This is a genomic window from Nostoc sp. NMS7 (assembly GCF_017115085.1).
GTDB lineage: Bacteria > Cyanobacteriota > Cyanobacteriia > Cyanobacteriales > Nostocaceae > Nostoc.
Genome location: NZ_JABXKJ010000059.1, coordinates 1 through 44119, shown reverse-complemented (window position 1 = coordinate 44119; position 44119 = coordinate 1). Strand labels below are relative to the sequence as shown.

42 protein-coding genes and 4 pseudogenes are annotated in these 44119 nt (G+C 42.1%); 20 read left to right on the top strand and 26 right to left on the bottom strand.

The annotated features are described in order from the left end of the window. Positions 1 to 57: 57 nt before the first annotated feature. Positions 58 to 1356 (bottom strand): sugar ABC transporter substrate-binding protein, encoded by a 1299-nt coding sequence (locus tag HWQ38_RS04935; RefSeq protein WP_292790553.1) that lies wholly within the window; start codon positions 1354 to 1356, stop codon positions 58 to 60. A 199-nt stretch (positions 1357 to 1555) separates the two neighbouring features. Between HWQ38_RS04935 and HWQ38_RS04930 the strand changes: the two genes are divergently transcribed. The 4 genes from HWQ38_RS04930 to HWQ38_RS04915 all read left to right on the top strand — a co-directional run bounded on the left by HWQ38_RS04930 (position 1556) and on the right by HWQ38_RS04915 (position 7054). Continuing rightward, positions 1556 to 2662, top strand: a complete 1107-nt coding sequence (locus HWQ38_RS04930) for a type IV pilus assembly protein PilM (RefSeq protein WP_292790568.1) — start codon at positions 1556 to 1558, stop codon at positions 2660 to 2662. Positions 2663 to 2666: 4 nt separating this feature from the next. Next, complete coding sequence (locus HWQ38_RS04925; protein ID WP_292790551.1) at positions 2667 to 3443, top strand: PilN domain-containing protein; 777 nt, start codon at positions 2667 to 2669, stop codon at positions 3441 to 3443. Then, a complete protein-coding gene (locus HWQ38_RS04920; RefSeq protein ID WP_292790549.1) occupies positions 3440 to 4234 on the top strand; it encodes a pilus assembly protein PilO in 795 nt (264 codons plus the stop codon). Before HWQ38_RS04925 ends, HWQ38_RS04920 begins: the two co-directional genes overlap by 4 nt. Positions 4235 to 4630: 396 nt before the next feature. Next, the gene (locus HWQ38_RS04915; RefSeq protein ID WP_292790546.1) at positions 4631 to 7054 is read left to right on the top strand and encodes an AMIN domain-containing protein; all 2424 of its coding nucleotides are present in this window, start codon (positions 4631 to 4633) and stop codon (positions 7052 to 7054) included. A gap of 536 nt (positions 7055 to 7590) precedes the next feature. On the opposite strand, the pseudogene HWQ38_RS04910 reads toward HWQ38_RS04915, so the two are convergent. Continuing rightward, positions 7591 to 7821: pseudogene (locus HWQ38_RS04910) on the bottom strand (Uma2 family endonuclease); the annotation flags it as partial. Positions 7822 to 7952: 131 nt separating this feature from the next. Between HWQ38_RS04910 and HWQ38_RS04905 the strand changes: the two are divergent. The 5 genes and pseudogenes from HWQ38_RS04905 to HWQ38_RS04885 form a co-directional block, all read left to right on the top strand. Further along, a pseudogene (locus HWQ38_RS04905) lies at positions 7953 to 8090 on the top strand (DUF433 domain-containing protein); the annotation flags it as partial. A gap of 400 nt (positions 8091 to 8490) precedes the next feature. Continuing rightward, a complete protein-coding gene (locus tag HWQ38_RS04900) occupies positions 8491 to 8775 on the top strand; it encodes an HU family DNA-binding protein (protein ID WP_292790543.1) in 285 nt (94 codons plus the stop codon). Positions 8776 to 8801: 26 nt separating this feature from the next. Then, on the top strand, positions 8802 to 9902 hold the full coding sequence (cobD, locus tag HWQ38_RS04895) for a threonine-phosphate decarboxylase CobD (protein ID WP_292790540.1): 1101 nt from the start codon (positions 8802 to 8804) through the stop codon (positions 9900 to 9902). Positions 9903 to 10046: 144 nt separating this feature from the next. Continuing rightward, the gene (locus tag HWQ38_RS04890; protein ID WP_292790536.1) at positions 10047 to 11501 is read left to right on the top strand and encodes an NAD(P)/FAD-dependent oxidoreductase; all 1455 of its coding nucleotides are present in this window, start codon (positions 10047 to 10049) and stop codon (positions 11499 to 11501) included. Positions 11502 to 11614: 113 nt separating this feature from the next. Next, complete coding sequence (locus HWQ38_RS04885; RefSeq protein ID WP_292790534.1) at positions 11615 to 11749, top strand: hypothetical protein; 135 nt, start codon at positions 11615 to 11617, stop codon at positions 11747 to 11749. Between the two features lie 98 nt (positions 11750 to 11847). Here HWQ38_RS04885 and HWQ38_RS04880 read toward each other — a convergent pair whose 3' ends face one another. Both HWQ38_RS04880 and HWQ38_RS04875 read right to left on the bottom strand, forming a co-directional pair. Further along, positions 11848 to 12555 carry a phosphatidate cytidylyltransferase gene (locus tag HWQ38_RS04880; RefSeq protein WP_292790531.1) on the bottom strand — a complete coding sequence of 236 codons (708 nt, stop codon included), beginning with the start codon at positions 12553 to 12555 and terminating at the stop codon, positions 11848 to 11850. A gap of 25 nt (positions 12556 to 12580) precedes the next feature. Continuing rightward, positions 12581 to 14368, bottom strand: coding sequence for a DUF3685 domain-containing protein (locus HWQ38_RS04875; protein ID WP_292790562.1), 1788 nt, complete (start codon positions 14366 to 14368; stop codon positions 12581 to 12583). A gap of 142 nt (positions 14369 to 14510) precedes the next feature. Between HWQ38_RS04875 and HWQ38_RS04870 the strand changes: the two genes are divergently transcribed. Then, positions 14511 to 17549, top strand: coding sequence for a pentapeptide repeat-containing protein (locus HWQ38_RS04870; RefSeq protein WP_292790529.1), 3039 nt, complete (start codon positions 14511 to 14513; stop codon positions 17547 to 17549). 111 nt (positions 17550 to 17660) lie between these two features. Here the strand turns inward: HWQ38_RS04870 and HWQ38_RS04865 are convergent, their stop codons facing one another. Next, entirely contained in the window at positions 17661 to 18107 is a 447-nt protein-coding gene (locus tag HWQ38_RS04865; protein ID WP_292790527.1) for a Fur family transcriptional regulator, read from the bottom strand. A gap of 551 nt (positions 18108 to 18658) precedes the next feature. Here HWQ38_RS04865 and HWQ38_RS04860 point away from each other — a divergent pair. After that, positions 18659 to 19129: a CRR6 family NdhI maturation factor gene (locus HWQ38_RS04860; protein WP_292790524.1), complete on the top strand. Its 471-nt coding sequence runs from the start codon at positions 18659 to 18661 to the stop codon at positions 19127 to 19129. A gap of 117 nt (positions 19130 to 19246) precedes the next feature. Here the strand turns inward: HWQ38_RS04860 and HWQ38_RS04855 are convergent, their stop codons facing one another. Next, a complete protein-coding gene (locus tag HWQ38_RS04855; protein ID WP_292790521.1) occupies positions 19247 to 20206 on the bottom strand; it encodes a glycosyltransferase family 9 protein in 960 nt (319 codons plus the stop codon). 69 nt (positions 20207 to 20275) lie between these two features. Here HWQ38_RS04855 and ispD point away from each other — a divergent pair, with 69 nt between their 5' ends. The 3 genes from ispD to HWQ38_RS04840 all read left to right on the top strand — a co-directional run bounded on the left by ispD (position 20276) and on the right by HWQ38_RS04840 (position 22268). Beyond that, positions 20276 to 20959, top strand: coding sequence for a 2-C-methyl-D-erythritol 4-phosphate cytidylyltransferase (ispD, locus tag HWQ38_RS04850; RefSeq protein WP_292790518.1), 684 nt, complete (start codon positions 20276 to 20278; stop codon positions 20957 to 20959). A 170-nt stretch (positions 20960 to 21129) separates the two neighbouring features. Next, positions 21130 to 21672, top strand: a complete 543-nt coding sequence (gene scpB, locus HWQ38_RS04845) for an SMC-Scp complex subunit ScpB (RefSeq protein ID WP_292790515.1) — start codon at positions 21130 to 21132, stop codon at positions 21670 to 21672. 248 nt (positions 21673 to 21920) lie between these two features. Then, on the top strand, positions 21921 to 22268 hold the full coding sequence (locus HWQ38_RS04840) for a DUF760 domain-containing protein (protein ID WP_292790513.1): 348 nt from the start codon (positions 21921 to 21923) through the stop codon (positions 22266 to 22268). A 180-nt stretch (positions 22269 to 22448) separates the two neighbouring features. Here HWQ38_RS04840 and HWQ38_RS04835 read toward each other — a convergent pair whose 3' ends face one another. After that, complete coding sequence (locus HWQ38_RS04835) at positions 22449 to 23657, bottom strand: HhoA/HhoB/HtrA family serine endopeptidase (protein WP_292790511.1); 1209 nt, start codon at positions 23655 to 23657, stop codon at positions 22449 to 22451. Positions 23658 to 23898: 241 nt separating this feature from the next. Here HWQ38_RS04835 and HWQ38_RS04830 point away from each other — a divergent pair, with 241 nt between their 5' ends. After that, positions 23899 to 24792 carry a M23 family metallopeptidase gene (locus tag HWQ38_RS04830; RefSeq protein ID WP_292790508.1) on the top strand — a complete coding sequence of 298 codons (894 nt, stop codon included), beginning with the start codon at positions 23899 to 23901 and terminating at the stop codon, positions 24790 to 24792. A 28-nt stretch (positions 24793 to 24820) separates the two neighbouring features. Here HWQ38_RS04830 and HWQ38_RS04825 read toward each other — a convergent pair whose 3' ends face one another. Genes HWQ38_RS04825 through HWQ38_RS04815 form a run of 3 tightly spaced genes read right to left on the bottom strand, consistent with a single transcriptional unit; the run spans position 24821 to position 26529 of the window. Continuing rightward, complete coding sequence (locus tag HWQ38_RS04825) at positions 24821 to 25897, bottom strand: isochorismatase (RefSeq protein ID WP_292790506.1); 1077 nt, start codon at positions 25895 to 25897, stop codon at positions 24821 to 24823. Positions 25898 to 25957: 60 nt separating this feature from the next. Next, entirely contained in the window at positions 25958 to 26242 is a 285-nt protein-coding gene (locus HWQ38_RS04820; protein WP_292790504.1) for a type II toxin-antitoxin system YafQ family toxin, read from the bottom strand. Beyond that, complete coding sequence (locus HWQ38_RS04815; protein WP_292790501.1) at positions 26239 to 26529, bottom strand: hypothetical protein; 291 nt, start codon at positions 26527 to 26529, stop codon at positions 26239 to 26241. Before HWQ38_RS04815 ends, HWQ38_RS04820 begins: the two co-directional genes overlap by 4 nt. Before the next feature lie 138 nt (positions 26530 to 26667). On the opposite strand from HWQ38_RS04815, the gene HWQ38_RS04810 reads away from it, so the two are divergent. From HWQ38_RS04810 to ctpC, 5 genes and pseudogenes are all read left to right on the top strand, one after another. Continuing rightward, positions 26668 to 26937, top strand: a complete 270-nt coding sequence (locus HWQ38_RS04810; protein WP_292790497.1) for an SMI1/KNR4 family protein — start codon at positions 26668 to 26670, stop codon at positions 26935 to 26937. 26 nt (positions 26938 to 26963) lie between these two features. Then, a pseudogene (locus HWQ38_RS04805) lies at positions 26964 to 27245 on the top strand (SMI1/KNR4 family protein); the annotation flags it as partial. 257 nt (positions 27246 to 27502) lie between these two features. Beyond that, the gene (ispG, locus tag HWQ38_RS04800) at positions 27503 to 28729 is read left to right on the top strand and encodes a (E)-4-hydroxy-3-methylbut-2-enyl-diphosphate synthase (protein WP_292790494.1); all 1227 of its coding nucleotides are present in this window, start codon (positions 27503 to 27505) and stop codon (positions 28727 to 28729) included. Positions 28730 to 28779: 50 nt separating this feature from the next. After that, positions 28780 to 29022, top strand: coding sequence for a hypothetical protein (locus HWQ38_RS04795; protein WP_292790491.1), 243 nt, complete (start codon positions 28780 to 28782; stop codon positions 29020 to 29022). An 86-nt stretch (positions 29023 to 29108) separates the two neighbouring features. Beyond that, entirely contained in the window at positions 29109 to 30392 is a 1284-nt protein-coding gene (gene ctpC / locus HWQ38_RS04790; protein ID WP_292790487.1) for a carboxyl-terminal processing protease CtpC, read from the top strand. An 81-nt stretch (positions 30393 to 30473) separates the two neighbouring features. Here the strand turns inward: ctpC and HWQ38_RS04785 are convergent, their stop codons facing one another. From HWQ38_RS04785 to HWQ38_RS04715, 16 genes and pseudogenes are all read right to left on the bottom strand, one after another. Further along, positions 30474 to 30659: a DDE transposase family protein gene (locus tag HWQ38_RS04785; protein WP_292790484.1), complete on the bottom strand. Its 186-nt coding sequence runs from the start codon at positions 30657 to 30659 to the stop codon at positions 30474 to 30476. Positions 30660 to 30782: 123 nt separating this feature from the next. Continuing rightward, positions 30783 to 32528, bottom strand: coding sequence for a carbamoyltransferase (locus HWQ38_RS04780; protein ID WP_292790481.1), 1746 nt, complete (start codon positions 32526 to 32528; stop codon positions 30783 to 30785). 29 nt (positions 32529 to 32557) lie between these two features. Beyond that, a pseudogene (locus HWQ38_RS04775) lies at positions 32558 to 32674 on the bottom strand (glycosyltransferase family 2 protein); the annotation flags it as partial. Further along, positions 32668 to 32916, bottom strand: a complete 249-nt coding sequence (locus HWQ38_RS04770) for a hypothetical protein (RefSeq protein WP_292790479.1) — start codon at positions 32914 to 32916, stop codon at positions 32668 to 32670. The pseudogene HWQ38_RS04775 and the gene HWQ38_RS04770, both read right to left, overlap by 7 nt. 13 nt (positions 32917 to 32929) lie before the next feature. After that, positions 32930 to 33481, bottom strand: coding sequence for a Uma2 family endonuclease (locus HWQ38_RS04765; RefSeq protein WP_366933235.1), 552 nt, complete (start codon positions 33479 to 33481; stop codon positions 32930 to 32932). After that, a complete protein-coding gene (locus tag HWQ38_RS40340) occupies positions 33387 to 33677 on the bottom strand; it encodes a hypothetical protein (RefSeq protein WP_366933234.1) in 291 nt (96 codons plus the stop codon). Before HWQ38_RS40340 ends, HWQ38_RS04765 begins: the two co-directional genes overlap by 95 nt. 257 nt (positions 33678 to 33934) lie before the next feature. Further along, a complete protein-coding gene (locus tag HWQ38_RS04760; RefSeq protein WP_292790476.1) occupies positions 33935 to 35116 on the bottom strand; it encodes a glycosyltransferase 87 family protein in 1182 nt (393 codons plus the stop codon). 50 nt (positions 35117 to 35166) lie between these two features. Further along, positions 35167 to 35709 (bottom strand): adenylyl-sulfate kinase, encoded by a 543-nt coding sequence (gene cysC, locus HWQ38_RS04755; protein WP_292790474.1) that lies wholly within the window; start codon positions 35707 to 35709, stop codon positions 35167 to 35169. Positions 35710 to 35741: 32 nt separating this feature from the next. Beyond that, positions 35742 to 36653, bottom strand: a complete 912-nt coding sequence (locus tag HWQ38_RS04750; RefSeq protein WP_292790471.1) for a glycosyltransferase — start codon at positions 36651 to 36653, stop codon at positions 35742 to 35744. 396 nt (positions 36654 to 37049) lie between these two features. Further along, complete coding sequence (locus HWQ38_RS04745; RefSeq protein WP_292790468.1) at positions 37050 to 38516, bottom strand: lipopolysaccharide biosynthesis protein; 1467 nt, start codon at positions 38514 to 38516, stop codon at positions 37050 to 37052. A gap of 9 nt (positions 38517 to 38525) precedes the next feature. Then, entirely contained in the window at positions 38526 to 38678 is a 153-nt protein-coding gene (locus tag HWQ38_RS04740) for a hypothetical protein (RefSeq protein WP_292790465.1), read from the bottom strand. Between the two features lie 17 nt (positions 38679 to 38695). Further along, complete coding sequence (locus HWQ38_RS04735; RefSeq protein WP_292790463.1) at positions 38696 to 40354, bottom strand: alkaline phosphatase family protein; 1659 nt, start codon at positions 40352 to 40354, stop codon at positions 38696 to 38698. 33 nt (positions 40355 to 40387) lie between these two features. Then, complete coding sequence (locus tag HWQ38_RS04730) at positions 40388 to 41284, bottom strand: glycosyltransferase (protein WP_292790460.1); 897 nt, start codon at positions 41282 to 41284, stop codon at positions 40388 to 40390. Between the two features lie 120 nt (positions 41285 to 41404). Next, a complete protein-coding gene (locus tag HWQ38_RS04725; protein ID WP_292790457.1) occupies positions 41405 to 42382 on the bottom strand; it encodes an NAD(P)-dependent oxidoreductase in 978 nt (325 codons plus the stop codon). 66 nt (positions 42383 to 42448) lie between these two features. After that, positions 42449 to 43000 (bottom strand): hypothetical protein, encoded by a 552-nt coding sequence (locus tag HWQ38_RS04720; protein WP_292790455.1) that lies wholly within the window; start codon positions 42998 to 43000, stop codon positions 42449 to 42451. 5 nt (positions 43001 to 43005) lie between these two features. Then, positions 43006 to 43869, bottom strand: coding sequence for a glycosyltransferase (locus HWQ38_RS04715; protein ID WP_366933233.1), 864 nt, complete (start codon positions 43867 to 43869; stop codon positions 43006 to 43008). Positions 43870 to 44119: the final 250 nt, after the last annotated feature.

Sequence of the window (44119 nt, the reverse complement as noted above, 5' to 3'; positions counted from 1 at the left end):
GCCCAATGCCCAATGCCCAATGCCCAATGCCCAATGCCCAATGCCCAATGCCCAAATTTATCTTTGATCCCACTCCTGCGCCGCATCCTCTACAGCTTTATCTACGGTCTTCTGCCCTAACATTGCTCCTTGCAAGTTCTCGTAAACGGCCTTTTGCAGTTTGTTAAAATCCTTCAAAGTCGGGGTTAATATTTCTGCGTGTTCCAGTTCTTTAGCACTGATAACTCGCGCTTTTTCTACTGTTGAAGCATTAGCCGGAACATCTTTAAAGTAAATATCAGACAATGCTTTGACTGTAGAAGGTAAGACATTTGCAGCTTTAGCAAAGGCTAACTGATTTTCGTCATTGGTGACAAATAAAGCAAATTTCACAGCCCCGTCTGGTTGTTTGCTATCGCGGGGAATAACTATGTTCATCACCGCGACATTTTTTTTGCCTGTGTCACCAGTCAGTTGGGGTGCTATTCCCGAAGCTTGAGCGATTTTTGGGGCATTGTTAGCGATCGTTTTCAGAAACTCTGGCCCAGAAGCTAGAAACGCAGTCTCTCCAGATTGATATAAATCGATCGCGTGGCGATGTCCTTGCGTCAAAACTTCTTTAGGAAGCAACCCTTTTTTATACAAATCTACCCAATACTGAAACGCTGCTTTCCCTTGTGCTGAATTAAACGCCGCTTTCCCATCAGCATCTATTAAAGTGACCCCCATTTGCACCAAAGATTCCAGCACTTCCCCGGAATCTTGCGGTACGAAAGTCACAAAAAAGGCATATTTCCCCGTCTTATCTTTAATTTGTTGGGCTGCTTGTGCCAATTCTGCGTAGGTGGCGGGTGGTTTATTGATACCTGCCTGTTTTAATAAATCGGTGTTATAAATAGTTAGCCGTGTGGTGAGATACCAAGGAATCCCAAAACTCTTGCCATTCAGGGTGCTTGCCTTCCAGATATTTGGTAGATAGGAGGAACGTACATCGTTTGGGACTTTCGCATCTAAATCTAACCAGGCATTTCGTCCGGCAAGTTGGGAAGCGAAACCCGGATTGAGGTTAACTACGTCAGGTGGCGTTTTTGCGGAGACAGCTGTTAAAATTTTGTTCTCCATCGCCGCCCAAGGTACATCAACCCAGTTAACTTTTATACCTGGATTTTGCGATTCAAAACTCGCAATTAGGCTTTTGAAGTAGTCGGTAAATTGAGGTTGGAGTTGCATTGTCCAAAACTCAACAGTTGCCCCTCCTGAAGTAGCTTGTTTCGTACTTATACCAACATTACCTGTGCTGCAACTTACAATCCAAGTGGTTAATAAGCCAAGCAGTGCCAAAGCAACAAATTGTTTAAATTTTCGTAATTGAATCATTTTCCCAGTATTTTTACGCTTGTTCAGTTTGAAAAGCTTAGGCAGAATGTCGAGATTATAGGCTAAATAAATTACCTAGCACAAAATCCATCTTTTAGTACATTTAAATTTCCAATTTAGCAGTCCACCGGGCACAACTGTGGTAAAAAGCTTCACTAGTCTGTTTGACAAAGCGAATAAAGGGGCTGGCATTGGACTTGTGGCCAAAAGGTTCAATGGTCTGTTTGGCAAATCGAATAAAGGCGTTGGCATTGAACTTGCTCCCGAACGGGTAAATGTAGTTCAGCTACGTAAGCAAGGTCAAGGCTTGAAACTAGAAACCTTTATATCGGTATCAGTTCCAGAAGGCATAGTTACGGATGGTCAAATCAGCGACCCCGCAACAATGGCGGAATTAATCCAGCAGGCGCTAGCTGAGAGCAAAATCAAAACTTCTCGCGTTGCCACTGCTGTACCGGGGCGAGATTCCATCGTTCGGATAATACCCATGCCAACGGAGTTAGATGACAAAGAACTGCGAGAAATGGTGCTAAACCATGAAGCCGGTTTGTATTTACCCTATCCTCGTGAAGAGGCTGATGTAGATTATCAAAAACTTGACTACTTTGTAGATGAGGATGGCATTGAAAAAGTACACGTACTCTTAGTTGCCACCCGCAAGGAGATAACGGATACCTATATAAGTACATTCGAGCAGGCAGGATTAGAACTCGATGTTTTAGAAATCAACAGTTTTGCGCTGATTCGGACTATTCGCGATCAACTGCGACAATTTGGGCCGCAAGAAGCAGCAGTACTAGTTGATATCGAGTTCGATAGTACAGAAATCGCGATCATCGTTAACGGAGTGCCGCAATTTTCGCGCACAGTTCCAATCGGGACTTATCAAATGCAAACTGCTTTAGCAAGGGCAATGAGCTTACCCACGTCACGAGATATGGAACTGTTACACGGAATGGTTATTCCTCCAACTCCCATAGATGGTGGGAAAACCGGCGTTACCGAACTCAATCCTGGTATGGCAGCGATATTGAGAGTATTGGGAGAACTAACCGATGAACTGCGTCGTTCCATCGATTTTTACCTGAATCAAAGTGAAAATATGGAGGTAGCGCAGATTTTATTAGCTGGTCCAGGTGGTGGACTCCAACAGCTAGATGAATTTTTTACTCAACGATTGAGCTTGCCAACTACCCAAATAGATCCAATCGGGGCTTTGGCCTTGGAAGTTGACATTGAGAAATATCCACAGGTACAACGCTCTGGCTTGGCGATCGTACTTGGTCTAGGAATGCGAGAGGTGTAACAGAATGTACAGCCTAGATGTTAATTTTCTTAAAGACCGGCCAGCATACCAGAAAAAGCCTGAGAGAAAAGGAGGAATAGGTCTAAAGCTTCCTACGGGGGATTTGACACCAGTGTATGTGGGAGTTGGACTAGGTGTAGGTCTTCCAGTTTTATTGGGAGTTAGTTTCTGGTTTTTGCAAGGGAAAATTGGGGAATTAGAGGCGAACGCAGCAAAACTAGATCAAGAAAGCAAGAAGTTAGATACACAAATCGGAAATATTAGCAAAATCAAAGCGGAGACAAATGCAATTAAAGCGCAAACGCAAGCTTTAGTCAGTGTATTTGATCAGATTCGTCCTTGGTCAGCAATGCTCCAAGATTTGCGCGATCGCACCCCAGCAGCAGTGCAAATCGAAACCATCAAGCAAATCCCACCCGTTGCGGCAGTGGTAGGTCAGCCACGAAGCAATCCCGCCGGGGGATTAGAAATTACCGGATTGGCTCGTTCTTTTAACGATGTCAATGATTTCTTATTGATTTTACAACAGTCTCAGTTCTTGAAGTCCACAGAAAGCAGAATTCTGAAGGCAACCTTAGTAGATGCTCCCTTAACCCCAGGTACGGGTCAACCTAATACTGGTGTAATAATTAAGCCACCCCAAGTAGTTGAATACACTATTCAATCGAGCATGAGCGATGTTCCAGCTTCGGAATTAATCCGGGAGTTGGAAAAAAAAGGCACAGTGGGCTTAGTGACTCGAATTCGTAGTATGCAAAAAATAGGAGTCATTCCAAAATGACGCTGAGTGATGATTTAAATTTTGCCGAACATGGTGGGGAATTCGAGGAGGCAACACCAGCCTCTCCGGTGGTCTTTGGTATTGCCTTCACACCAAAAATTATTGGGATTTTGGTAGGGGTAATTGGTATAGCGGGAGCAGCTTATATATTCTTAAACCTGCTGATGCCAGCTTGGGAAACCTATCAGCAGCAGCAAGCCAAAAACACCGAACTGCAAGCGCAAGTTGACCAAAAAAAAGCCAGTATCAAACAGATTGACAAAGTTAAAGATGAGTTAGCACAGGCAACCCAGCAAAAAGTTCAGGTTTTAGGTTTATTTGCTAACGAAAAAACCTTAGATACATTGCTGTTGGATGTGAACCGTTTAGTTGAATCTGGGAATACTCCAACTTCTATTAATGGAGTGAGAGCCAAACTGAATAAATTTGTGCCAGTTTCCCAAAAACCAGAACCGATTACCGATGGAAGTCTAGGACTACTAGTTGACGGCAAGCTGCAACGCAGCAGCATCAATGCCGAAATTACAGGAACTTATGAACAAACACAATCGATAATTCGTAACATTGAGCGTTTGCAGCCTTTGTTAACAATTAAAGATTATCAAGTAACTTTGGCTCCAGTAGAGTCAAGATCCCCATTAGATAAAACGCCGCTGCTGGTAGGGCCAGCAGCGATTAATACATCATTTCAATTACAGGTATTGATGCCACTTAGTGCAGAAGAAATAGCCGCCGCCGCAGCTAAAGCTGCCCCAGTTGCCCCAGTTGCCCCAGTTGTCCCGAAAAAGTAGTTAAAAGTTAGGAGTTAGGAGAGACGCGATTAATCGCGTCTGTACAGGAGTTAGGAGTTAAGGATTTCCAAATAAAAAAATACTTAACTACTTCTTGTGGGGTGGGCATCTTGCCCGCCCATAGCCAAAGGCGGGCAAGACTTCGGCATGAGCGCTCAGTCGAACGCTGCCCACCCCACAAGATTGGATAATTTATTTGTTGCAAATCCCTTATGAATTGTGAGTTATCATTCCTCATTCTTAACTACTAACTCCTAACCCTTCGGCAGGTCTTACCCTGAGCTTGTCGAAAGGCTCAGGGCATCGCTTCTAACTCCTAACTTCTAAAATTCACCACTGATGGCGAACTACTCAAAATTGTTTGTAAACAAGGTTTTATAGTGTGAGGAATGAAGTGTGAAACAGCTTCACGGTAATAGTTTTATATTGGGTGCTACCGCTTTTGTATTTTTGGCAGCCCAACCAGTTTGGGCACAAATTAGTCAAATTACTGATGTCCAATTAAATCCAGTTGATGGTGGAATTAAGGTGGTTTTGAAAACTTCTTCAGGGTCACGCCCCCAAGTTTTCACGACAAAAACAGGCAAGGCTTTAGTTGCAGATATTATCAATACTCAATTACGATTACCACAAGGCAAAGGTTTTCGTCAAGATAGCCCAGCACCAGGAATTGCGTCTGTTGAGGTTAGTCAGCTTGATGCCAATAGTGTCCGGGTGACGGTAACTGGCAGCAATGACACACCTAGTAATCAACCTATAGTGCGATCGCTAAATGGAATTACACTCAGCTTTAGCCCATCCGCAGGCACTACAGTATCAGTACCAACGCCAACAGCGCCAACATCCACAGCACCACCTGCTACTACTCCAGTCCAATTTGGTCAAAAGCCAAGCGTTCTCGTTCCCAACCCGCTAGTCACGATTGACGGACAACCTGCACAACCTACTGGGCCAGGTCAACCTCTGAGTCAGGGACCACCTTTCTTACCTAGAGCGATCGCCCCACCAGTGGGAGATATTGCTATTTCTGCTACCGATGCTTCTCCTAGCAGCATTGACTTAGGAACTCAGGAACGTGTACCCCGCTTAGTACTGCGAGATGCGCCAGTGCGTGAGGTTTTGTCATTGCTTGCCCGTGCTGCTAATCTCAACCTGGCTTACGTAGGAGGTGAGCAAGCTGCTGGAGGTCAGCAAGGTGCCGCAGCACCAGCAACCTCTCAAACAATCTCCCTAGATATAGAAAACGAGCCAGTGCAAGATGTGTTTAACTACGTTTTGCGCTTGAGTGGTCTAGAAGCTAATCGCAGTGGTCGGACAGTTTTTGTTGGGGCTAAACTACCTAATGCGACCCGTGACATGGTTATGCGTAGCCTGCGACTTAATCAGGTGACGGTGGGAGTCGCCCTGAACTTTTTGGTCGCCTTAGGAGCAGAAAGCGCAGTCAGCCGCGAACGACAAGTTACCAGCGTTAATGCCATACCGGTGGGGGCTGGAGTTGCGCCTATCACCCAAACTCAGACGACGACGGAAACCCAAGTTCAACCTCTACGCGTTGATTTTAAAGACTCCAGCCCATTACTGAGAGGTTTACAGGCATTAGGAGACGAACGCACCAATGCCATTACCTTAATTGGTTCTCCCAGGCTAGTTGAGATGGCGATCGCTCAACTAACTCAGCTTGATATCCGCCGTCGTCAAGTGGTAGTTAACGTCAAGATTATCGATGTTAATCTCAATAACACCCAGGACTACAACACTAGCTTTTCCTTTGGAATTGGTAACAACTACTTCAGCAGTGATGGTGGTGCAGCGTCTTTTAATTTCGGCGGTTCCAGACCAGCTACTAGTGCTGAAGCGAGAAACAGTGTGACTCAGACGCCTACTATTACGAATCCAATTACAGGAACGCCTTTTCTTAACCCCAATAGTACCGTATCTATTCCAGGAACTACCCCAGGTACAGTAGTAATAAACCCAAACGGTAGCATCACTACAGTCGCAAATCCAGGAAGTGCCTCTTTCTATCAACCTATTTCGCCTAGTAGTACAAACCCCCTACAACCAGGTTTCACTACTATCACCCCAGCAACCAATAACATCATTACAAGGAACGCCGATGGGACATCAAGTATCACACAAGGTGCTCTTGGTACAGCTACTACATCTTTGCCTTCTCTATACCAATTCCCTAAACGTCTTCTCACTAGCTTGCAAGCTCAAGTGACAAATGGCAATGCCAAGATTTTGACTGACCCAACCTTAATTGTGCAAGAAGGTCAGCAGGCTCTTATCAACCTGACTCAAGAAGTAGTGGGAAATATAACCCTCGAAACAACGGATACTTCTGGTGGTTCTAGAACAGATAGAACAATTACGAAACAAGCAGTTGGCTTAACCTTGAATGTAAGAATTGAGCGGATTGACGATAATGGTTTCGTTTCTCTATCGGTTGCTCCTACTGTCAGCGCTCCTTCAGGCACAGCAGATACAGGAAATGGAAGTATTACTTTAGTGTCTCAGCGCTCTCTGACTTCTGGCTTAATTCGCTTACGAGATGGTCAAACACTCATTCTCTCAGGTATCATTCAAGACCAAGACCGGACAAATATCTCCAAGATACCTATTTTGGGTGATCTTCCCCTTATTGGTGCGCTGTTTAGAAGTACAAACAGATCCAACCAGCGCAATGAGGTAATTGTATTGCTCACACCTCAGATTATGGATGACTCTCAGAACTCCTCCTACGGCTATAACTACAACCCCAGCCCAGAAGTGCGGCAAATTCTTGAGCGTCGAGGCTTGAAGCTTCCTAGCAGGTAATAAAGATAATGTGCAGGTGAGTCACCTCTGACAAAGGCTCAGATCCCCGACTTCTTTAAGAAGTCGGGGATCTTCTTGTTCACGAGTAGGATTAAGTTTAAATGTCATTCTAGAATAAATAGGACTTATAACCATTTCACACAAACCCTGATACATATAGACTTCTCGTAGGGGCACAGAAAAAGCTCATTGGTGTCAACTTAAGCTAGAAATAGCTTAACTGTTGGCTGACTCACCCGCCTAGAACTAAAGTTCTTTGGCTTTTAGCTAAAGTCTACTCAAGTAGACTAAAGATTTTTCAGATTATTTAGTCATCTTGAGATGACTTTCGCTAAAAGCCAAGGAACTTCAGTTCCTTGTGGGACATGGGTTTTACGTTAAGTTGACACGCATGAGCATTGCTGTGCCCCTACCAACGTATTTGTATCATTATTAAAGTGAAAGGGTATTACCCAAAACTACACACGGTAGGGGCAATACCCTGCGGTCAGCTAAAGCTACATGAATTGCCCCTAAGAAGAAAATCATTCTTTTCGGCTATTGTTTGCGTAAACTTCGCCTAATTGATTTTGGTCGTTCCAGAACCATATTTGAGCGTTAATAGTAGAATTACTTTTTCCTGTTTCTCCTCCCGTAGGTGGCATTATAATCAATTCTCCTTGGGCATTGCGTTCTAATTTTAAATCGGGATTTTCTTCACACAATTGATAAAACTGCTCTCTTGTCAGTTTAATTACAGAATTGAGGTTTAATGTAAGTGCTGTCATCGGAGTATCTCCGGTTTTTGTTGACTGGCTGGGCTACAAACCTATATCCATTTTGTTCTACACCACAAGAAAAGGGGATGAAATGCTAACTTTCAGCATTTTGCTGCAACAAGTTATTCTTTGATTGTCATATCCGTGTAAGTGACATTTTAGAGATGCTGGCTGAAAATCTGAGTCCAGCCGAAATTTTAGAGGATTTTCCTGATTTAGAGTCAGAAGACATCCAGGCTTGTGCTGACTACAAACCATTTTTCATAACAATTGGTTAATCTCAGCAATAACTCTTCAACATCGGTAATTAATCCTAATAAATACTAACGATCTTCCACCTCTCAACTCCCTGTTCCCCTCGTGATGCCTGCGGTGGGCTGCGCCTACGGGGTATTTACTAGGTATTTTTTCCTATTTTTGGGGTGGTTTTTAGTGAAACAACACCCTAAAATTAGAAAAAATCCTGAAATCTATATAAATTAATGGTTTCATCTATCCACATCAGGCTACAACACCTTAGAATGATTCATTGAAAAGTCGAGCCGATAGGATGTACAGCCGTTTTGAGTAAAAGTACTCCTAAAGGATGATTTTTGTATTTCCGCGAACCGATATTTCAGTACAGATGTATTAATTTACATCCGTAAACAATCTCAAGTAAACCTTCAGGAGTTTGATATGAACAAAGGTGAATTAGTTGATGCCGTAGCTGAAAAGGCTGGTGTTACCAAGAAACAAGCGGATCAAGTCTTAACTGCCGCTTTGGAAACGATTATTGAAGCGGTTTCCTCTAGTGATAAGGTAACGTTGGTAGGATTTGGCTCATTTGAATCACGGGAACGTAAAGCCCGCGAAGGTCGCAACCCGAAAACAAATGAAAAGATGGAAATCCCAGCGACGAGGGTTCCTGCTTTCTCAGCAGGAAAACTGTTTAGAGAAAAGGTAGCACCCCCAAAAGCATAGGTTCTGTCTTCGGGAACCCTTCTTTAATGCGGCAACCTGCACATGGGGGAAATTTAGCCTGGGCAGCAGCACTGGCTGGCTGTTCCCCTGATGCTATTCTGGATTTTTCTGCTAGCATTAGCCCGTTGGGACCTCCAAATAGCGCGATCGCTGCTATCCAGTCCCAAATTGGTAATCTTAAGCACTATCCAGACCCAAATTATAGTGAACTGAGACTAGCTCTCAGTCACTTCCATCAACTGCCGTCTGAGTGGATTCTGCCGGGTAACGGCTCCGCAGAATTACTTACTTTAATCGGCAGAGAATTAGCTCAATTAGCCGCGACAACTTTAATAACTCCAGCCTTTGGCGACTACTACCGAACCTTGGCGGCGTACAACGCGAAAGTGCTGGAGTGTCCTTTGTCATTAATCACTGGTCATACCCTGCGGGAAGGCGAAGCGCCTAGGTTATTGACAAAGGACAAAGGACAAAGGACAAAGGACAAAGGACTATTGCTGAATAATCCCCACAACCCAACCGGAAAGCTATTTTCACGGGACTCTATTTTGCCCTACCTGGAGCAATTTGCTTTGGTTGTGGTGGATGAAGCATTTATGGATTTTGTGCCGCCCAATGAGGAACAAAGCCTGATTCCGGTGGTGCAGGAATATGCGAATTTAGTAATATTGCGATCGCTAACCAAATTTTACAGTCTCCCAGGACTGCGATTAGGATATGCGATCGCACACCCCGACTGCCTAGCTAAATGGCAGCTATGGCGTGACCCCTGGCCCGTAAACACGCTAGCGGCGGCGGCAGCAATTGCGGCACTCCAGGATACAGAGTTTCAGCAGCAAACCTGGGCATGGCTACCACCTGCACGAAACCAACTCTTTCAGGGTTTGGCTAAAATCCCCGGATTGCAACCCCAAGCAAGTGCTGCTAACTTTTTACTGGTTGAGTCGCAAAAGTCTACTTCGCAGTTACAGCAACAATTACTCAAGCATCACCAGATTTTAATCCGCGATTGTCTGAGCTTTCAAGAACTAGGCGATCGCTTTTTCCGGGTTGCTGTACGTTCCCACTCCGATAACCAACGCTTACTAACAGCGCTGAGTGGGGAGTCGGGAGTCGGCTTGCCGTGAGCGTAGCCGAATGGGAGTTGGGAGAGACGCGATTAATCGCGTCTGTACTGGTAAGGGGGAGATGAGGCAGATGAGGTAATTTTTCATTCTCCCCCATGCCCCATGCCCCATGCCCAATGCCCAATGACTAATGATTAATGACTAATGACTATTGATTATGATGTTGTAATTATTGGCGGCAGTCTTGCTGGATACTACGCTGCTCTTGCTGCAACCCAACTCCGGGCTACAGTTGCCCTGGTGGAACCCAAAGTAGACTACGGGTTTGCTCATCACCATGCTCTTACCGAAATTGGTAAACTAGCGCAGAAGTTGAATGATGCCGCTAGTTGTGGTATTCATGCCACACACACTGATACCTTAGAAGAATGCCAGATATCTATGGCATGGCAAGAAGCGATGCTGTATGCTGAATGCGTCGCCTCAAATCTCAAAGAACAGCATTCTCTAGCCATCCTTGCCGGGCAGGGAGTCGATGTTATCGTTGGCAATGGTCAATTTCAATCTTCACCCCAATTAGCTTTTGCCGTTAACAATCGCCTACTACGCGCCCGTACCTATTTGCTGGCGAGTGGTTCGCGTCCAGAAATGCCGGAGATTGAAGGATTGCCAGCCACTGCCTATCTAACCCTATCTAATATTTGGCAATCCTTACAGGGAGCGACATTAGCCAAAAATTGGGTAATTCTCGGCGGAATTCCCCAAAGCATTGAAATCGCTCAAACTTTAGCGCGGTTTGGTTGCAGTGTGACGTTGGTAGTCAAGCATCCATATATTCTCCCGCATCTTGACCCTGAGATAGCCATACTGCTTCAGGCGCAGTTGGAAGTCGAAGGTGTGCGCGTCCTCACCAAAAACCCAGTAACTCAGGTGAGGCTAATTGGGGATAAAAAGTGGATTCAAGCAGGAGATAAGGCCATTGAAACTGATGAAATTTTAGTGGCCACTGGACAACAGCCAAATTTTGAATCCCTAAATTTGGCAGCAGTAGGTGTGAAATGGCATCGGCGTAGTTTAGTGGTGAATGATAAACTGCAAACCACTAACCACCGGATTTACGCTTGTGGTGATGTAATTGGTGGTTACGACTTTGCCAATATCGCTAATTATGAAGCAAAAATTGCCCTGAACAATGCACTCTTTTTCCCCAGGTTACGAGTAAATTATTGTTCTATTCCTTGGGCGATGTTTTCTGTGCCGATGCTGGCGCAAGTGGGTTTAACAGAAGCGCAGGCAAAACGTCTATTTCGTCGAGATGAAGTTTTAGTTTTACGACAGTATTTTAAAACAGTGGCAGCAGCCCAACTTCGAGACGAAACCACTGGGATGTGTAAATTAATTGTGCTACGCAACGGGGAAATTTTGGGAGCTTCGATATTAGGGGCAGAAGCTGGAGAATTAATTAATTTGATTGCCTTGGCAATGTCACAAAAAATTAAAGTCAAAGATTTAGCAAATTTATCTCCCGTCTATCCTAGTTTCTCAGAAATTCTGGAACAAACTGCCAGAGAGTGGAGTAAGCAAAAGTTAAATAGCAATATTGCCTTGCAAGAGTTTTTAGAAGGCTTCTTTCATTTCCGCCGCAATTGGAATTTATGAGTGGGGAGTGGGGAGTTTGGAGAGACGCGATTAATCGCGTCTGTACAGGAGTTTGGAGAGACGGATTAATCGCGTCTGTACAGGAGTTTGGAGTAGCGCTATCAAGGTGAGTCTTGTATTCAGTACTAGCTTTGAACTCGGAAGTTGAGCCTTTGAACTCCGAAGTTGAGCCTTTGAACTCCGAAGTTGCACCTTTGAACTCGGAAGTTCGCCTCGTTCCCAGCCTGGAGGCTGGGAATGTATTCTGAGAGGTTCTGCCTCTTGTCAAGCCCCAGGAGGCGGAGCCTCTTTGATAGGCATTCCCAGTCTGAGACTGGGAACGAGGAAATATTCTACAAATTTTGGTTTAAAACGCTTGCATCGCTACCCACACTACCCCAGCCGCTACTAGAGGTACGCTGAGGTTATCTGTACCGTGGGGTGAGACTGCCTCTGCTAGGGTGGCAAAAGTAGCAGTTACCACCGCCGTCAACAATGCCCATCCTAAACCTAAAGGCGTTGCTAGGGGACTCAGCGACGAACCAGGTAGCAGCAATAGCACTAAGAAAATCACTACTGTACTCGCTACAAACATTGCTGCTGAACCCTCCCAGGAACGTACAGAATTTCCCACTTGGTATTTATGCTGTCCGAAGCGTCTACCGATTAATGCTGCCAGTGCATCACCCCAGGTCATCGCCATTATCCCAGCAACAGCGATCGCAGCGCCATCTATTGGCCCCTTTGGCCGCCACAGTAGCCCGAACAGCAGCGTCACTGAAATAGCGAAATAAACTGTACCAGGTGAGCTATCCTGGGTATCCATTGCACCAATGATTCGGTAGCGGTACAACAGGTAGTTAAGTCCGATAAAGGTAGCAAAAGGGATAATTCCAATTTCCCAGTGGTTAAACAGCAGCAGGACGCCAAAAACCCACATCCCTGCACCAATATGGATCACCTTGCGAGTCAAATCCGGCTTCACACCAAACAGCCTACGCAGTCCCTCACCGATGACAAGCAGACTAGTTGCATAAGTATAAGAAATTGCTAGCCCGATAAAATCATTTGTCATTCTCCGTGTCCCCGCGTTCTCTGGCTCACTTAGATCGATCGCTATTTCGTCTCAGGTTTTTTTCTACTAACGATACGCTGCCAATACCTTGAAGAATACCACGACCGATTAAACCTAAGCCTCGACCAACTATTTGGGTAAGGATGAAGACTATACCGCTACCTACAAAAGCTAATAGTGATTTTAAACGCGGTGCGATCGCATCACTAAATTCTAGGAGCAATGTCACTACTAAAGGAATATTAGAAAGCTTTTCTAACTCCTGATTTCGAGGAGCATACACTGAAGTATTGGCAATGCCACGAGGCGCAATTACAAATAGTTCATACCGACTTTCAAAAACTGCTTTTGGCTCATTTATATAATTTTTTATTCGATATCTCCACGACAAATTATTTCTAAATCGTTCAATCTCTCTTGTAGAAATCAATTGCCGTCCATAAAAATTTTGTTTAATCGCTTCTACATCTGCTAAAGAATTTAACAGTGGTTGTACAACCCCATTCGCTACCTGAATCAACAAGTTCTCTAAAATCATTAATGCTTGGGACTTGGCTTCAATGCTTACTACCGGATAAGAGGTGTTATCAATGTTCAATTCTGTTTGAAATAGTAAATAAGAATACAACTCGCAAACTAGCGGAATTTTATTCAGAATATCTCTTTGCACAATCTCTGTATTTTGTAACAAAAAATTAACGATTTCTATGTTTTGATCTCCTAATTTTATCCGAGAAAATTTGCCAAAAAAATATGTAATTGCTGCTTGCCATAAGTCATATATTAAGGTATTTTTTACTTCATATAATTGATTTATCTCTATTTGAGCAGCACGCAGTTCATCCAACTGGTCAGCTAATTTTTGCAGTATTAGATAAAGTAATTCCCGTTTTTTATCTTCACGAAAGATATCAATTTCTAAAGGTATATCTGTAATATTTCGTAAAGAAAATTGAAATTTGGTAACACAAGATGCAAACAAGGCAGATTGTAGTGTTCCCGGACTAAGTAAAGGTGGCACAATTTGCCTTTGTTGAATGGCACTACTCAATGAAGAAGCCAGAGGCACATCAGCAACGGGGATATCTTCCTCTTGCCTTTCTTGTGATGAAACCAACAACCGATTTAGCAACCAACGAGCCGCTAGCAGTTCTCGCCGATGTCCAGCTAGAATTGCTCGATCTAGTACTGGTAGTCCGGGAACTTGTAATTGTGCTGTTATTGCGGCTAGGGTAGCGTCAATGTTAGTAATTCCTGACAAACGTAAATTATTTCGCAGTCTAGAAAAAGGAAGTGAGCTTGCCGTGAGCGTAGTCGAATGGGATTGAAGAGAGACGCGATTAATCGCGTCTGTACAGGAGTTAGGAGTTATTATTGCTTCTGTTTCCTGAAGCCAATAGGAACCACCATCTGCAACTTCTTGCATGGCGGCGATTAACTCAGAAAGTGGTGTACCTTTGGGGCAGTAACCATTAATACCAACAGATTTCGCAGCTAATAGTAGTCCTTGTTCTTGCACAGAACTGAGGAGCAAAATTGGCAGGTTGGGATATAAGACTCTGAGTTGGCGACACAATTGTAACCCTAGCTGTTGACTGGTGGCGGAGCGACCATTACCGAATTCCAAAACTACCAAATTTACTTGGTTAGGATCTTGTTGAGCAATTTCTGCTAAAATCTGCAAGGCAAGGGTGTAAGTTTCTACCACTGCTGTTACTTCCAGGTTAGGAATTGCTTCTAGAGCTACGCGTAATCCCAGACGAAAAATCGGGTCTTGGTCGATTAACAATAATTTTATCGGGCGATCGCTCATAGTCCACTCAATTACACAAGCACTGTTTTTTTGCAATCAGAAAACAGTTTTGATACAAAACTTTGTCTTCCCCATTGTTACCTGTTTTCGACAACTGATAAATCAAGCATAATTGCCATAGTAGCCTTCACTGTGTAATTAAATGAACCTGAGTATTCGGCACTGGTTGGCAGAACGCTATATCGCAATCAATCAAATCAGAGGATTTTCAACGGGGCAATTGGCAGGTATTGCCTACCGGATTGTTCAGGATATGGAAGTTAAAAGTCTGATGCCTTTTGATATCTGTACCTTGGTAGAGGTTTTAGAACTGCCTTTAGGTATTGTTTGGGAAGAAATTAGTGTGATTTCGCAGTTGACAGAAAACCTGTTGCGTAGTCTCAGTCAAAAAAAACCATTAAAACGTAACGAAGGCACATGGCTAGCGTTTCAAATTGCCTATCTCCAGGCTTTGCAAGCAATTCTAAAGCAAGAAGCAAGCTTGCAAAGACCGTGGCTAGATCGGGCAAGTATACCCATTCAATCACACATACTTAAAGAGGATGTGGGTAAATTTACGCTCCCAGATCCGCAACTACAAGGTTTGCTGAAAACTCTCAGCCCAGGTAAATTGACTGACACTCAAGCCGAACAAGCATTATCTTTAGTTGCAGATTCATTACTGGTGCAACAAATAAATAACGTTGTTATCGCTTGGTTAGTTGCCAATGGTGCAGAGTCACCTGAAGCTAAACTCCTAACACAGCGTTTGGTCAACTCACTTCCTGGTAACATACTGGTAGTCGTTACTGAGAATGCTGCACCTTTAGCCCAACTGCAAAAATTTTTCCGTTTGGAGATTTCATTATCTCCCAGTTTAATCACCCCAGAAGTTGGTTCTACAGTCAGTGAGAAAATTGATTTGCACCGAGAACATTACCGTGCAAGTTTGATTAAAAACCTGAGTATGCCTTTGCTGATGGAATCCTTTGCGCTTAAGGATATTTATGTGCCACAAAAAGGCTTACCAATAGAGGAAAGTATTTCTGAGCCGGATAAAAAAACTATTAAACTAGTTGATTTAAAAACATGGGCGCAGCAACAGCTAGCTGATTTAGAAACGATCGCCATCATTGAGTCGGAACCTGGTTATGGAAAAACTAGTTTTTGCCAACTTTGGGCGGCAGAGGTAGCACAGGAATTTTACCCGACTTGGATGCCGATATTAATTAGGTTGCGGGATATAAAATATGGCAAAACTTTCATCGAAACCCTAAATTCGGCTTTTCCTGTTAATCTTTCAACTTGGTTAGAGCCAGAAAATCTCCCTTGTCTTTTGTTGCTAGATGGTCTAGATGAACTGCCTCCTTCGGCTCATGGTATAAGGGAACAAGCGATTTTTATTCAGCAATTACTCAACTTTCAATCTCAGCACCGACACAAAATTGTGTTGACGAGTCGCTCAATGACGTTAGCGGAAATCGTCTCTGAACTACCGCTATTATTGAGGCGAATTATTATTCAGCCATTGGATGCGGACGAACTCAAACAATGGTTTCAGCAGTGGATAAAAGTGCAATCGTTGGCGATCTCTCAAAATTTATTTACATTCTTAAAACAGTCCGGCTTATTTGCCAGCCAATCAAAGTTAACAGAATTATCTGCCCTGATTCGTCAACCCATAATGCTGCATTTGTTGGGCATTTTGCACCGCGACGGATTGCTAGATGAGCAACTATTGCAGTTAGCTGCTAATAACCAAAAGTCTTCTCTGTTATGGGAAATTTATCATCGTCTGAGTCGATGGTTGTTAGGCTATCCGCTAATTGGTGGTATGAAGATGATGTTACTGCGCTCAGGATCGGCTCATATCCACCGAACTCCAGAAGCGATCGCTAATTTACTCGCTGGACGTCATCCCGAAGATTTACTTAAGCAGATGCAAGCGATCGCTCTGAAAATTTTACACTCGCAACGTCATCAAATTAATCTTGCTGAGGAATCTAATACTTTACCAGGGTTTTACTTTAAAATTCGGGATTTAGAAAGCTCAGTCAAAGACGCAGCAAAAAGTACTTTAATCGAGTTTTCGCATATTAAGTTAGGAGAACTTCTTTGTGCAGATGTGATTGCAGCCCAACTTAAATTTCTGACTCAATGCCAAGATGAGGCTTATGGTACACTGACTTTTGTGCTTGATTCTCCCAGTAGCGTAGCCCAACACCTTTATAATTTATTCGGTTATGGGATACTTAGCCAGGAAATTGAAGAACTAGCGATTGCCGGATTGCGTCGGCAGCAAAAGCACAAGTTTTACTTTGAAGTTTTGTTTCAACGTCTTTTGTCTTTCTGGCGTGCTTACTGTCAAGGCCGTTGGCTAGATGAAGGGATAGCCCACAAAGCTTTGACTCATTTTCACGCACTACAAAACCCGGTGAATGTTGAACAGGTGAATGCTGCTGTAGGGCTGAATGTGTTTTTATGGCTTTGTGCTTGTTACCGAGAAACAAAAGTTCCTTTTTGGCCTTGCGGAAATCCAGCGAATTTTGCAGAATTTAATCCAGATGCGCTGAGTGCGCTAATTGCTAGGACAACGGTTTTGCATAAAAGTGCCTTTGCAACCCGAATCAAGTCTCTGGCTGGACTCAACTTATCGGGAGCCTCTTTATTGCAAGTGATGTTAACTGGGGTAAATCTTGAGCAGATAAACTTATCCAATGCGGAGTTAATCGGGGCGAATTTAGCGGGAGCGAATTTGCAACAGGCAAATCTCGCAGGCGCGAACCTCCAACAGGCGAACCTTACAGGTGCGAACCTTCAACAGGCGAACCTTGCAGGCGCAAATCTGCAACAGGCGAACCTGATGGGGACAAATCTAAATTCTGCTAATTTCAACAACGCCTGGTTATTTGATGCCATTATCGCTGATGCTGACAAAAAATTGGCCGCTGATAATGGTGCCTTGTTCTCCAAAGAGTCGTTTCCCAGATTGAAACATTTGCGTAGTTTACCGCCGCAGGCATCGCAGCAGCCCTTGTCAAACACGCTAAAAATCCCGTCAAACACAGATGTTAATTGGAACAAGAACCCTGCGATCGGACTAATTGAAAGCTCCGAAGGTAGGATTTTACCGATGGATTTATATGATAATGATGAGACAGTTTTTGGCAATAACTTCATTGATGATACTAATGGTTATTAAGTTTTAGTGCCTATTAAAGCTAGAATCCAGACTCTAAAAACCTCCTAACTCCTAACTCCTGTACAGACGCGATTAATCGCGTCTCTCCTAACTCCTATTTCCCAACTCCCATCAGCCTTCTTGCCGGTTGCGGTAGCCAAAAAAGTTAATACTGTATTCAGTAATCCGCACTCCTGTTTGTTCTTCAATTTTGCGGATAAAATCTTCTGGTAGTTCCACATGAACATCAAGAATTTGATTTGTATCTATACAGTTGACATGACTGTGAGAGTCACTGATGTTGCCGTACAAACGCCCATCACAGCGTTCAATACATTCAATGATGCCTTGACTGGATAATGCTTCTAAATTTTGATAAACAGAGGTATGACCGATTTCTTTGCCTTGTTGGTTCAAGCGATCGTAAATCTCTCTAGCGGCAAGGTGTTCATTTGCTTGCCAAAGTAGTTCCAGAATAAAGCGACGCTGACGACTGACGCGCATACCCAGGATTTGACAGCGATCAAGCGCATCTTCTAAGGAACGAATTGGTTTTGTAGAAATTGTTTGTTTTTGCATATTACAGCTTTGTTAACTGTTGTGGGAATTTTCCCATCTAAATGTTTATTGGTTATTTCATATATGCAATAATATTGCACACCGCTTTTTACCTGTACTTGTGTTTTGGCTTTTGATGCTGCGGAAGTCACAAGTGGCGATAATGATTTTTTTGCTTGTTGACGGCTAATTTCTCAGACCTTAATCTAAAACAAACTCATTAGTACTTTAACTTAAAATTGCTGTAAATGTCCACTTTGGCTAAAGCAACGCCTTATTTAAAGAAGATTCAATGCAGTTAAAACTGTGGTCAGTGAGCTTGTCGAACTGCACGAGTCGCTTATATCTCAGCACGCTTTGTGACTGAGCTTTACGCCTACCGGGAAACTTGTAATAATTTGTTAGTTAAATATGAGTATTTATCGGAATTATAAAAGTAATATTTAAGTGTAGCAAAATCCGGTGTACGTGAGTGGATTACTAACTTGACAAAGTACTAGATGTATATTTATTTGTTATAACCAGCGAAAACTAAGCAAAAGTATCAAATTTCCAAACGTATCGAGTTTTTTATGACAATTGCGATCGCACTCAATAATAACTTCATTAACAATCTGGATTTGTCGCCAGCCTCAACGGTGATTGAACAACTGCTGCCAGATGGGGTTGCATCCCATGAACAGGAGCTACGCTTTGATATCAATTATAATCTGCAACCTGGCGATCCACGGGAATTATCAGAAATTCCAGAGGTGCGGCTGTGGTTTGTGCGCCTAGATGCCAAATACCCCTGGTTGCCATTTTTACTAGATTGGAAAGCTGGAGAATTTGCTCGTTATGCCGCCATGCTTGTACCACACCAATTCAGTTCTCAAGAAGGCATTCAGTACAATCCTGAAGCCTTAGAAATATTTTTGATGCACAAAATCTTTATTTTAGGTGAATGGCTCAAACAGCAGGATATCCCCAGCCTCTCGCGGCTGAAGTCTATGTCCCAAATGCTGGGTTATGAATTAGATGATGCTTTTTTTGAGATATTTTAATACTGAAATAACCGCAAAATCTAGTTGTCACATCTAGGTTTTGCGGTCATTCAACAAACGCATAACTACATTGGATATCCAATAGACTGATTGTAGAAATGGGGACAAACTGCTGATTTAGCCACCCCAAATTTTCTCTAAAACTGCGTTTGGTGAAACATCCGCCGTTTTTCTTGTGGGGGATTCAATAGCCAAGAATTTATCGTTTTTCGGCAATAACTTAGCTGGATCAGTTGGCCCAAATAGGGCAATGGTATAGGTTTGGACTGCAACACTCAGTTGTAATGCCGCACTATCAGTAGACAACATCAAATTTGCCCCAGCAATTATGGCAGTTAACTTACCAATATCATCTGGCGCAGTCACCTTGATATCTGGAGAAGACTCCAGAAGCGATCGCATAAACAGCTGATCTTCAGACCCCTTAATGACCACCACAGGCAGATCCGGCTGCTTGTCTTGGAAGCTTTGAATAATTTGCTGCCACTTTTCGACAGGGTAGATTTTATCCAGTTCTTTAGCCTGGGATAATTGGCCAGAAGCGGCATGAATCAAGATATAACCTGTTTCATGAACCCCTAAGCGTTTTTGTTCCTTCTGTGCCCACTCAATATCTGGTTTTGGCACATTTACTGCTAACTCTGGGACAGGAGTTTTTATGCCCAATGGTTGCAGCAAATCGTGATATAGTTCCGCCACATACTGGGATGGTTTGAACGGCACAGTGTCGGTAAGAAAAACCGAGCCTTTGCCTTGGTAGCCAATGCGTATGGGAATTCCTGTCAACCAGAGTAAAAGACCCATCAACCAATTTTGGTTAACAGCAATGGCAATATCGTATTCGCGATCGCGAATTGTGCCCACCAGGTTGCCCCAATCTGCCAGACTGTTACGGTCTTTAAAATCAAAGGCCAGTACCTCGTGAACTGACTTGCTCACTTGGTAAGCAGCCTTTGACTGGGGTTCAACAACGACATCTATCTGAGCGTTAGGGTAATGGCGCTTCAAGTCATCTAGAGTCGGAAAGAAGAGAATTTGGTCGCCAATTCCGCCAGGTACAAGGGCTACTACTCGCATAATATTTATTGACGCTTACTCGCTCCCTATTTTAGGGGAAAATATATAGCTTAAAGATAGAGGAATTCTGTGTATTTATTAATTCCAGCTGCGGGAATGGGAAAAAGAATGGGGAGTAACCGGAATAAACTCCTACTCCTGGTGCGATCGCAACCAATTATTGCTTGGACTCTATTAGCCGCCGAAGCCGCCAGTACAATCACTTGGATCGGAATTATTTCTCAACCTGATGACTGGTCTGATTTGAAAGCAATTCTCGCCGATCTGAAGCTGACTAAACCAGTGGAATTGATCCAAGGTGGCTCCACCCGCCAAGAATCTGTTTACAATGGCTTGCAGGCGCTACCAGTAGCCGCAGAACAAGTGTTAATTCACGATGGCGCTAGATGTCTTGTCACAGCAGATTTATTTAACTCTTGTGCCGAGGCGATTCGCCACTGTCCCGGTTTAATTGCTGGTATACCCGTCAAAGACACGATCAAAATTGTCGATGAACAAGGCATAATTCAAAAAACACCCGACAGACGACAACTCTGGGCAGCACAAACTCCCCAAGGATTTGATGTCAAGTTGTTGAAACAGTGCCATGCTGAAGGTGTCCGTCAAGGTTGGGAAGTAACTGACGATGCCGCTTTATTTGAAAGGTGTGGCTGGAAAGTGCGAATTGTCGAGGGAGAAGAGACAAATTTAAAAGTGACTACTCCACAAGATTTAGCGATCGCAGAATTTATTCTCACAAGTAGAGGCTTTTGAGGGAGATGAGGAAGATGAGGGGGACAAGGGAGACAAGGGAGACAAGGGGAATGCCCAATGCCCAATGCCCAATGCCCCATGCCCAATGCCCCATGCCCCATGCCCCATGCCCCATGCCCAATGCCCAATGCCCAATGCCCAATGCCCCATGCCCAATGCCCAATGAATAAATGATTACAGCCACAGCGACGAAGATAGAAGCGATTCTCTATTTAAAGGGTAAACCCTTGTCGCTCGGCGAAATCGCCGAGTATGCCGCGTGCGATCGCGCCACTGTCAAAGAAGGCATAATTCAACTAATGGACAACTATGCCCACCGAGATAGCGCCCTAGAGGTAATAGAAACCCCAGATGGTTACAGTTTGCAACTCCGCTCTGACTTTCATGATTTAGTGCAAACTATGATACCAGTAGAATTGGGTGTTGGTGCATTGCGGACTTTGGCAGCGATCGCCCTTAATAGTCCCATACTCCAGAGCGACTTGATTAACCTGCGCGGTTCAGGGGTATATCAGCACGTTCCAGAACTCGTCGAACTTGGTTTCATCCGAAAGCGCCGAGACAACGATTCTCGCTCCTACTCACTGCAAGTAACCCCAAAATTTCATCAGTATTTTCAAATCGAACAACTCCCGCAAATACTTTCCACCAGCCAAAAGGAAGAACAACTAGAACTAGAACTAGAACTAAAGGGAGTGGGGAGTGGGGAGTAGGGAGTGGGGGAGATGAGGGAGATGAGGGAGACAAGGGAGATGAGGGAGACAAGGGAGACAAGGGGATGAAGAAAGAAAGTGTTTTCCCAATGCCTAATACTTCTCTACGAGAGGCTACGCCTACGACTTCGCTCAGTACAAGTGCCCAATGCCCAATGCCCTCTTAAAGGCTTATAGCTGTGGTGAATGCGCTACCCTTGTACTATGGTTTAGAGTAGAATTAGCAATTAAGCTAAATAAAACTGCCAATGGTGTTTAATCGTGACTTTTTGAATGACAACTCAGAGGAACACGCTAATCAACTTCTTTCCGACCACTCTGAGGAATACCCTAATCAGTTACTCAAATATCTACAGCATCAGTCTCCTGATGTTTTAGCTAGGATTGCTCAGTCCGCTAGCCCCGAAATTAAACAAATCATCTCGCAAAATGTCCAAGGGCTAGTGGGAATGCTGCCGCCAGAGAATTTTAGCGTCCAAATCACAACAGATCGGGAGAACTTAGCTGGGCTTCTAGCGTCGGCCATGATGACGGGGTATTTTCTGCGGCAGATGGAACAAAGAATGCAGTTAGAGCATTTGTCTAATGGTCAATAATCAATAGTCAGTAGTCAAACATTCTCCGACTATTGACCGAATAATTACTAATTCATAATTAGACAACGGGTACAGAGCCAACACTAAATTTTTGATTTAGTGGTCAACAAGACAGTGGAGAGTAGAGAGCTACCACGGAGAGCGAAGGCGCTCGCGTCTTGTAATTATGAATTATTTTGACTACTTCCTTTCAGGATAAGCTCCTAATTGTACTTTGAAGGTTTGAATTTTATTGCTGCGGTTGACTTCGATCGCTAATATGTCCCCAACTTTGCTGGCCTCTACCAACTTCTGCACTTGGGCTGAGGTTTTGACAGGTTTACCGTTAACTTTTTGAATCACGTCTCCAGGAATAAGTGCTACTTGCTTGGCTGGAGAATTGTCCGTAATTCCTCTAATGACAATCCCAGTATCCTGCTGAATGTTGAGCTGATTTTCTTGATTAATCTGCTGTTTTCTGATGGGAGAAAGGTCTGCCATTTCAATACCCAAGAAGGGATGTTCTACATGCCCTTTGGTAAAAAGTTCATTGGCGATGCGGGCGGCGGTTTCAATGGGGATGGCGAAACCAAGTCCTTGAGCATCAGCGCGGATGGCAGTATTAACACCAATCACTTCGCCTTGGGCGTTTAACAAAGGTCCCCCGGAATTACCAGGGTTAATTGCGGCATCAGTTTGGATAAAGGTAACTCGCTTATCTGGGACACCAACTTGAGTGCTAGTGCGATCGGTAGCGCTGATAATGCCAATAGTGACAGTATTATCTAAACCTAGAGGATTGCCAATAGCGATTGCCCATTGTCCCTGCACCAAGTTTTGCGAATTCCCCAGTTTCACTGTTGGTAAATGATTCGCTTTTATTTTCACCACCGCCACATCTGTCACAGAATCAACTCCTATCACCTTCCCCTCTAGACTCCGACCATCCTTGAGGGTTACTTGTACTGTATCCGTGTCAGCTACCACATGAGCGTTAGTGAGCAATTCTCCATCTTCGCTCAAAATAAATCCCGATCCTGTACCGCGCTCAATGCGTTCTTGGGGAATTGGTTCCTCATCTTCTCCAAAGAATCGCCGCAAGAGGGGATTTTTTAAAGCGTCAGAGATGGGATTGGCGACTTTGCGAGTGGCATTAATTCGTACCACAGCCGGGCCAACTTTTTGGACAGCCGTCGCAATAAAATTCACATTATCGCCCCCAGTAGTCCCAATCGCTCCGTTAGGAGAATTAGGAACTATGGATTCTGGAGGCGAAGCCATTGTTACATTTTTTAACTGTTGGAATGAGGAATTTTGTGGCAGCAGATAGCGACTGCCAAACAAACCTGCACTACCGCCGAACACCAGTAAAAACACATAAACCGCCACTTGCTTTAAAGATAACTTCATAATCATTTTGCTTAAGGACAGCAATGCAGTTGCTAATTTCTAAGTGTAGTCAAGCGAACGGCAAGTGGACAAATCAATTTACTAGAAATTGGGCATTGGGCATTGGGAAAACACTTTCTTTCTTCATCCCCTTGTCTCCCTTGTCTCCCTTGTCTCCCTTGTCTCCCTTGTCTCCCTCATCTCCCCACTCCCCACTCTTCCCATCTAAAATCTAAAGTTAATGCGCTCTTGACGTACATACATGACTTTACCTTTTCGTCAACTGTTCCTCTGTAGCTTAATTAGCGCCTTGGGCCTAGTAAGCATACTGCCAAACACTAATAGCGCCAAAGCTGTTGTCAGTGGTTGCCCAACTCCAGCCTTATCTCGCTTCCAACGCCATAAAGTTGTTCGTGGCGAAACTTTGGAGAGCATAGCGCAGCGCTACAATCTCATACCTACAACTATTATTGGCATGAATCCAGCTTTGCAGAACGGTGCGATCGCCACGGTTGGTAGTGTACTTCAAATTCCTCCCTACAATGGGGTTGTAGTCGAAGTGCCTCGCGGTGAAACTTGGCAACAAGTGGCGGCAAAATACAAAGTTCGTGCTGATAGCCTTTTTGAGGTGAATGGCTGCCAACAAGACCCTAGAATTGTGTTTCTTCCTGGGGTAAATTGGTCGCCGAATGGTGTTGTAACTAAGTCCCCTTTACCTACTAATACAGGTACGCCAAACCGTGCATCCCTGTCTGGATATCCTTTGGCACAATTGGCAATAATCGGATTAGCTTACGGATGGCAAATTAATCCGGCGACAGGTCAAGTTTTCTTCCATAGTGGTGTTGACTTATTAGCACCAGTAGGTACTGATGTGCAAGCGATCGCGCCTGGAACCGTAGCCTTTGCCAACGATCAAGGTACTTATGGCAAGTTGGTCATTATCAATCACAGTGGCGGACTCCAAAGCCGTTATGCTCAACTTGAGAATATCAAAGTTACTGTCGGACAGCAAGTGAAAAAAGGAGACATATTGGGAACCGTAGGTACAAGTGGACAACCAAGTTCCCGTCAACCGCATCTCCATTTTGAAGTACGTTCTAGCTCATCTCTGGGTTGGGTAGCGGAAGATCCAAAGGGTTATTTGAAGAAATGAGGGAATAGGGAATAGAGAAGAAACTGAATTACCAATGCCCAATACTTCGACTTCGCTCAGTACAAGTGCCCAATGCCCAATTCCCAAATTCGCTAGATTTTACGATGTGCATTCCTGCTTCTGCAAACCTTGTAAATGCTGCATCTGCCTGTTCTGTGTAGTCTACAACACCGGAAACAACAACAGGGGAAGTGCAATCTTCTAGCAGATAGATTTTTTGAGCAAGAGCAGCATCTACCTGTTTAATTTCTGTTAATAAATCGTCGATTGTCCAGGCGAGGCAGTGACTTTTAGCTTGACCACCGATAATCACAGCATCAAATTCTAAAAGTTGTTTAATCAGACGCGTGTTTTTTTGAGCAAGTGGACGTTGCTCAAAATCTTCCAACACTTCTGGACGTAAGATGGAATAATTTTCAGTTAAGGGATTTTCACCTTTAATTTCAAATTGTGTCTGACTCTGACGCGCAATGCAGTGAAAAAATATCGCTTCTTCTACCGATGAAACTAAAGCATGACCAATACCACCCAACATAGAATGATAAGGCCAAACAATGAGAGGATATTTACCGTCTTGACTTAGTTGCTTAACATAATGATAAGCGTGTTTTTCTAATAATTCGTAATCCCCATTAGTAACGCTATCAGCAACTGCTGGGTTAACTTTCCAGATACCTTGTTCGATATCTCCAGCAGTGATGCTAGTCGCTGCTGGGGTGGGATGTTCTCCGGCGGCATTTACCCAAAAGATCGGATGGAAAATTTGCGTTGCTGTGTGGGTGTCTAAAGTAGGTATAATTTTTGTAATTACTCCCAAGTTGCGATAGATAAAATCACACAATTTGACGTTATCATCCACCGCCGCAGTACCGGATTTTCCACCTACAAATAATTCAAATCCAGGAATGCAGAAGGTGTTTTGGACATCAATTAATAGTAAGCAAATGCTGGTTTTATCTAGAGATGCAGGTTTGATATCGTGTTGTTTTGCCCAGATTTCAGCTTCGGCGGCACGTTCTTGGTAAGGTACGCGCGAAACTTCGCCGACCTTATCGGGGTTAAAGTGTGGAGGAATTGGTAGTTGGGTTGTTATTTGGGTGTTCATCTTAAATCTGTACTTATTTTCTAATTATTAGGCTTACCTTAGTTAAAAATAATGCTGAATTTAGTAAACGTCATCGTGGGAACCTAAAGTTAACAACAAAATTTCTTCCTCTGGTGATTCAGGATTTGTAACAAATTTCAATAAAATCAGATTCCGATAATCAATTGAACATGAGTATCTACCTGATGAATCACCTTTTAGCTTGTGACTACGTAAACTGAGTTGAAATGGGTCTTCTGCGATTTGTTGTAATACTTGCTCAATTTGAGAACGTAACTCAGGATTTTTCTTGACTACACGCTTAAAAGCACGAACAAAAGTTGGACTCCAAACCAAATTTTTCACTCGTCTAACTCCGCCATCAAATCTGCAACTGAACCACGCCGGACATTACCTTGAGCATAATCACTCTCTGCTTGCGCGATTTCTTTTAATAAGTCATCCCGTCGCTGTTGTTTGAGGCGCTTTTGGATAATATCTACAAGAATAGCCTGAGCTTCTGGATCTAATGCTTCTACCGCTTCTATGGCTTTCTGGAATGTAGATGTTTTTTCTAGCATGGGCATCAAAGAATTTAGTGATAAATCTAATTTAGCTGGTGGTCTGTGTAATCTGTTGACTTGTTGACTCAATAGTATATTTGTATTATTAAAACATAAATTTAGCGTTAGCGAAGCTTAACGAAGTTATCGCTCTCATCCAAACTTCGCAAATTGTCAACCGTCGCTCTAACCACTCATCTGTAAACCAACCATAAGGCAAAACAAAGTATGCAGGAAATTTGGACAAGAATAGAATTCTGGCTCAAAGCTAATGCTCCACAAGTTCTTGATACATTGAACCCTGGAGCATCAGAGAGTCAGATCAAGGCAGTAGAAGACACTCTGCTGATACAGTTTCCTGATGATGTCAAGAGTTCTTACCGTATCCATAATGGACAATCAGGCTACGATTGCTACGATTATGGGCTGATTAATAGACGAGAATTTCTACCTCTTGAACGTATTCAAGATAATGGCAAGTTTGGAAAAAACTTTTAGACGAAGATAATTTCGATGGTTGTGAAAGTCAGCCAGAACCAGGAATAGGAATTCGTACAGATTGGTGGAGTGCGTTATGGATACCACTAACCTATGACGGTGCTGGCAATCACGATTGTCTAGACTTAGCTCCTGCTAAAGGTGGTAAAGTTGGACAAATTATTCAGATGTGGCACGATGACGGTAAGCGAGAACTCGTCGCTTCAAGTTTTCAGAACTGGCTAGATGAGTATGCCACTGGTTTAGAATCTGGTCAATATGTTTTCTCCCATAAATACGGAGGTATATTCAAAGCGGATGATATCTGATGTTTGTAAATCTACGAGCATCGCAACTTAGGCGGGTTAAAGCGATCGCTACTCAAACTACTCAGTTAAAAGGATTTTTAAGCAATATATCATTAAAAATGAGCAAAACCTCTGAATAGCTCATTATTTCTTCTGCTGTCTCATTCTCCATTTTTTTTCGACTTAATCGCCCAAAAAAGCCCTAGCTGTGGCAATCTGGGAAACAGAGACTTATCAAACCTGATATTTTAGCTACAGCAAATTTACCTGATAGGGTTATGCAAACTCTACCGACTCTTACAACTTCTAACACCACAGTAGATCAACCCACCTTTGATACAACTATCAAGCGGCGTAAAACCCGTCCTGTAAAGGTGGGAAATGTCACCATTGGCGGCGGCTACCCCGTTGTGGTGCAGTCAATGATTAACGAAGACACTCTTGATATTGATGGTTCCGTGGCTGGTATTCGTCGTCTGCACGAAATAGGCTGCGAAATTGTCCGCGTCACAGTGCCGAGTATGGCTCATGCTAAAGCTTTAGCAGAAATTAAACAAAAATTAATTAAAACTTACCAAGACGTGCCAATTGTGGCTGATGTCCATCACAATGGGCTGAAAATCGCTGTGGAAGTCGCCAAGCACATAGAAAAAGTGCGGATTAATCCGGGATTGTATGTGTTTGAAAAGCCAAACATCAATCGAACTGAGTATACTAAAACCGAATTTGACGAAATTGGCGATAAAATCCGCGAAACCTTAGAACCTCTGGTAGTTTCCTTGCGAGATCAAGGTAAATCGATGCGAATTGGAGTAAATCACGGTTCCCTCGCTGAAAGAATGCTATTTACCTACGGTGACACCCCCGAAGGCATGGTAGAATCTGCCATAGAATTCATTCGCATCTGTGAATCTTTGGATTTCCGCAACTTGGTTATTTCCATGAAAGCCTCACGAGTACCAGTGATGCTAGCCGCCTATCGCCTGATAGCCAAGCGCATGGATGATCTAGGTATGGATTATCCGCTACATTTAGGCGTTACGGAAGCCGGTGATGGCGAATACGGGCGAATTAAATCTACGGCTGGTATTGCTACCTTACTTGCTGATGGCATTGGCGATACAATTCGCGTGTCACTTACAGAAGCACCAGAAAAAGAAATTCCCGTTTGTTACAGCATTCTCCAAGCTTTGGGATTGCGAAAAACGATGGTGGAATATGTCGCCTGTCCTTCGTGTGGACGCACTTTGTTTAACCTAGAGGAAGTGCTGCACAAAGTTCGGGAAGCCACTAAACACTTAACTGGTCTTGACATAGCAGTTATGGGTTGCATTGTCAATGGTCCAGGAGAAATGGCGGATGCCGACTATGGTTATGTTGGCAAAACACCTGGTTACATTTCTTTGTATCGTGGCCGAGAGGAAATTAAAAAAGTCCTAGAAGATAAAGGTGTAGAGGAATTAATTAACCTGATTAAGGCAGATGAACGCTGGGTAGAACCATAAAGGGGAGTGGGGAGTAGGGAGAGTGAGAATTTTAGATTTTAGACTTCGGCGTGAGCGCTACTTCGACCCTTCGACAGACTCAGGGCAGGCAAGCTCAGTACAAGTCAGTCGAACGCTTTTGGATTAAAGAATTGAAATTTAATCCAAAATCCAAAATTCAAGTGCCCAATACTTCTTTACGAGAGGCTGCGCCAACGGCTTCTCTACCAGACGCTGTTCGCGTTCGCTCAGTACAAGTGTCCAATGCCCCACTCCCCACTCTGCCAAATTGTCAAGTATTTTGTTTAAACTAGGAATACATATTCGGTCTGTACAGTGGTAGCCTGTGTTAGATTGAGCATACTGATATATATATATTCCCTCTGACCCAGCTGTGATTATGGTGATTACAAAAAGTAGGCTTGTTTTGGGTGCTACGGCAGTGACACTCTCCACGATCGCTGTTATTAGTCTTGGCATTCACTCGCGAGGTCAGGCTTTATTTAAAGCAAGTCCCAAAGAATTGGTAGATGAAGTTTGGCAAACAATTGACCGCCAATATGTAGACGGTACTTTTAACCAGCTAGATTGGCAGGCTGTTCGTAAAGAGTACTTGAGTAAGTCCTACAGTAATCCGCAGGAAGCGTATAAGTCCATTCGGGAAATGCTCAAAAAGCTACAAGATCCATACACCCGGTTTATGGACCCAGAGGAATTTAAGAATATGCAAGTGGACACCTCTGGAGAACTAATAGGTATTGGGATCACGATTAGTCAGGATGAAAAAACGAAGCAACTGGTTGTAATTGCGCCAATTGAAGATACACCAGCCTTTAAAGCTGGTATTTTGGCGAAAGATATCATCCTCAAAATCGACGGCAAAGATACTAAGGGGATGGATAGCAATCAGGCAGTATCCTTGATTAGGGGTGAAGCAGGAACGCAAGTCAGCCTGACAATTAGGCGCGACGCTCAGACAAAAGAGTTTGACATCAAACGGGCGCGAATTGAAATCCATCCAGTTAAGTTTTCCCAGAAGCAAACTCCAGCAGGGAATCTTGGCTACATTCGCTTGAACCAGTTCAGCGCCAATGCTGGTAAAGAAATGCAAACTGCCATCAAAAATTTAGAAACCAAAAAAGTAGCTGGATATATTCTCGATCTGCGTGGTAATCCAGGCGGCTTACTCTTCTCTAGTGTGGATATTGCCCGGATGTGGATAGATAAAGGTAAGATTGTCTCCACCGTTGAACGCCAAGGAGAGGGAGAAAAGGAAGAAGCAAACGGACGAGCCTTGACAAATAAACCGTTGGTAGTGCTGGTAGATAAAGGTTCAGCCAGTGCAAGTGAAATCCTCTCAGGGGCTTTGCAGGATAATAAGCGTGCTACTTTGGTTGGTACTCAAACCTTTGGTAAGGGACTGGTGCAATCGGTACGTCCCTTGGAAGATGGTTCAGGATTGGCGGTGACAATTGCTCATTACTATACCCCTAGTGGTAGAGATATCAATCATAAAGGCATTGAGCCAGATGTGAAGGTGGATTTGACCAAAGCGCAGATCGAGGAGTTGTGGCTTCATGGACGTGACAAACTCGCTACCCTAGCAGACCCGCAATTCGCTAAAGCGGTGGAAGTCATCGGTAAACAAATTACTGCTAAGTCCACGCCCACAGCAGAAAAATGAAGAGTTAGGAATAAAGTTAGGAGTGAATAGTGAGGAGTTAGAAATAAAGACGATTATATTAGTTAACTCCTAACTCCTAACTTAAACTGGTTGGCACTTTCTAGCCCTAATAAGTCCGACACGCCGAGCGATCGCTTCTTCTAGCGAACTAAAAGGCCCCCACTGTTCTATAATCTCTAGATTATCGTCTCCAACTTTGTCGCTGGAGACAATTTCGCAATTACCAGCAGAACGCTTGACAATATACCAAGTTTGTGAATCCTTCATACTTAAAATAAAAAAATTTGTTTTTTACAAGCTACTCGGTAAGCGTAAAGCTCTTTACCGATAAAAAAGGTATTGGGCGATTAAAGCTCAAAAGTACTCGTGATGGTATTAGTTTCTCACAAACTACCTAGATTCGGATTTAATATCTTTGCGTTCTACATAATACGAACCCAAAAGCAGTGCATCCATGTAAGTTCTCAAGAAGCACTGAATGGCTTCTGTAGGTGTCCGAACAATCGGTTCATTTTCGTTGAGGGACGTGTTTAAAACGATAGGAATACCAGTACGTTGAGCAAAGGTATTAATCAAATCCCAATAAAGGGGATTAGTTTGGCGACTGACACTTTGTAAGCGGCCAGTACCATCAACATGGGTGACAGCCGGAATTTGCTCTCTTTTTTCGGGGCGAATTTTAAAGACTTTTTCCATAAATGGTGCTGGTTCATCAACCTCAAAGAATTCGCCTACCCGTTCTTCGAGAATACTGGGAGCAAAGGGACGGAACTTTTCTCGGAATTTGATTTTCAGGTTGATAATATCCCGCATATCAGCACGACGCGGATCTGCAAGGAGGGATCTGTTACCCAAAGCCCTAGCAGCAAACTCCATTCTCCCTTGGAACCAACCGACTACTTTACCTTCACAAAGGGCGTCAACAACGTGGTGTAGCAGTGCTTCTCGCTTTAGTATTTGAGGTTGCAAATCGTGCGATTGCAATGCTAACAAGCATTCTTCATCAGTAAACTCCGAACCCCAATAAGCATGATCTAATATAAACTGACGTGGTTGCTTGAGCAGATGATTCCAAATAAAGAAGGCTGCCCCAATTGATGTACCATTGTCAGCAGCACCCACTGGAATATAGATATTCTTAAAGGGAGTATTTTGAGTAATCTTACCATTGGCAACAGAATTCATCGCCACACCACCTGCTAAACAGAGATTCTCACTCTTGTAGCGATCGCTTAGTCGATTAATTAAATGAAAAATGATTTCTTCTGTCACCGCTTGCACAGAAGCGGCAATATTTTGATGCTTGGTGGTAACTTCTGACTTGGAACGTCGCGCCGGCCCTAATAATTTTTCTAGTTCTGGGCTGTGGAAAGGTTCAACAATGGGCGCTCCATTTTCCCACTTCATGGCAATGCCTTGCTGATGGTGAGTGAAGTAATCTAAATTCAACTCAAAACTATCACCTTTGGGATAAATAATTCGTCGAAAGGCTTCCAAATATTCTGGTTCTCCGTAAGGTGCTAATCCCATCACCTTATATTCATCTCCGTAGGCGGGAAAGCCCAGATAAAGGGTGATAGCGTTGTAAAGATAACCAACAGAGTGAGGGTAGTGAGTGCGAGAGAAGTACTCTAGATGATTCCCTTCACCCGCAGCTGCCAGGGTACTAACAAAGTCTCCCATGCCGTCAATAGATAAGATGGCAGCTTTTTCAAAGGGAGAAATGAAAAAGGCACTGGCTAGGTGAGTTGTATGGTGTTCCAGGTTATGAATTTTAGCCCGAATCTCTTCAGGTGTAGAATAACAAGCTTCTGCTAACTGTTGCTTAAGACTCGTAGATTTACTTTGTTTGTTAAACCGATCTAAAAGTGATGATAAAGATGGACGTTGTTGGAGAGTAAATAGAAGTTTGCGATTTAAGTTGGCTTTGGGGTTAAAGGATACCGCTACATGATCCAAATCGGCTGCACTAATGCCACCAACTTTTAGGCAATAATGAATAGATTCTGCGGGAAATCCAGCCCAATGTTTAACTCTATTAAACCGTTCTTCTTCAACTGCGGCAATCAGTTGACCATCTTGGACTAGACAAGCTGAAGCATCACCGTGGTAAGCGTTAATTCCGAGAATATTCATTATGATTAAGTTTCAGTAGGTTTTAATAGTTAATTTTGAAGTTTTTCGGCTTCTATCAGACGAATTACTAGTAATATTTCTGCTAGTACACGTTGAAATGCATAGTACCAACCATGCCAACTGTCTAAAATACCACCTTTCAGGATCGTGATTTGTCAGGATGGCTGCCAGAAGAAACCCAAATTTTTAGGGCTGGATGAAATTTGGCAAACTGGGCAGCGAATTCTTCTCTTTTTTCGCTACCACCGAGTACCAGGATAGCTTGTGGTTGGGGTGTCTGGTGGTAGGCGATCGCAATTCCTAGAGGAATGACGCTCAACAATACCAGGACAATAGTTACTAGGGTTAATATCCCATATTTTTTGAGTTGTCGATGCAACCGTTTCATGATGAGAAAAAAGCTATAATTCTTCGGGATTAATGCCCATTTCTCGAAGTCTTTGTGCTAATCTAGCAGCTTTTTGTTCTGCTTGCTGGGCACGTTGGCGTTCTTGTTCTAATAATTCACTTCCCCAAAACAGTAAATTTCCTGATTTATCCCACCAGCGTAGCCAATAACTTTCTAATTCTGCTTTTCTCCCCATCCACACGCCCAAAAATAAGCCCAAGGCTTCTATCCAAAAGCGTCCGTTTTCATCTGGGGATTGTTGTTTATACTTACCCTCCACCAAGAAGTAGACTTCTAATACCGCGATTTGAGGGTGAAAAATTACGTAAATAGGAATTCTTAAAATTTGTTCATAAAAGTACCACTTACCATAGGTATAGTGGGGATTAATCGAGTATTCTCCTCCTTCTGTGGCGGAGATAAATTCCATAACTAGAGCAGGCTTGTCTCCTTGTGTATGGGGAGTGTAGCTACGGCGAATTTCTCCTGAAGGTAGAGGATGAACCGATGGGACGTAAACCCAATCGGGAGCTGTTGACGATAGTTTTGTCGCCGACGGTGGCACACAGACCAAAATTAGAGGCAATCAGCATCGATTCGAGAATCATACCTGCTAACTCTAGGGATTCTCGCAGGGCTGCGGCTAGCAGGGGTTGCAGGTTACTTTCCACAGGTTCATCGGGCAAAGGAAAATCAGCAGGTAGTTTCTGCCAGGTAATCGGGGGTAAGGCATTTGCCGAGTGACCTTGTAGAACTGTCATGGTCTTATTTAGGCGATCGCTAGCAGGCTCGATTTCATTTATTATACAGGTTCGTCATTTCTCCAGGCTGGGATGAGAGCGATCGCTATACTATTAGCTATGGTTGATTGGGAACTGAAAAGTGGAAAATACAAACATTAAAACTGAACTGTATTTATATCACGCAAAGACGCAGAGGAGGACAGTTCATCTGGTAAATGCCTAAAAACTTAGGTTACCATCTAATGCCATTCCCTAGAATGAAATAGCCCTGCCAATTACCCATTACCAATTCCCAATTCTTTAAATTGTTTTTGGCAAATTAGAAGATAGAGCAAAGCACCAATCCAAATTGTACTTTGAATGATTTTCGCGAATGGTAAATCTGTAAATTTCGCGGGAAGTGATAAACTCAATAAAAGTAAGGTTAATATCAAAATATTTGATCTATTTGGCTTATTAAAAGTCAAATTAATTACTGCTAATAACAAAAACACTAACATGACATTATCATAAATTAAATGATAAGTCCATAATCTACCGATAACAGAAGCAATGGCAAAAAAAAACAGTAAAGAATTATCCTTAAATAAATAAAATATGCCTATAATTGTAGCAGTAGCAACTATGGCTAATAATACTGTTGCTATAGCTGGGTTAATGCCAAAATTTAAAAGAACATTGATTCCTGAATATCCACTACTAACATAATATTTGGAAACTTTAATCATTTTCTCAATCATATAAATAGGAGAAACTTGGACAAGCATTCCTATGATTGAACTAGCAATAATAATATAGAGACAGCAAGCAAATGCCGCATTAATTCTTTTTTTAATAACTAAAGTAAAAAAATAAAGTGCGGAAATACTAGGTTTGAGTAAAGCTAAACCTAAAAACAACCCTGCGGAAAAATTATGATTTTTCTTCAATAGCCAAAACATCCCTATTAATAAAGCATTAATAATGATGCCATATTGACCAAGACCAAGAGTAGTAGAATGACTGCTAATTGACAAACAAGCAACTACCGTAAACCAAGCTTTTAATTTCCCATAGGGTTTGCCTATTTGATAAGCAAAAATAGCTAAAATAACTAGGGATATGGTATTTAAAAGAGCATGATACCAGCGGGTTAATTCAAAAGAAATAAGTGGAAAAAATATGAAACCTGAGAAAAAAGCCCAAGGTGGATATCCCCCCGATGTTATCGGTCCAATTGTGGGATCTATAAAAAGCGAACCTTTTTTAATATCATAAGGATATAAACCACGATAAATATATTGCTGTTCTTGCCAGCGAGAATGTAAATCTCCTGCACCAATTTCATCTATGATTAAGTAATAAAAACCTCTGATCAAATAGGCGAAACAGAGTAAACTCAAAATCAGGGAAAGACCAAAGATAATTTTTGGAGGAGTAAGCTTTTTTAAAACAACTACGATTGATTGGTTATTCATTTAAAAATATATATATCTTTGTTTATTGATTTACTAGTTTAATAGAGTTATTATAAAATTGGGAGATATCCCATTTTCTCTAACTTACATATCACTTTAGCTATACTTTCATCAACAGTTTCCTGTTCAGTATTACAAGTAATTTCAGGATTGACAGGTTCTTCGTAGGGATCATCAATACCTGTAAATTGTTTAATTTCTCCGCTTCTAGCTTTTGCATATAAACCTTTCACATCTCTTTTTTCACAGATATTCAAGGATGCTTTGACATAAACTTCGACAAAATTTTCTGTCATTTGTCTTACTTCTTCCCTAGTTTCTTTATAGGGACTAATAGCGGAAACAATCACAATTACTTGATGACGACTCAATAAACTAGCCACAAATCCAATCCGACGAATGTTGATATCTCTGTCTTCTTTGCTGAATCCTAATCTTTGGCAAAGGTGAGTTCTCACCACATCTCCATCTAAAATTTCTACGGGAAAACCTCGTGTTTTTAACTGCAATTCTACTCCTTGGGAAATTGTAGTTTTACCCGCACCACTTAGTCCTGTAAGCCATAAGGTAAATCCTGAATAGTTAATGTTCATCTCTAATTAACTTTAATTTATGCAGAGTTATACTAAATCTTTATATCTGTCACTTTACTTCCTAATTGATACCACTGTTGCCGAAAAAATCCAGCTACATTTGCAAACTGTGATATCAGGAATAATATTGTCAATAATATTTCTGGTTGACTGGACTTTTGCACAAAAGGATACCTGAGTAAATTCAGATAAAATTTGATTGGTTCAACTTTGATATTTTCATTAGTACCCTGAGTTCTAGCTTGGTAAAAACGAAAAGCACCGCAACCATAGTTAAAGTGCTGAAAGCAAAAGGTTTTTAATGTGAGTTGATGAGCATGATAAACAGTAACTTCTGGAATATAAATCATTTTGTTACCTTGGTGCAACCAGCGATCGCAAAATTCCCGATCTTCTGCCGCTGCTAACGAGAAATTTGTATTAAACCCACCAATTTGTTGAAATTTGTCCCTAGCTAAAGCCATATTATTACTGGTAAAGAAACTGGGTTGATGGCAGTCAGCATTATAGTATGAGTAGAGATAATCCAATAAAAGTTGACTAGCTGCGGAGTAAATATTGTCTGACAGTTTGTTAATCGTATCACCACCCAGTAAAACCTCTGGATGATCATGAAAATAGGTAGCTATAACTTTTAAGGAGTTGGGGTGAATTTGACAGTCATCATCAATGAATATTAGAAAATCACCTCCAGCATGGTAAGCTCCAGTATTGCGAGCGGATGCAGGACCGGCATTGTCTTGGCGAATTAACTGAATTGTCAATTGTGCCTGAAAGGGTTTTACTACTTCATTTAGAGGATTGGGACTGCCATCATCTACGACAATAACCTCAAAGCGATCGCCTGGATAGTCCAGATGAGTCAAGGATTCTAGACAAGTTGCTAGTTGTTCGGGACGGGCATAGGTTGGGACGACAATGGAAAAGAATAGCTTTTTAAGCATAAACTCGACATATTCAATATACTGGTGAGGAGCGATAAGCTGTTACGCAGCTAAATTTAACATTTTGCAACAAATTGTTGGATTAGGTTAAGGGTATTCCTTTCAACTCCCCCACAATCAAGAGAGTGGGTAAAAAAGCAATTTGAGGGTTATATTTTGACATTTGACTGAATTGTTTTTTCAATTTTCATCTGATATAATTTGCTAACTATATTGATCCATAACCAATGGCGAAATCCAACAGGCAAGGTACGGCGACCTATGGATATAGCTAATTCCAAATAACCACGCCAGAAAAAGTATAAAACAGGATGGCGATATGTAATTCATAAAGCTTAGGTTGTAAGTAGGGATGATAATTGAGAATATTGGTTTTTTGTCCATCACAATCAAAATTTATGGAATATTTTGGCTTTTGTTGGGCGAGATAGCCAGAGCCACCAACTCCAATGACTGCTGCCATAATTTTGGTGCCAACCATCGGATAGTTAATCCATAGGCGATCGCACCCATCACCGTACAACTGACTAATGATGCTTGGGAGTTGAGTAAATCTCGGAGCAAGTATTTAACTGCCAAAATCACCACTACCATTATCAAAGCACAGACGAGGGGAACGATAAGTTGACGCAGATAAGTAAGAATGGGAGTCTGAATTAATTGACTAACTGCCCACTGACTGATAGGAAAAACGAGGTAATCACTAATTACATAGGCAACAGCAATGGCCATCAATCCCCAGCGCACAGCTACAAGACAAGCAATGACATTGAGGATGGCATTGAGTAAGCCTAAGCGAAATTTCCAAGCAGGCTTACCCATTGCTATGAACACAGATTCATTAAAGAAGGAAACTGAACGTAAAAGTCCAGCTAAGGCGAGAATTTGCATAATGGGGATAGAGGGAAGCCATTGCTTGCCAAATAATAGGATAACCAATTCTGGAGTCAGGGTGATCATGCCGAGGAAGGTAGGAAAGGCAATGAGGCTGGTCAATTGAGTCACTTGATAAAATGCCTCTCGAAGGCGATTTAGGTCTGTTTGCAGGCGGGAAAACGTTGATAGCGCAACTTGATTGCTGGTTCCCACCAATAACTGAGTCATCACTTCTAAAATTCGCTGGGCGATCGCATAATATCCTAAAGTTTTTGCTCCGAGAAAGTAACCAATTAACAAAGTATCAGTTCTTTGATTGAAAAAGTTCACTAGTTGAAAACCGAGAACATGAACTCCAAAGTGAAATAATTCCTCAAAATGAGGAGAAGACACTCTAAATCTAGGTTGCCAGTCACTTGCTCTCCACAAAACAATAATTCCCACCCCTTGATAGACTAATTCTTGAGCAACGAGACTCCAAACACCAAATCCAGCGATCGCCATCACAACACCAACAAAACCGCCCATAAAAATTCCAAATAATGCACGAGTTGCTAGAGTTTTAAAGGCAAATTTTCGCTTGAGCAAAGCTATCTGAACCTGACTAAAAGCATTAAGAAAAAACATCATAGAAAGACATCTAATCAGCGGTATTAGCTGTGGCTCCTGGAATAAATTAGCAACCCAACCAGCCGTTATAAAACTGGTAGTGGTTAGTAAAAAACCGATGGCAACCTGAGTCCAAAAGGCAGTATCGAGGTGTTCTTGATCTAATTTTTGACGCTGAATCAGTGCTTGGGAAAAACCTTGAGTGAGAAAGATATTTATGAAAGTAATAAATAGGTTTGACAATGCCACTAAGCCGAAGTCTTTTGGTTGTAGCAGACGAGCTAATATTAAAAAAACTAACAACGAACCAGTCTGACTTCCCCAATTCTGAATAACAGACCAAAATACTCCTTGAATCGCCTTTTTTTTCATGCTCATGTATCAAAGTTAATCTTCATAGGAATACCCATGCAAGAAAGAAAATTGCTCAATTCTATTTTTTACTAAATCAATCAATTCGGAATTCCAAGCTAGATCATAACGAGCTTTATAGGGAGATTGATAGACCACATCAGCACAATCATTAATTAAATTAGTCATAAATTTAAATTTATTAGTCATAGATTTAAATTTAACAGAGGTTTACCATCAAAATAGTCTGGAATTGGCACATTCATCAGATTTAAAATAGTTGCACTTAGATCAACCGTACTTGCTGTTTCTAAAGTGGAATTAGGAGTAATGCCAGGACCCTTTGCCATCAGAAAACCTCTCGAACGATGTCCCCCTGGACGAAAATAAGGAACAGGTCCTATGCGTCCAAAATCAGGACTATCAATGACATCGGTGGGAGATCCGTGCCAAACTACTACTAAATCTGCATCAGAGAGTTTAGTATCATTCTCCATTGGTGATTGACGAGTGCGAATTACGTCTTTAACAATGGGTTTACCTGTTCTTGCATCTTGAAGATCAAGGAGATGTTGAGTAATTTGATGACAAAGTTGGTCATATTCAAATGGTTGAACTATTCCCTGATTTTCTCTTCCTTTAATATTAAGACGAATCTGACCATCGGTAAAGGCAGGTAGAGCGAAAGCTTTCATCTGATGCCATAGTGGTTGATACCAGCGTGTTGGTATCCACGCAAGACTATCTGCTTGTTCTAACAAAAAAAATGGACAATCTAGCCCATTTTTAGGACTACGAAGAAAGCTACTAGGAGTCCATGATCCAAATAGTTTCTGCATCCAGTTTTTGGGTGTATTCTTAACCCAAATTTCCCCTAACCAAGAATTTCTGATAGGATGGGTAATCATTGGGGGTGGTGGTGTGTTGATCTTACCAGTAGCGATCGCAGTTTGACCAGGAAAACTCAAGCGATACATTAACTCTGGCAGAAATACCATCCCAAATAAATCAGCATTATTAACATCCATACCATGCAGAGAAAAAATCAAAATATAACTATTTTCTGAAGTTTGACTGATTATTTCACCAATTGCATGATCAATTTGTTGATAAGTTTCTAACAATACATCAGATGAGTCATTCTCTTGTTTTAAAGTCGAATATAAAGGATGATCTGCCTGACTATAACTATACAAATCATGACCTGCTGTATGAGTTTCACTAAAAACTGCCAGGAAGAGATCCCAGGGTTCACGAGTTAGTAGGTCTTGACAAATTGCAGAACGTTTAGCGATATTGGTTTTTAACGCTTCTTGTAGCCATTTTCGGTATTTTTTATCCCACCAAATGCCAATATCATTTTGATAAATCAAATCCTGTCCGTGTTTTTGAGTGAGTTCTGGCAGAATTTCAGGGGGTAGAGAATGCCTGGGAGTAAAAGGATCATGTCCTCCCCAACCAAGAATTTGCACTCCTTTAACTTGCTTACAGAGAGTTGTTACTGGCAGATCAAAAATTGCAATATTGTGGTTTTCTAGCAAAGCATAAAAAGGAAGATACTCTTGATATTTATATCCTCCATTAGTGCTGTCGTAGATAGCTTGATAATTGTTTTTATAATATTCAACAGGACTCCAATATCCGGTTTTATTGGGTAGGCATCCTGTGTTAAAAATTGTCCATAAGCATTCAGTAATATAAAATTCCTCAGTTTTTTTGCTATATTCAACGGTGTTTTTAAGATGACCGTAGCTGCCTTGCAATCTCAGTTGATTTAAGTTTTTTAAATACCCTTGCTCCATCCATTTTTCTAAAAGTAGGGGATCGGCTGCGTCTAATCCAATGGCAATAACAGAGTTTTTCATGAGAGTTTTTAGTAAATTTAATAGTAGGTTTAATTATCTTTTAAATACTGTGCTTCTTTCCCAAAAACAGCCTGTAGTATGGGCAATTTGCGACAGTAGTAGTAATCCTGAGATTAAAGGAGCGCGAAATAAAAATTCTTGATGAAAGGGATAAAGTAACAAATTTGTATAAAAAGGGTATGATTCAGCTTTGATTTTTCCTAGTCCCCGTTTTTCTCGTACTTGATTAAAATGAATAGCACCCCGACCATAGTTAAAATGCTGTTTCCAGAACTGAGTTAGGGTTAAGTCATGGGCATGATAAACTAAAGCATCGGGAACATATAGCATTTTATAGCCTACTTGTAAAGCGCGATCGCACAATTCTCTATCTTCAGCCGCATTTAAGGTATATTTATCATTAAAACCCCCAATACGATTAAATATTTCTCTGGAAATAGCAAGGTTATTAGAGGTGAAAAAGCTAGTCTGACGAGTTTTAATATTTTGTTTATTATAGTACTCGTAAAGGTAATCAACTAATATTTGACTGCTAGTAGCATAAAGATTTCCAAGCAAAGCATTAACTATTTGTCCACCCATAAGACAATTGGGTGTTTTAAGCAACTGACAGGCAAATTGTTGCAACCAACCAGCAACAGGAGCGCAGTCATCATCAGTAAACGCCAAAAATTCTCCTTTTGCAAAGGTAGCTCCTAAATTTCGGGCAATAGAAGGACCCTGATTAGCTTGTCTTAATACGGTGAGGGGAAGTTGAGGTTGCCACAAAGAAATGACCTGATCTAAGGACATCGGACTACCATCATCGACAATAATTACTTCAAATTTGTTGTGAGGATAATCGAGTTCTGATAAAGCTTGTAAACAGACGGACAACTGTTGTGGACGTGCATAGGTAGGGATAACAATTGAAAAAAAAGGAAGGTTCATAAATCAGGTTTAAAAAAAATTATGATTATAGTCCTAAATAAATCAAAGATAGTCCAATACAATTCAGTTAAAATAATTGCTCTATCTTTAATCTTTGTCCACATTGAAAATTTACTATATTTAAACATAGCCTTTTTCTCGATACCAATTAATTAAATTTATAATTGCTTCTTCTGGTGAAATTTTAGGAGAATAATCTAACTCAGCTACTGCTCTAGAAATATCCAAACTTCGATCACTGATAAACATATCATAACGATGATGACCAGGCAATTGTTTACTAAATGTTTGATAAAACCATTCGGTCATTGTATTGAGGGTATGATAGGGAAAAGCAGGCAACTGTTGGGTTGGTTCATATATGTTTAAATTTTCAGTAATTAGGTTAACAATTTCTTTGACTTTTAGAGCTTCTTTGCCAGCAAGATTATAGGTTTTACCTTCGATATTGGATTTTTCTGCACACAATCTTAATCCTGCTATAATATCCATAATATCTGCTAAGTGATACTCATTGTTTCCTGTACCAATTAGACGAAATTTTGGAGTAGTGATCGCTCTAACTAACCCCAACCAACTTAAAGAACCTGCACCACAAACCCCTGATAATCTTGCTATCACCACAGGTAAATTCTGTTGTTGGTGATAACTTAACAAAACTTTTTCTCCCAACCATTTCGTTGTCCGATAATAGGTATTTGGACGTGGCACTGTATTTTCATTTATTCTTAGCTGTTTGAGAGTTCCATACACCCCTGCGGTACTTAGATAAACTAACCGTTCAACATTTGTTTTCAGAGCAGTCTCGGCTATATTTTTACAACCATCTACATTGATTGAATAATAAGCTTGTTTAGGAATTTTTGGCTTTGTTCGTTGTGCTGCTCCATGATAAACTTGTTGACAACCTTTCATTATTTTCTCTAAAGTATCAGCATCTCTGATGTCCCCGGAAATAATTTCAACATCTAAGTTTTTTAACTGCGTGACATCACTATCAAAACGAACCAAAGTTTTAACACTATATCCCTTCTCCACTAGCATTTTAGTTAAATAACTGCCAATAAATCCTGATGCACCTGTTACTAATAGTTTCATTTTGATTTTATCCTGATATGATTAACTAGAGGTAAAAATATATCATATTTCAAAGCTAACTCACGGTTAAAATAATGACCCTCCAGATTCACTCTGATTTTCGAGAGCATCCCTGAGTGACATTTCGATTTCTTGGGTTGTAGTTGCAAAATAGCTATCTCTAAAATCTTGACTCCAAGTTTGGTAATAAGATTGGTTTTTATGATTTGAATTTGGCATAAGGATATTGGGGACACCTATTAGACTACTCAAAATGTGAACATGAAGTCGGTTAGTAATAATAAATCTTCTGTTAGACAGTTGACGGTATCCATCAAATGTCCATAAATCGCCCAGGTTGCCACCCCCATGAAGAAAAATCGGGTTACAACCAATCATTTTCCTCATCTTAGATATTGACAGGGACAAAAAATCGGATGCGTAGGCTATATCAACGTTACGAATGTTGTGAAGATAGTCAACTTCTCCTAGCCAGATCAAATGCTCACCGATATTTAAATGGCTCGGATAGTTGAGATGGGCGCAACATGAATGAGGCGCAATTACTCCAAGTCGTTCGTGTAAGGTTTCTCGTAATTTTGCTCTGGCATCGGAGAAAGAAAGTTTTGAACTGCTCATGGTTATCATCTCCGTCGCAGGATATCTTGGGCGGCTTTCCAGATGAAGCCGGCTGTATTGGCGACTTCCCACACAACTAGCAGCATCATTAGTACTGGCCGTTGTGAACCTGGACTTTGACAAAGAATCCGCTTAAGTTCCTGTATGAGCCTCAAATGTTTGCTAATGGTGGTGGAAGTTTTCATGGAGTCTTTTTCCTTACTAAAACGGTAAGCCCCCCGGCCATAGTTGAAATATTGTCGCCAAAAACCATTTAAATCCTTGCGGTGTTCATGAATAACCACTGCATCTGAAGCTTTGACAAGATACCGACCGCTAGCCCGCCAGCGTCGGCAGAAATCACGGTCTTCTGCGGCTAGACGACCATAAGTTACATCACAACCACCAAGAGTCAGATAATCTTTACGGGGAACAGCGAAATTTAAGCCCGCAAAGAACTTAGGCTCTGATCCAGGTGGGTTAAAGGTAGCATCTACTGCTTCGGTGATCAGTTGACTGACGCAGGCAACGAGACTCTCTGGATGAAGGTTATTTACCCGACCGCCGATCATTCTGTCTGGGTAACGCTTAGCTGCCTGGAGTATAGCCTCAAGCCAGTAGGGATCAGCCACACAATCATCATCAAGGTAGACCAGAAGTGAGCCTCTCGCAGATTCTGCCCCCAGGTTTCGATTGCCTGCTACCCCTTGGTTAGCTGCGATTCTATGGCTAATCAATAACTGCTCGGCAAAGGCTTCTACCACATGGTTTACTGGGGGCTGCGATACATCCACCAGGACTACTTCAAAGGTATGGCTGCCAATGCACTGGGCAACAAGAGATTGTAGGCAACGTGCCAACGCCGTTGGACGGTTGAATGTCATCACCACGACGGAAATTTCATAGGAGGGAAGACTCGGACTATAGGTAATTAAAAGAACAGTAAATTAACTTGGGTTTGGCATCAGAAAAGATACTGCTTGACCAAGTAGATGTGCAGGAAAATTTACAACCATTTTTTTGTGGAGTTCTCTAACCAACTTAAAGAACCTGTATTTTTAGCTTACCTTTATATATATGGTATATATAGCAATCGAAGTATAGGTTAGGACGCTAAACGAACAGCCGTATCAACTCTCT

What these genes read in the sequence shown, in the direction of transcription:
- HWQ38_RS04865 (WP_292790527.1), bottom strand. Translation starts at nt 18,107, where the DNA reads ATGCAAAAACAAACAATTTCTACAAAACCAATTCGTTCCTTAGAAGAT.
- HWQ38_RS04740 (WP_292790465.1), bottom strand. Translation starts at nt 38,678, where the DNA reads ATGACTAATTTAATTAATGATTGTGCTGATGTGGTCTATCAATCTCCC.
- HWQ38_RS04720 (WP_292790455.1), bottom strand. Translation starts at nt 43,000, where the DNA reads ATGAGCAGTTCAAAACTTTCTTTCTCCGATGCCAGAGCAAAATTACGA.
- HWQ38_RS04880 (WP_292790531.1), bottom strand. Translation starts at nt 12,555, where the DNA reads ATGACAAATGATTTTATCGGGCTAGCAATTTCTTATACTTATGCAACT.
- HWQ38_RS04900 (WP_292790543.1), top strand. Translation starts at nt 8,491, where the DNA reads ATGAACAAAGGTGAATTAGTTGATGCCGTAGCTGAAAAGGCTGGTGTT.
- HWQ38_RS04725 (WP_292790457.1), bottom strand. Translation starts at nt 42,382, where the DNA reads ATGAAACTATTAGTAACAGGTGCATCAGGATTTATTGGCAGTTATTTA.
- ctpC (WP_292790487.1), top strand. Translation starts at nt 29,109, where the DNA reads ATGGTGATTACAAAAAGTAGGCTTGTTTTGGGTGCTACGGCAGTGACA.
- cobD (WP_292790540.1), top strand. Translation starts at nt 8,802, where the DNA reads ATGCGGCAACCTGCACATGGGGGAAATTTAGCCTGGGCAGCAGCACTG.
- HWQ38_RS04825 (WP_292790506.1), bottom strand. Translation starts at nt 25,897, where the DNA reads ATGAACACCCAAATAACAACCCAACTACCAATTCCTCCACACTTTAAC.
- HWQ38_RS04840 (WP_292790513.1), top strand. Translation starts at nt 21,921, where the DNA reads ATGGTGTTTAATCGTGACTTTTTGAATGACAACTCAGAGGAACACGCT.
- HWQ38_RS04770 (WP_292790479.1), bottom strand. Translation starts at nt 32,916, where the DNA reads ATGAAACGGTTGCATCGACAACTCAAAAAATATGGGATATTAACCCTA.
- HWQ38_RS04835 (WP_292790511.1), bottom strand. Translation starts at nt 23,657, where the DNA reads ATGAAGTTATCTTTAAAGCAAGTGGCGGTTTATGTGTTTTTACTGGTG.
- scpB (WP_292790515.1), top strand. Translation starts at nt 21,130, where the DNA reads ATGATTACAGCCACAGCGACGAAGATAGAAGCGATTCTCTATTTAAAG.
- HWQ38_RS04925 (WP_292790551.1), top strand. Translation starts at nt 2,667, where the DNA reads ATGTACAGCCTAGATGTTAATTTTCTTAAAGACCGGCCAGCATACCAG.
- HWQ38_RS04730 (WP_292790460.1), bottom strand. Translation starts at nt 41,284, where the DNA reads ATGAACCTTCCTTTTTTTTCAATTGTTATCCCTACCTATGCACGTCCA.
- ispG (WP_292790494.1), top strand. Translation starts at nt 27,503, where the DNA reads ATGCAAACTCTACCGACTCTTACAACTTCTAACACCACAGTAGATCAA.
- HWQ38_RS04870 (WP_292790529.1), top strand. Translation starts at nt 14,511, where the DNA reads ATGAACCTGAGTATTCGGCACTGGTTGGCAGAACGCTATATCGCAATC.
- HWQ38_RS04935 (WP_292790553.1), bottom strand. Translation starts at nt 1,356, where the DNA reads ATGATTCAATTACGAAAATTTAAACAATTTGTTGCTTTGGCACTGCTT.
- HWQ38_RS04875 (WP_292790562.1), bottom strand. Translation starts at nt 14,368, where the DNA reads ATGAGCGATCGCCCGATAAAATTATTGTTAATCGACCAAGACCCGATT.
- HWQ38_RS04830 (WP_292790508.1), top strand. Translation starts at nt 23,899, where the DNA reads ATGACTTTACCTTTTCGTCAACTGTTCCTCTGTAGCTTAATTAGCGCC.
- HWQ38_RS04745 (WP_292790468.1), bottom strand. Translation starts at nt 38,516, where the DNA reads ATGAGCATGAAAAAAAAGGCGATTCAAGGAGTATTTTGGTCTGTTATT.
- HWQ38_RS40340 (WP_366933234.1), bottom strand. Translation starts at nt 33,677, where the DNA reads ATGACAGTTCTACAAGGTCACTCGGCAAATGCCTTACCCCCGATTACC.
- HWQ38_RS04890 (WP_292790536.1), top strand. Translation starts at nt 10,047, where the DNA reads ATGACTATTGATTATGATGTTGTAATTATTGGCGGCAGTCTTGCTGGA.
- HWQ38_RS04785 (WP_292790484.1), bottom strand. Translation starts at nt 30,659, where the DNA reads ATGAAGGATTCACAAACTTGGTATATTGTCAAGCGTTCTGCTGGTAAT.
- HWQ38_RS04780 (WP_292790481.1), bottom strand. Translation starts at nt 32,528, where the DNA reads ATGAATATTCTCGGAATTAACGCTTACCACGGTGATGCTTCAGCTTGT.
- HWQ38_RS04750 (WP_292790471.1), bottom strand. Translation starts at nt 36,653, where the DNA reads ATGCTTAAAAAGCTATTCTTTTCCATTGTCGTCCCAACCTATGCCCGT.
- HWQ38_RS04920 (WP_292790549.1), top strand. Translation starts at nt 3,440, where the DNA reads ATGACGCTGAGTGATGATTTAAATTTTGCCGAACATGGTGGGGAATTC.
- HWQ38_RS04810 (WP_292790497.1), top strand. Translation starts at nt 26,668, where the DNA reads ATGCAGGAAATTTGGACAAGAATAGAATTCTGGCTCAAAGCTAATGCT.
- HWQ38_RS04735 (WP_292790463.1), bottom strand. Translation starts at nt 40,354, where the DNA reads ATGAAAAACTCTGTTATTGCCATTGGATTAGACGCAGCCGATCCCCTA.
- HWQ38_RS04860 (WP_292790524.1), top strand. Translation starts at nt 18,659, where the DNA reads ATGACAATTGCGATCGCACTCAATAATAACTTCATTAACAATCTGGAT.
- HWQ38_RS04760 (WP_292790476.1), bottom strand. Translation starts at nt 35,116, where the DNA reads ATGAATAACCAATCAATCGTAGTTGTTTTAAAAAAGCTTACTCCTCCA.
- HWQ38_RS04855 (WP_292790521.1), bottom strand. Translation starts at nt 20,206, where the DNA reads ATGCGAGTAGTAGCCCTTGTACCTGGCGGAATTGGCGACCAAATTCTC.
- cysC (WP_292790474.1), bottom strand. Translation starts at nt 35,709, where the DNA reads ATGAACATTAACTATTCAGGATTTACCTTATGGCTTACAGGACTAAGT.